Origin of the sequence: Caballeronia sp. AZ7_KS35 (assembly GCF_023631045.1) — a bacterium.
GTDB classification, from domain to species: Bacteria; Pseudomonadota; Gammaproteobacteria; order Burkholderiales; family Burkholderiaceae; genus Caballeronia; species Caballeronia zhejiangensis.
This window is the reverse complement of record NZ_JALQDV010000040.1, coordinates 1-56,700: the sequence shown is the minus strand read 5'-3', so window position 1 is coordinate 56,700 and position 56,700 is coordinate 1. Positions and strand designations below refer to the sequence as shown.

Annotated in this window: 52 protein-coding genes; 28 read left to right on the top strand and 24 right to left on the bottom strand. The window is 64.1% G+C overall.

All coding sequences use genetic code 11. The features are described 5' to 3' along the window. Positions 1-94: 94 nt before the first annotated feature. From NCT05_RS25395 to NCT05_RS25345, 11 genes are all read left to right on the top strand, one after another. The gene (locus NCT05_RS25395) at positions 95-1,348 is read left to right on the top strand and encodes an MFS transporter (protein ID WP_250503449.1); all 1,254 of its coding nucleotides are present in this window, start codon (positions 95-97) and stop codon (positions 1,346-1,348) included. Positions 1,349-1,644: 296 nt separating this feature from the next. Then, positions 1,645-2,085, top strand: coding sequence for an SET domain-containing protein (locus NCT05_RS25390; protein WP_008347218.1), 441 nt, complete (start codon positions 1,645-1,647; stop codon positions 2,083-2,085). 30 nt (positions 2,086-2,115) lie between these two features. Further along, positions 2,116-2,688 (top strand): sigma-70 family RNA polymerase sigma factor, encoded by a 573-nt coding sequence (locus NCT05_RS25385; RefSeq protein ID WP_250503448.1) that lies wholly within the window; start codon positions 2,116-2,118, stop codon positions 2,686-2,688. Then, on the top strand, positions 2,685-3,410 hold the full coding sequence (locus tag NCT05_RS25380; RefSeq protein ID WP_250503447.1) for an anti-sigma factor: 726 nt from the start codon (positions 2,685-2,687) through the stop codon (positions 3,408-3,410). Before NCT05_RS25385 ends, NCT05_RS25380 begins: the two co-directional genes overlap by 4 nt. Before the next feature lie 110 nt (positions 3,411-3,520). Continuing rightward, positions 3,521-4,300, top strand: a complete 780-nt coding sequence (locus NCT05_RS25375) for a DUF1295 domain-containing protein (RefSeq protein ID WP_250503446.1) — start codon at positions 3,521-3,523, stop codon at positions 4,298-4,300. Positions 4,301-4,319: 19 nt separating this feature from the next. After that, positions 4,320-5,441, top strand: a complete 1,122-nt coding sequence (locus NCT05_RS25370; protein ID WP_250441184.1) for an SAM-dependent methyltransferase — start codon at positions 4,320-4,322, stop codon at positions 5,439-5,441. Then, entirely contained in the window at positions 5,438-6,043 is a 606-nt protein-coding gene (locus tag NCT05_RS25365) for a lipocalin family protein (protein WP_250503445.1), read from the top strand. The genes NCT05_RS25370 and NCT05_RS25365 overlap by 4 nt, the downstream gene beginning before the upstream one ends. Before the next feature lie 120 nt (positions 6,044-6,163). Further along, a complete protein-coding gene (locus NCT05_RS25360) occupies positions 6,164-7,465 on the top strand; it encodes an NAD(P)/FAD-dependent oxidoreductase (protein WP_250503444.1) in 1,302 nt (433 codons plus the stop codon). Then, positions 7,450-8,220 (top strand): DUF1365 domain-containing protein, encoded by a 771-nt coding sequence (locus tag NCT05_RS25355; RefSeq protein ID WP_250503443.1) that lies wholly within the window; start codon positions 7,450-7,452, stop codon positions 8,218-8,220. The genes NCT05_RS25360 and NCT05_RS25355 overlap by 16 nt, the downstream gene beginning before the upstream one ends. Continuing rightward, positions 8,217-9,428, top strand: a complete 1,212-nt coding sequence (locus tag NCT05_RS25350; protein WP_250503442.1) for an SAM-dependent methyltransferase — start codon at positions 8,217-8,219, stop codon at positions 9,426-9,428. Before NCT05_RS25355 ends, NCT05_RS25350 begins: the two co-directional genes overlap by 4 nt. Positions 9,429-9,637: 209 nt before the next feature. Continuing rightward, positions 9,638-10,681, top strand: a complete 1,044-nt coding sequence (locus NCT05_RS25345) for a sensor domain-containing diguanylate cyclase (protein ID WP_008347198.1) — start codon at positions 9,638-9,640, stop codon at positions 10,679-10,681. A gap of 4 nt (positions 10,682-10,685) precedes the next feature. On the opposite strand, the gene NCT05_RS25340 is transcribed toward NCT05_RS25345, so the two are convergent. The 4 genes from NCT05_RS25340 to NCT05_RS25325 all read right to left on the bottom strand — a co-directional run bounded on the left by NCT05_RS25340 (position 10,686) and on the right by NCT05_RS25325 (position 13,719). Next, positions 10,686-11,387: an SDR family NAD(P)-dependent oxidoreductase gene (locus NCT05_RS25340; protein ID WP_008347197.1), complete on the bottom strand. Its 702-nt coding sequence runs from the start codon at positions 11,385-11,387 to the stop codon at positions 10,686-10,688. Between the two features lie 58 nt (positions 11,388-11,445). Continuing rightward, entirely contained in the window at positions 11,446-11,832 is a 387-nt protein-coding gene (locus tag NCT05_RS25335) for a potassium channel family protein (RefSeq protein WP_175982074.1), read from the bottom strand. A 162-nt stretch (positions 11,833-11,994) separates the two neighbouring features. Next, positions 11,995-13,188: a polysaccharide pyruvyl transferase family protein gene (locus NCT05_RS25330; RefSeq protein WP_250503441.1), complete on the bottom strand. Its 1,194-nt coding sequence runs from the start codon at positions 13,186-13,188 to the stop codon at positions 11,995-11,997. 54 nt (positions 13,189-13,242) lie between these two features. Continuing rightward, positions 13,243-13,719 (bottom strand): outer membrane lipoprotein, encoded by a 477-nt coding sequence (locus tag NCT05_RS25325; protein WP_250503440.1) that lies wholly within the window; start codon positions 13,717-13,719, stop codon positions 13,243-13,245. A gap of 181 nt (positions 13,720-13,900) precedes the next feature. Between NCT05_RS25325 and NCT05_RS25320 the strand changes: the two genes are divergently transcribed. The 3 genes from NCT05_RS25320 to NCT05_RS25310 all read left to right on the top strand — a co-directional run bounded on the left by NCT05_RS25320 (position 13,901) and on the right by NCT05_RS25310 (position 16,473). Further along, entirely contained in the window at positions 13,901-14,659 is a 759-nt protein-coding gene (locus tag NCT05_RS25320) for a hypothetical protein (RefSeq protein WP_250503439.1), read from the top strand. A 231-nt stretch (positions 14,660-14,890) separates the two neighbouring features. Beyond that, positions 14,891-16,159 carry a PQQ-dependent sugar dehydrogenase gene (locus tag NCT05_RS25315; RefSeq protein ID WP_250503438.1) on the top strand — a complete coding sequence of 423 codons (1,269 nt, stop codon included), beginning with the start codon at positions 14,891-14,893 and terminating at the stop codon, positions 16,157-16,159. Beyond that, positions 16,156-16,473, top strand: coding sequence for a c-type cytochrome (locus tag NCT05_RS25310; RefSeq protein ID WP_008347185.1), 318 nt, complete (start codon positions 16,156-16,158; stop codon positions 16,471-16,473). Before NCT05_RS25315 ends, NCT05_RS25310 begins: the two co-directional genes overlap by 4 nt. A gap of 183 nt (positions 16,474-16,656) precedes the next feature. Here NCT05_RS25310 and NCT05_RS25305 read toward each other — a convergent pair whose 3' ends face one another. The 4 genes from NCT05_RS25305 to NCT05_RS25290 all read right to left on the bottom strand — a co-directional run bounded on the left by NCT05_RS25305 (position 16,657) and on the right by NCT05_RS25290 (position 19,767). Further along, positions 16,657-17,700 carry a PDDEXK nuclease domain-containing protein gene (locus tag NCT05_RS25305; RefSeq protein WP_250503437.1) on the bottom strand — a complete coding sequence of 348 codons (1,044 nt, stop codon included), beginning with the start codon at positions 17,698-17,700 and terminating at the stop codon, positions 16,657-16,659. 267 nt (positions 17,701-17,967) lie between these two features. After that, positions 17,968-18,150, bottom strand: coding sequence for a hypothetical protein (locus NCT05_RS25300; protein ID WP_250503436.1), 183 nt, complete (start codon positions 18,148-18,150; stop codon positions 17,968-17,970). A gap of 123 nt (positions 18,151-18,273) precedes the next feature. Continuing rightward, positions 18,274-18,951 (bottom strand): glutathione S-transferase family protein, encoded by a 678-nt coding sequence (locus tag NCT05_RS25295; protein ID WP_008347180.1) that lies wholly within the window; start codon positions 18,949-18,951, stop codon positions 18,274-18,276. A gap of 18 nt (positions 18,952-18,969) precedes the next feature. Beyond that, positions 18,970-19,767, bottom strand: coding sequence for an enoyl-CoA hydratase/isomerase family protein (locus NCT05_RS25290; RefSeq protein ID WP_250503435.1), 798 nt, complete (start codon positions 19,765-19,767; stop codon positions 18,970-18,972). 304 nt (positions 19,768-20,071) lie between these two features. Between NCT05_RS25290 and modA the strand changes: the two genes are divergently transcribed. The 3 genes from modA to modC are packed head-to-tail and all read left to right on the top strand — an operon-like array spanning position 20,072 to position 22,663. Then, complete coding sequence (modA, locus tag NCT05_RS25285; protein ID WP_250503523.1) at positions 20,072-20,836, top strand: molybdate ABC transporter substrate-binding protein; 765 nt, start codon at positions 20,072-20,074, stop codon at positions 20,834-20,836. Between the two features lie 8 nt (positions 20,837-20,844). Then, entirely contained in the window at positions 20,845-21,525 is a 681-nt protein-coding gene (modB, locus tag NCT05_RS25280) for a molybdate ABC transporter permease subunit (protein ID WP_250503434.1), read from the top strand. A gap of 19 nt (positions 21,526-21,544) precedes the next feature. After that, positions 21,545-22,663: a molybdenum ABC transporter ATP-binding protein gene (gene modC, locus NCT05_RS25275; RefSeq protein WP_250503522.1), complete on the top strand. Its 1,119-nt coding sequence runs from the start codon at positions 21,545-21,547 to the stop codon at positions 22,661-22,663. Here modC and NCT05_RS25270 read toward each other — a convergent pair. After that, complete coding sequence (locus NCT05_RS25270; RefSeq protein ID WP_250503433.1) at positions 22,652-23,239, bottom strand: NUDIX domain-containing protein; 588 nt, start codon at positions 23,237-23,239, stop codon at positions 22,652-22,654. The genes modC and NCT05_RS25270 overlap by 12 nt on opposite strands. A gap of 78 nt (positions 23,240-23,317) precedes the next feature. Here NCT05_RS25270 and NCT05_RS25265 point away from each other — a divergent pair, with 78 nt between their 5' ends. The 3 genes from NCT05_RS25265 to NCT05_RS25255 all read left to right on the top strand — a co-directional run bounded on the left by NCT05_RS25265 (position 23,318) and on the right by NCT05_RS25255 (position 25,178). Then, the gene (locus NCT05_RS25265; protein ID WP_008347169.1) at positions 23,318-24,073 is read left to right on the top strand and encodes a DeoR/GlpR family DNA-binding transcription regulator; all 756 of its coding nucleotides are present in this window, start codon (positions 23,318-23,320) and stop codon (positions 24,071-24,073) included. 173 nt (positions 24,074-24,246) lie between these two features. Further along, a complete protein-coding gene (locus NCT05_RS25260; protein WP_033535906.1) occupies positions 24,247-24,597 on the top strand; it encodes a hypothetical protein in 351 nt (116 codons plus the stop codon). Between the two features lie 50 nt (positions 24,598-24,647). Beyond that, entirely contained in the window at positions 24,648-25,178 is a 531-nt protein-coding gene (locus NCT05_RS25255) for a YMGG-like glycine zipper-containing protein (RefSeq protein ID WP_033535907.1), read from the top strand. A gap of 9 nt (positions 25,179-25,187) precedes the next feature. On the opposite strand, the gene NCT05_RS25250 is transcribed toward NCT05_RS25255, so the two are convergent. The 7 genes from NCT05_RS25250 to NCT05_RS25220 form a co-directional block, all read right to left on the bottom strand. Beyond that, entirely contained in the window at positions 25,188-26,018 is an 831-nt protein-coding gene (locus NCT05_RS25250) for a hypothetical protein (protein WP_250503432.1), read from the bottom strand. An 18-nt stretch (positions 26,019-26,036) separates the two neighbouring features. Then, on the bottom strand, positions 26,037-26,789 hold the full coding sequence (locus NCT05_RS25245; protein ID WP_250458098.1) for a lipoyl protein ligase domain-containing protein: 753 nt from the start codon (positions 26,787-26,789) through the stop codon (positions 26,037-26,039). 109 nt (positions 26,790-26,898) lie between these two features. Next, on the bottom strand, positions 26,899-28,023 hold the full coding sequence (locus tag NCT05_RS25240) for an acetoin dehydrogenase dihydrolipoyllysine-residue acetyltransferase subunit (RefSeq protein WP_008347159.1): 1,125 nt from the start codon (positions 28,021-28,023) through the stop codon (positions 26,899-26,901). Beyond that, positions 28,023-29,039 carry an alpha-ketoacid dehydrogenase subunit beta gene (locus tag NCT05_RS25235; RefSeq protein ID WP_008347157.1) on the bottom strand — a complete coding sequence of 339 codons (1,017 nt, stop codon included), beginning with the start codon at positions 29,037-29,039 and terminating at the stop codon, positions 28,023-28,025. The genes NCT05_RS25240 and NCT05_RS25235 overlap by 1 nt, the downstream gene beginning before the upstream one ends. Positions 29,040-29,057: 18 nt before the next feature. Then, entirely contained in the window at positions 29,058-30,053 is a 996-nt protein-coding gene (locus tag NCT05_RS25230; protein WP_008347155.1) for a thiamine pyrophosphate-dependent dehydrogenase E1 component subunit alpha, read from the bottom strand. Between the two features lie 33 nt (positions 30,054-30,086). Next, positions 30,087-31,142 carry an ATP-NAD kinase family protein gene (locus NCT05_RS25225; protein WP_250503431.1) on the bottom strand — a complete coding sequence of 352 codons (1,056 nt, stop codon included), beginning with the start codon at positions 31,140-31,142 and terminating at the stop codon, positions 30,087-30,089. A 191-nt stretch (positions 31,143-31,333) separates the two neighbouring features. Next, positions 31,334-33,310 carry a sigma-54-dependent Fis family transcriptional regulator gene (locus NCT05_RS25220; protein WP_250503430.1) on the bottom strand — a complete coding sequence of 659 codons (1,977 nt, stop codon included), beginning with the start codon at positions 33,308-33,310 and terminating at the stop codon, positions 31,334-31,336. A gap of 179 nt (positions 33,311-33,489) precedes the next feature. Between NCT05_RS25220 and NCT05_RS25215 the strand changes: the two genes are divergently transcribed. Then, positions 33,490-33,720, top strand: a complete 231-nt coding sequence (locus NCT05_RS25215; protein WP_008347150.1) for a hypothetical protein — start codon at positions 33,490-33,492, stop codon at positions 33,718-33,720. Positions 33,721-33,728: 8 nt separating this feature from the next. On the opposite strand, the gene NCT05_RS25210 is transcribed toward NCT05_RS25215, so the two are convergent. Then, positions 33,729-34,496: an SDR family oxidoreductase gene (locus NCT05_RS25210; RefSeq protein ID WP_008347148.1), complete on the bottom strand. Its 768-nt coding sequence runs from the start codon at positions 34,494-34,496 to the stop codon at positions 33,729-33,731. 72 nt (positions 34,497-34,568) lie between these two features. Beyond that, complete coding sequence (locus NCT05_RS25205; protein ID WP_008347146.1) at positions 34,569-35,069, bottom strand: hypothetical protein; 501 nt, start codon at positions 35,067-35,069, stop codon at positions 34,569-34,571. A 376-nt stretch (positions 35,070-35,445) separates the two neighbouring features. On the opposite strand from NCT05_RS25205, the gene NCT05_RS25200 reads away from it, so the two are divergent. The 3 genes from NCT05_RS25200 (at position 35,446) to NCT05_RS25190 (ending at position 38,463) form a co-directional block, all read left to right on the top strand. Next, positions 35,446-36,150 (top strand): glutathione S-transferase N-terminal domain-containing protein, encoded by a 705-nt coding sequence (locus NCT05_RS25200; RefSeq protein ID WP_008347144.1) that lies wholly within the window; start codon positions 35,446-35,448, stop codon positions 36,148-36,150. A gap of 178 nt (positions 36,151-36,328) precedes the next feature. Next, positions 36,329-37,876 (top strand): methyl-accepting chemotaxis protein, encoded by a 1,548-nt coding sequence (locus tag NCT05_RS25195; RefSeq protein WP_250503429.1) that lies wholly within the window; start codon positions 36,329-36,331, stop codon positions 37,874-37,876. A gap of 311 nt (positions 37,877-38,187) precedes the next feature. After that, a complete protein-coding gene (locus NCT05_RS25190; protein ID WP_008347139.1) occupies positions 38,188-38,463 on the top strand; it encodes a hypothetical protein in 276 nt (91 codons plus the stop codon). 93 nt (positions 38,464-38,556) lie between these two features. Here NCT05_RS25190 and rpoD read toward each other — a convergent pair whose 3' ends face one another. From rpoD to NCT05_RS25165, 5 genes are all read right to left on the bottom strand, one after another. Then, positions 38,557-40,563, bottom strand: coding sequence for an RNA polymerase sigma factor RpoD (rpoD, locus tag NCT05_RS25185; RefSeq protein WP_250503428.1), 2,007 nt, complete (start codon positions 40,561-40,563; stop codon positions 38,557-38,559). Between the two features lie 280 nt (positions 40,564-40,843). Further along, positions 40,844-42,166 (bottom strand): replication protein O, encoded by a 1,323-nt coding sequence (locus NCT05_RS25180; protein ID WP_250503427.1) that lies wholly within the window; start codon positions 42,164-42,166, stop codon positions 40,844-40,846. 317 nt (positions 42,167-42,483) lie between these two features. Next, positions 42,484-43,455 carry a ParB/RepB/Spo0J family partition protein gene (locus NCT05_RS25175; protein WP_008347132.1) on the bottom strand — a complete coding sequence of 324 codons (972 nt, stop codon included), beginning with the start codon at positions 43,453-43,455 and terminating at the stop codon, positions 42,484-42,486. Beyond that, positions 43,456-44,634: a ParA family protein gene (locus tag NCT05_RS25170; RefSeq protein WP_250503426.1), complete on the bottom strand. Its 1,179-nt coding sequence runs from the start codon at positions 44,632-44,634 to the stop codon at positions 43,456-43,458. It abuts the gene before it with no gap. Positions 44,635-44,806: 172 nt separating this feature from the next. Next, positions 44,807-46,738, bottom strand: coding sequence for a site-specific integrase (locus NCT05_RS25165; RefSeq protein ID WP_250503425.1), 1,932 nt, complete (start codon positions 46,736-46,738; stop codon positions 44,807-44,809). A gap of 247 nt (positions 46,739-46,985) precedes the next feature. Here NCT05_RS25165 and NCT05_RS25160 point away from each other — a divergent pair, with 247 nt between their 5' ends. From NCT05_RS25160 to NCT05_RS25145, 4 genes are all read left to right on the top strand, one after another. After that, positions 46,986-48,329 (top strand): Nramp family divalent metal transporter, encoded by a 1,344-nt coding sequence (locus NCT05_RS25160; protein WP_250458105.1) that lies wholly within the window; start codon positions 46,986-46,988, stop codon positions 48,327-48,329. Between the two features lie 37 nt (positions 48,330-48,366). Then, entirely contained in the window at positions 48,367-49,530 is a 1,164-nt protein-coding gene (locus tag NCT05_RS25155) for an alpha/beta fold hydrolase (RefSeq protein ID WP_250503424.1), read from the top strand. Positions 49,531-49,687: 157 nt separating this feature from the next. Beyond that, complete coding sequence (locus NCT05_RS25150; RefSeq protein ID WP_250503423.1) at positions 49,688-53,371, top strand: autotransporter outer membrane beta-barrel domain-containing protein; 3,684 nt, start codon at positions 49,688-49,690, stop codon at positions 53,369-53,371. Between the two features lie 43 nt (positions 53,372-53,414). Then, positions 53,415-55,721: a cytochrome P450/oxidoreductase gene (locus NCT05_RS25145; protein ID WP_250503422.1), complete on the top strand. Its 2,307-nt coding sequence runs from the start codon at positions 53,415-53,417 to the stop codon at positions 55,719-55,721. Between the two features lie 735 nt (positions 55,722-56,456). Here the strand turns inward: NCT05_RS25145 and NCT05_RS25140 are convergent. Then, on the bottom strand, positions 56,457-56,700 hold a 244-nt coding region (locus NCT05_RS25140), incomplete at its 5' end, for a hypothetical protein (protein ID WP_250503421.1).

The following is a 56,700-nucleotide window of genomic DNA, read 5'->3' as shown; positions in this document are numbered from 1 at the left end:
GCTAAAAGATATTGCCGGGCATACTTTCATATATTGGACATATGAGCGCGCATTGGCAAGAATGAATCCGGTTACTTCTCAACCGGCGACGCCCATGTCCTCCCCTTCGATTTCACCGTCGGCGACCCACGAACGCACCGCCGCGACGCGCCCGCTTCCCAGCGGCATTTCTCCTGCTTCGGCCGCGTATCGGCGCATCGCGCTCGCGCTCTTTCTCGCGGGCTTCTCGACGTTTTCGCTGCTCTATTGCGTCCAGCCGCTGCTTCCGGCGTTCGCGCGCGAGTTTCATATCGGCGCGGCGGCGAGTTCGCTGTCGCTGTCGGTTTCGACCGGATTTCTCGCGGTGTCCATTCTGTGCGCGGGCGCGTTGTCCGAGCGCGTCGGGCGGCGCGGGCTGATGTTCGCATCGATGACATCGGCGGCCGTGTTCAATCTGCTGGCGGCGAGCGCATCGCACTGGGACGCGATGCTCGTATGGCGCGCGCTCGAAGGCTTCGCGCTTGGCGGCGTGCCCGCCGTCGCCATGGCGTATCTCGCCGAAGAAATCGCAGCCGAAGGGCTCGGCTTCGCGATGGGCCTTTACGTCGGCGGCACGGCTTTCGGCGGCATGATCGGGCGGATCGGCATGAGCGCGCTCGAGGAATATTTCTCGTGGCGCACGGCGATGTGGACGATCAGCGTCATCGATCTGATCGCGGCCATCGCATTCGTGATGCTGCTGCCGCCGTCACGGCGTTTCGTCAAACGCACCGATCTCACGCTTCGGCATCATTTTCAGCTGTGGAAAGCGCAATTGCTTCACGGACTTCTGCCGCTCGTGTTCGCCATCGGCTTTCTCGCGATGGGCGCGTTCGTGACCGTGTACAACTACGCGGGATTCCGTCTTGTCGCGCCGCCGTTCAACCTGAGCGCGACCGCATGCGGCCTGATCTTCGGCGCGTATCTGTTCGGGATGGTGTCGTCGTCGACGGCGGGCGCGCTTGCCGACAGGTTCGGACGAGCGCCGGTTCTCGTCAGCGGTGTCGTGCTGTTCGCTCTGGGTCTCGCGCTGACGCTTTCGGGCGCGCTCGTGACGATCATCGTCGGCATCGTGCTCGTGACGATCGGCTTCTTCGTCACGCATTCGGTCGCGAGCGGATGGGTCGGGCAACTCGCCGGCAGTGCCAAGGGTCACGCGGCATCGCTCTATCTGCTCGCTTACTACGTCGGGTCGAGCGTGCTCGGATCGATTGGCGGATCTTTCTGGCAGCACGGCGGATGGCTGGCCGTCGTGGGCTATATCGGCGTGTTGCTCGCGGTTTGTCTCGTGGTGGTGAGCCGCATCGTTCAGAAGCGCGACATCCGGTAGCGCTAGAACAACTCCGTTTCGAGCGGGAGCAGGTTGATCCATTTCACGGCGGTGCGCCGCTCCACGCCGTCGTCATGAATCGACCGTATCATCACGCGCTGGCCGCGCGCCTCCCCGAGAACTTCGACGATCCGGTTGCGATATCGCGCAAGCGAGCCGCGTAATGGCTTGCGCTTCCTGCTCTTGCGGGGAGAAACTGCGGGCATGGACGTGACAACGATTTATGACGGCCACATCATAACGATGCTCACGCCTGCACTCAAATATTCAACCTCCTCACTGCGGCCCGCCACACCATGCGTCGAATCACTGTCCGGACATCGCCCGTTCATGGCCGGGGCGTTTTCGCTCTCGCCGACCTTCCCACGGGCGCGCTGCTGCTCGAATACAAGGGTCTGCGCCTGTCGTGGAAGGAGGCGCAGCGCATGCACGCGAAATCGAACGCGGAAGAGGGTCATACCTTCCTCTTCGGTCTCGATGACGGCACGGTCATCGACGGCGCGCGCGGCGGCAATTCCGCGCGCTGGCTCAATCATAGTTGCGCGCCGAACTGCGAAGCGGAGCAGGACGGCGAGCGCGTGTTCATCCGCGCGATCCGGCCGATCGGCAAAGGCCAGGAGTTGTTCATCGACTATTGCCTGACCGTCGATGGCCGGCGCACCGCGGCGCTCAAGCGGCTCTATGCGTGCCGGTGTCTCGCGTCGGGTTGCCGTGGAACGATGCTTTCGCACAAGTAGGGATTGCACCGCGAGACACCTGACCTGCACATGACGGACACCTACTCCGGCGATATCGAACGCCTGCCCCGCGAGCGCATCGACGAGATGCTCACGAACGTCGCGAAGGGCGACGAACAGGCGTTCGCCGACTTGTATCGCGCGACATCGGCGCGAGTGTTCGGCGTGATCGTGCGCATGATCCGCGATCGCGGCGAAGCCGAAGACCTGCTGCAGGAAGTGTTCGCCACGGCCTGGCGTCGCGCGGATACCTTCGATCCGGCACGCGGCAGCGCGATGACATGGCTCGTCGCGCTCGGGCGCAATCGCACGATCGACCGCATGCGTCAGCATCGCGAAGAACTGCTTGGCGAAGGCGATGCGCCCGACATCGCCGACGAAGCGCCCACGCCCGCGGCCGCGGCGGAATCGAGCGAGGAACGGCGGCGGCTCGAATCGTGTCTCGACCGGCTGGAGCCGCAGCAGAAGAGCGCGATCCGCGAGGCGTTCTTCACCGGCGCGACGTACAACGAACTGGCGCAAAGGCTCGCCGTGCCGCTCGGCACGATGAAAAGCTGGATTCGCCGCAGCCTGATGCAGCTCAAGACCTGCCTCGAACAATGAACACGCCCGCTCGCGACGACGACGATCTGCGCTGCGCCGAATATGCGCTCGGCGTGCTCGACGCGCGCGAACGCGCAGCGCTCGAAGCGGACGTGTCGCGCGATCCCGCGTTGCGGCACACGCTCGATGACTGGCAGCGACGTCTTGCCCCGCTCGCCGACGATGTCCGCGCGATCGCGCCGTCGCCGCGCGTGTGGACGCGCATCCGCCGCGATCTGGGATTCATCGCGCCGCAGCCGAAACGCGAACGCTGGCGCGACAGCCTGAACGTGTGGCGCTGGCTGACGATCGGCGCGAGCGTCGCCGCGCTCGTCCTGCTCGGCGTGACCTTCACCTTGCTGCGGCAAGCCCCGCAAACGCCGACGACGGCAGCCGTCTCCGGCGAGTACATGGTCGCGTCGATCGCGCGCAAGGACGGCGTCGTGCACTGGACCGCGACCGTCGATGTGCGGCGCGCGCGCATGGTCGTCGTGCCCGCGTCGCACGTTACGATCCCCGCGAATCGCGCGACGGAACTGTGGCTGATTCCGCCGAACGCGAAGCCGATTGCCCTCGGCGTCTTCCCGCCCGATCGTCCCGCGACGATGACGCTGCCGCCCGAGATCGTCGCGCAACTCAGCGCGCAGGCCGTGCTCGCCGTATCCGACGAACCCCCCGGCGGCTCGCCGACGGGCGCCCCGACCGGACCCGTGCTCGCAACCGGCCAGATGCGTTCGACCTGACGATCGATCGCATCGCGACTCTCGCACAGCGAACGTCCATCTTTCGTTCGCTGCATCCAATCGCACTCGGCATCCGTATGACTCGGTGAACGCCTGTTCGCGGAGCCGCCATGCCTTTCATCGTCACCGTGCTCGTCGTCGTCAGCGGATTCGTGCTGGTCTTTTTTGCCGCGTGGCTCTGGCAGTTGCGCACGGAAAACGCGGGCATGGTCGATCCGCTCTGGGCCGCTTCGCTCGGCGCGGCCGCGCTCGTCATCACCGCGTGCGGGACAGGCGCGACGGTCAATCGCGTATGCGTCGCGGCGGGCGGCGGGCTCTGGAGCGCGCGGCTCGCGCGGCATCTGTGGCGGCGCAATCGCGGCAAGCCGGAAGACACGCGCTATCGCGCGTTTCGCGAACGCTGGGGCGAACACGCCGCGCGCAACATGCTCGGCTTCTTCCAGTTGCAGGCGTTCATTTCGATGCTGCTTGCCATCGCGTTCTTCGTGCCCGCCTATGCGCGCGAGGCGGCGAGTCCGCTGTGCATCGCGGGATTCGCCGCCGTGTGGATCGTCGCGGTCGCGGGCGAAGCGGCGGCCGATCGTCAACTCAAGCGCTTCGCCGCCGATCCCGCGCATCGCGGAAAAGTGTGCCGCAATGGCTGGTGGCGCTATTCGCGCCATCCGAATTACTTCTTCGAATGCGTGCATTGGCTCGCGTACGCGGTGCTCTCGATCGGCATGCCGTGGGGCTGGGCGACGCTCGCGCCGCCCGTGCTGATGGCGTGGCTGCTGTTGAAGGTATCGGGCATTCCGATTCTCGAAGCGCATCTCGCTGATACGCGCGACGGCTATCGCGACTACATGCGAACGACGAGCGCGCTGATTCCGTGGCCGCGTAAACGCGCATGAACAAAGCAAGGACACGCCGATGAACATCACCGCCCGCGATACCTCATCCGCGCCCGCCGCACCCGCCGACATGCCCGCGCTCGACGAAAGCCGCATCATTCGCGCGTGCGAGCGCGGCCTCGTGCCTGATGCGCTCGTGCGCGCCGGCATGCGCCTGCTGATCCGTCAGCGTCTCATCGACGAATATGCGAACGACAACGCACAACGCACGCAGGCGTTCGAGCGCTTTCTGAACGAACTGCGCGCGAGCCCGATCGCGATCGATACGCACGCCGCCAACGCGCAGCATTACGAGCTGCCCGATGCGTTCTTCGAAGCGCACCTCGGCCCGCGCCTGAAGTACTCGTGCGGTCTGTACCCGCGCGGCGACGAAACGCTCGCGCAAGCCGAACTCGCGATGCTCGAACGCTATGCCGAGCGCGCGCAACTCGCCGATGGTCAACGCATCCTCGATCTCGGCTGCGGCTGGGGCTCGCTCGCGCTGTGGATGGCGGAGCGTTATCCGCGCGCACAAATCGTCGCGCTGTCTAATTCGGGCGGGCAACGCGCGTTCATCGAAGCGCGGGCGCAGCAGCGCGGCCTTCGCAACTTGCGCGTCGTGACGGGCGATGTCGTCGATTTCGATTTCGCGCACGACGAGACGCCGTTCGATCGCATTCTGTCGATCGAAATGTTCGAGCACATGAAGCATTACGGCCTGTTGCTCGCGAAGATCGCGCGCTGGCTCGCCGATGACGGACGACTTTTTGTCCACCACTTCGCGCACGCGACGCTTGCGTATCACTTCACATCGCGCGACGGCGGCGACTGGATGTCGCGCTATTTCTTCACCGGCGGCACGATGCCATCCGCGTCCTTGCTGCTGCACTTTCAGGACGATTTGCGCGTCACGCGTCAGTGGTGGATGAACGGCACGCACTACGCGCGCACGGCGAATCAATGGCTCGCGAATCTCGATGCCGCTCGCGATCGCGTCATGCCGATGCTGCGCGACGTCTATGGCGATGCGGCCGCCATCTGGTTTCAGCGCTGGCGCATGTTCTACATGGCGGTGGCCGAGTTGTTCGGCTACGCGCGCGGCCGCGAATGGGGCGTCGCGCACTATCTGTTCGAGAAGCGTCCGATAAAGGTGATGCCATGACAAACACGAAGCGGGCGCTCATCGTGGCGCTGGTGGCGGCCGGCGTCGTCGTGGCGGTGGCGAGCTGTTCGAGTCCGCCGAATCCGAATCCGCGAGCGAACCGACCGCTCGAAACCGTTGCCGTGGACGTGCCGCGCTACATGGGGCGCTGGTATGTCATCGCGAATATTCCGTACTTCGCGGAACGCGATTTCGTCGGCACGCATGTCGAATGGTCGCTGCGCGCGGACGGAAAAATCGACGACGTCTTTTTCGGCCGCAAGAACGGCTTCGGGCAAGAGGAAACGACGCATCGTTTCGTCGATACCGTGAAGCCCGGCAGCAACGGCGGCGAATGGAGCGTGCAACTCTTCTGGCCGATACGCGTGACGCAACTCACGCTCTACGTCGATCCGGATTATCGCTACACGATCCTCGGCTATCCGAACAGAAAGCTCGGCTGGATCTTCTCGCGCGAGCCGGCGATGAGCGACGACATCTATCGCTCGATGCTCGCGCGCCTCGACGCGATGGGCTACGACACCGCGCGTTTTAGCCGCGTGCCGCAATCGCCGGAGCAGATCGGTCAGCCGGGATTTCAAAGTCCCGGTCAGCGCGACTGAAGCAGCGCGGCGCGCGTGCATCCGCGCGCGCGTCTTTCTCGTATTTGATCTCGCACTCGTCTGGAACAGCCACGTCCACGCGGCGCGAGGAGACCTTTTGGCGCGAGGAGACCGCCCGTCATGGAATCATCGACAAAAGAAAGACAGCAGCGCATCGCGGTGATCGGCGCGGGGATCGCCGGTCTCGCGAGCGCGTACCTGCTCTCGCGCGCGCATCGCGTGACGCTTTTCGAAGCCGCCGATTATCTCGGCGGCCATACGCATACCGTCGATGTCGCGCTCGACGGCGTGCAGCATCCCGTCGATACGGGCTTTCTCGTGTTCAACGACCGAACGTATCCCAATCTCATCGCGCTGTTCGATGAACTCGGCGTCGCGGCGCATCGCAGCGGCATGACGTTTTCCGTTTCGCTCGACGGCGGACGCTTCGAATGGGCGGGCACAAACCTCAACACCGTGTTCGCGCAGCGGCGCAATCTCTTCTCGCCGTCGTTCATCGGCATGCTGGGCGACATTCTGCGCTTCAATGCATCGGCTCATAGGCAGCTCGAACGCGTGAGCGCGACGCGCTGCTCGGTCGGCGAACTGCTCGTCGAGGGCGGATACGGCGCGCCGTTTCAGCGCCACTATCTTCTGCCGATGGCCGCGGCGATCTGGTCGAGCGCCGCGCACGACATCCTGCGCTTTCCCGCCGCCACGTTCCTGCGCTTCTGTCTCAATCACGCGCTATTGCAGGTGAACGGCCGGCCGCCGTGGAAGACCGTCGCGGGCGGCGCGCGCGAGTATGTGCGGCGCATCGCGGCCACGCTCGACGACGTACGCACGCGCGCGCCCGTGCGAGGCGTGCGCCGCGACGACAACGGCGTCACCGTGATGACCGACGATGCCGGTCCCGAGCGCTTCGATGCCGTCGTGCTCGCGACGCACGCACCGACGAGCCTGCGCCTCATCGACAACGCATCCGCCGATGAGCGCGCAGTGCTCGGCGCCGTGCGGTATCAGCGCAACATCGCGGTGCTGCATACGGATTGCGCGCTCTTGCCGCGCCGCCGCCGCGTGTGGTCGGCCTGGAACTACATCGGCGCGCGTGCGGCGCTTGCGCGCGACGCGGCCGCGCCCGTCTGCGTGAGCTATCTGCTCGATCAGCTTCAGCCGCTTCCTTTCAGGATGCCGGTCATCGTCACGCTCAATCCCGTCGATGAACCCGCGCCTCGCACGCAACTCGGCCGCTACGAATACGAACATCCGCTCTTCGATCTCGCCGCCATCGATGCTCAGGCGCGTCTGCCGCGCATTCAGGGCGTGCGCCGGACGTGGCACGCGGGCGCGTGGACCGGCTACGGCTTTCACGAAGACGGCCTGAAATCGGCGTTGCGCGTCGCGCGCGATTTCGGCGTCCAGCCGGCATGGGCGCGACCATGAAGACGGCGCAATGGCTGACGGGCCGCGTGATGCACGAGCGGCTGCGTCCGGCGCGGCATCGCTTCGAGTATCCGGTGCGCTACGTGCGTTGCGACGTCGCGCGTCTCGACGCGTTGCGCTGTGCGTGGTTCGGCATCGACCGCATTCGGCCGCTCGCGCTGTTTCGATGCGATTACGGCGCGCGCGAACACTGCGATCTCGATCTATGGATGCGCGCGTGCCTCGCGCAGTCGCGCATTCCCGCCGACGGCGAAATCCATCTTCTGACGATTCCGCGCGTCTTCGGCTACGCGTTCAATCCGGTGAGCTTCTGGTTCTGTCATGACCGCGCAGGCGCGTTGCGCGCGCTTTACGCCGATGTGCGCAACACCTTCGGCGAGCATCGCGGCTATTTGCTGAGCGCGCAGGATCATGCGCCGATCGTCGAAGACACCGTGCTCGTCTGCCGCAAGACGCTGCACGTTTCGCCCTTTTGCGATGTCGCCGGCGACTACGCGTTTCGCGTGCGGCAGCGTGGCGACCGCTTGAGCATCTCGATCGATTATCGCGACCGCGACGGGCTGCTGCTGCGCACCGCGATCGGTCTCGTCGCGCGGCCGCTCACCGGCGCGCTCGCGTGTCGCACGCTCTTGTGCGCGCCGCTCTTCGCCGCGGGCGTCATTGCGCGCATTCACTGGCAGGCGCTGCGGCTGTGGATAAAGCGCGTGCCTTTTTACGGCAAGCATCCACCGACGAGGGACGAGACGGGACCATGAACCTGCTGCGATCTTTCTCCGCGACATCGGCGATGCCGATGTCCGCGCGGATCTTTCTCGGCCTTCTGCGTCGCATCAGCGTCGGACATCTCGTGCTCGTCATGCCGGATGGCGGGCGCTCTGTGTTCGGCGATCCGCTGATGCAACCAGCCGCGCTTCTTTTCATCCGCGACTGGCGCGCGTGCCGGGCGATTCTGCGCGCGGGCGACATCGGCTTCGCGCGGGCGTATCGGGCGAAATGGCTCGATACGCCCGATCCGTGCGCCCTGCTGCGGCTCGCGATCCGCAACGAGACGGCGCTCGCGCGCACGGTCGCGGGCGGCTTTGTCGCGCGGTGCTGGCACAACGTGCGGCATCGTCTGCGCCTGAACACGCGCGCGGGGAGCCGCCGCAACATTCACGCGCATTACGACATCGGCAACGCGTTCTACGGGCTCTGGCTCGATCCGACGTGGACGTATTCGAGCGCATGGTTCGATGGCGACGCCGGTCTTCCGCTCGAAGCGGCGCAGGAACGGAAGTATCGGCGCATCGTCGATACGCTCGGACTCACGGCGGGGATGCGCGTGCTGGAGATCGGCTGCGGCTGGGGCGGCTTCGCGCGGCACGCGGCGCGTCTCGGCATACGCGTGCACGGCGTGACCGTTTCGACCGCGCAGCATGCGTTCGCCGTGGAACGCGTGGCGCGCGAAGGTTTGAGCGGGCTTGTCGATATCGAACTGCGCGACTATCGCGATGTGTATGGACAGTACGACGCGGTGGTGTCGATCGAAATGTTCGAAGCCGTGGGCGAACGGTTCTGGCCGGCGTATTTCCGCGTGCTGCGCCGCTGTCTCGCGCCGGGCGCGAAGGCGCTCGTGCAGTCGATCACCATCGACGATGCGCGCTTTGCCGCGTATCGCGCGTCCAGTGACTTCATCCGCGAGACGATCTTTCCGGGCGGCATGCTGCCGAGCCCGGAGCGCTTCGCACGCGCGGCGCGGCGCGCGGGACTCGATGCACGCGCGACGCTTTCGTTCGGCGCGGATTACGCAAGGACGCTGAGGTGTTGGCGAGACGCGTTCGAGATGCACGCCGATGCAGTCCGCGCGCAAGGATTCGATGAAGCCTTCGTGCGGACGTGGCGGCTGTATCTGGCTTATTGCGAAGCGGGCTTCGACGAGGCGCGCACCGATGTCATGCACTTTGTGGTGTGGAGGGAGGGGTGAGGACGTCGATCGGGCGAAAAAAAGCCCCGACCCTGTCGGGGCAAAGGTACGAGACCACCTTGTAGCGTTGCAGCTACCCGGCGAGCATAGGCGACTGCGCGCGCACTTCCCACCAGTAAAGTCCGAAACCTCACGCGCGACTTCAGAATCGGCGGACGTTGCCGATAACACACGCACACGTCCACCAGGCATCGCCGCCACCGCACACGATGAATCGCGCCCCATCCGACAGTTCGCTCCAGGCCGCTTTCCTGCGGCACGAAGACACACTCGCGCCGCCCGAGCGCGCGCTCGGCGAGGACGATCACGCCGTCTATCGCACGCTGCTCGAATCGACCAAGGCGATTCCGTGGAAGATCGACTGGGCGACGATGGAATTCGCCTACATCGGCCCGCAGATCGAGGCCTTGCTCGGCTGGGCGCCGTCGTCGTGGAAAACGGTCAACGACTGGGCCGAGCGCATGCATCCCGACGACCGCGAAGCAGTCGTCAACTTCTGCGTCTCTCAATCGAAGGCGGGCACGGATCACGAAGCGGATTACCGCGCGCTCACCCGCGACGGCGGCTACGTGTGGCTGCGCGATGTCGTGCACGTCGAGCGCAACGAGAAAGGCGAGGTCGAGGCGCTGATCGGCTTCATGTTCGATATCAGCGAACGCAAGCGCACCGAAGAAAAGCTCGCGCAAATGCAGCGCGAACTGGAACGCCTGTCGTTCAGCGACAGCCTGACCGGCGTCGGCAATCGCCGCCGCTTCGACGACGTGATGGCGCGCGAATGGCATGCCGCGAAGGATTCGGGCAAGCCGCTGTCGCTCGTGATGATCGATATCGACTTCTTCAAGTCGTACAACGATTACTACGGCCACGTTCAGGGCGACGAGTGTCTGAAGCGCATTGCGCGCGTGCTCGGCGAGGCGGCGGGTCCGCAGCACTTTCTCGGCCGGTTCGGCGGCGAGGAATTCGCGCTGATTCTCGCCGATACCGACGCCGAATCCGCGATACGCGTCGCGGAGCGTTGCCGCGCGCTGATCGCCGAGGAAGCGATTGCGCACGTGCGCTCGCCGCACGATCAGCGAGTGACGGCGAGCTTCGGCGTGGGCACCGTCGTTCCGGGCGAGCGCATGGACGTGACGGCGTTCATCAATCTGACCGACGCGCAGTTGTATCAGGCGAAGGACAACGGCCGCAACCGCATTGCGGCGGTGGATCGCGCGGGCATGCAGGGCGAAGGCTTCAAGGCGCAGTCGCGCTGAAACGTCAGACGCGTCCCGTCACCGGAATCGCCGCGCCCGTGATGCATTGCGCATCCGGCGAAAGCAGGAACGCGATCACCGCGCCGAGCGCTTCGGGCCGCACCCAGCGGGAGAAATCGGCGTCGGGCATGTCGCGGCGATTGGGCGCGGTATCGATGATCGACGGCAACACCGCGTTCACCGTCACGCCCGTGTCCTTCAACTCTTCGGCGAGCGCTTCGGTCAGGCGCAACAGCGCGGCCTTCGATGCCGCGTAAGCGCCCATCCCCATGCCCGCTTTCATCGCCGCGAGCGCGCCCACATTGACGATGCGCCCGCCTTCCTTCGCGCCCAGTTGCGCGAGCGCGGCCTTCGATGCGTTGAGCGCGGTCTTCACGTTGACATCGAACATCGCTTGCCAGGTGTCGGCGCTGCCGTCCGCGACCGTTTCCCAGGCGAATGCGCCGGCGACGTTCACGAGCGCATCGAGGCCGCCCGTCCGCTGAACGACCGTATCGATGGCTTGTTGCGCCGATTTCGCATCCGTCAGATCGATGCCGGTCACGATGCACGCGTCGCCGAGCGGCGCGGGCAACGCTTCCGACGCCGCGCCGTGGCCGATCAGCGCGACCCGCGCGCCGCGTTGCGCGAGCACGCGCGCCGTCGCGAGTCCGAGACTGCCGAAGCCGCCCGTGATGGCGACGATCTTTCCTTCGAGGCTGTTCATGACGTTGTCGCTCCCTTCGATGGCGCCTGATGAAGCATAGGACGGAACGCGGCGATCTTCAGGGCGCGTGTCGCGCATCGCGTTTCACCGCGCGCTGGACCGCGAACACGGCCACCGCCGTCGTCGTGCCGGTGACGAGCACGCCATACAAGCCCAGCAACATCGACAAGGCTCGCCCGATGCCCGTCGTCGCGACGACATCGCCGTATCCGATGGTCAGCGCCGTCACGCCGCAGTAATAGACGGTTGCGCCGAACGAAACGCGCGCGTGCGTCGCGGTTTCGACGGGCGCGCCGAGCCAGAACATCGCCGCGCAGAGCGCGAAGAACGCCATCAGCAGCGTGCCGAGCAGCGAGCGCAAATGCCACAGCGCGCGGATGAACTCGACCGTCACCTCGCGTGAATTGATCGTTTCGACCTTGAAGAGTTTCGTGATGCTATTCATTCGGAATGGACCTGCGGCGCGTGAACGAAAGCCGTCATCCTACCTTCGCCTGCATCGGCCCGAAGCATCCGGGCGCGTTATTCAGCCAGCGCCGATCTCGTCTTTCCGGAAGCCTTCGCGCCGCTTTCGGCGGCCGTCAGGTCGTATCCGGATTTCGCGTCTTCATGGCCCGAGCGCCGATCGCGCGACACGCTCGAATCCCGCCCGATGCGCCTTCGCGAGCGCCGATGCCGTCTCGCGAAGCGCCGCGCGATCCATCGCCCGCGCTTCGTGCATGGCGGGGTGCAATTCGGCGATGCTCACCACACCCGGCGCGCCCGCGATCTCCCACGTCGAGGCGTACGCGCGCTGCTTGGCCGCGTCCGCGTGCGCCACATTCACGCGCGGCAAGCCGTACGCCATCGCGACGATCCGGCCATGCAGGCTGCTGCCCGCGTAACCGTCGCTTTTCGCGATCAGCGCGCAGATGTCCCAGACGTCGAGCGAATCGAAGATCGTCACCGACGGATGGCGCATACGCGCCGCCATGCGCTCGTAGACCGCGATGTCGTCGTGCCACGGCGCCGCGCCCGCGCGAAACAGCGCGATGCCCAGTCCCGTCGATGCGCCGATCAGATCCAGTTGATGCGCGATCTGCGCGAGCGTCGCGTCGTCGCCGAAATCCGCGCTGAACTGGACGGCCAGATAACCGCGCGGGAACGCGCGGCATGCGCCGGCGCGCGTCCGGATGCGCGCGTCGAAAAGCTCGGCGACCATCGATGCCGGATCGGGGACGAGGCGCGCGTCGATTCCCGCGCGCTTCAGGAAGGCTTGCGTGTGCGTGTCTCGGACGCTGATGTCATCGGCTGAACGGAGCTTGGCCAGCACTTCGGCCTGAAACGCGGCATCGCGGGCGTCGAGCGTCGCGCCGCCGATCGCATCGAAGGAAATCGACGCCGCTCGCGGAAACATCTCGCGGCCGATGACGTACGGCGCGAGCGCGTCCATGCCGAGTTCGGCGCGCGCCCACGCGTTTCGATCCGCCGCGCGCGACTCGTATCGGGCGATGCAGGCTTGCGCTTCGTCGGGATGCTTCAGCATCACGGCGGCTTCCCACGCGTCGCACGTCAGCAACTCGCCGCCCGCGTGGATCAGCACGACGGGCTCATCGCGCCAGCGCGCGGCCAGTTGCGAAAGCGCGGCGACGCCGTGGCCGCCGTGCGCGCGCAGTTCGCGCCGCGCGCATCCGGCGAATATCGGTTCGACGTTCGGACGGCGTTCAGCGAGCAAGGCCGCGACGACATGCGCGAACAACATGTCGCCGAAGTTATGCCGGTCGAACGCGCCGAACACGATGATCCGCCGATTGCTTCCCATCCGAACGCACCTCACGATCCGCTCATTCTGCACGTTCACACTTCCTTCACACGATCACGCCGTCACGCGCGTGATGCCGCCGCTCGACAGCAAACGCACGCGCTGGCCGGCGTAGAACATCTGGCCATCGGCGGCCTGGGTGATCGCGCGCAAATCGCCGTTGTCGAGACGCACGGTGATTTCGAGTCCCTTCTGCCGTTCGAGATGGTCCTGAATTTGATCGCCCGCGACCGCGCCCGCAACGCCGCCGATCACGCCGGCGAGCAGCGAGCCGTGTCCTTCTCCGACCGCGCTGCCCGCCACCGCGCCGAGCAGGCCGCCACCGATCGCGCCGAACGGAGCCGGATGGCCGTCGTTGTTCTCGATCGTCACGCCGCGCACGCTTTCGACGGTCGCCATACGCACCGTTTCCTCGTGTTGCGTCTGCATGCTGTCGTAGATGTCGGCGGAACTTCCCATCGATGCGCAACCGCTCATGCCCACCGTGCAGGCGACGGCCAAAGCGCAGACCGCGATAGTCGACTTGTTCATGTTCTTGCTCCTCAGATCGGACGATGTCTTGTTGGTTTCGGCTCGCGTTTCGCGTATCGCGTTGCCATGCAAAGCATCGTAAAGAGGCTGAATGAGCGCTGAATGAGCCGGCGCGACGCGCTTGACCTGCATGATTGAAGCGCTTATACAGGACTCTCATCGCTCGCGACCGGAGTGCAGAATGACAAGAAACGCAATTCCCTTCGTGGTTTGCGCCATCTCTCTCGCTGCATGTTCCACCGGCGGTTCCAACTCCGCGCCGCCGCCCGGCGCCGTTACGACGACGCTACCTTCGGGCGGCGTCTACAAAGGCTCGCTCACGGGCAGCACGGCGCAAGCCACGCTTCTCATGCTTTTCGACGGCACCGCCTATCTCTTCTACGCAAGCGCGGGCGGCGCGGGACTCGCGGGCGTCGCGGTCGCGAAGAGCGGCAAGCAATCGGGCGATGGCCGCTTCATCAGCGACGCCGCATTCGACTATCGCGTGGGCAAGGCGCCTGCGTCGGCGGCCGTTTTCAGCGTGAACTTCGCGCGCGCGCCCGCCGTCGACGGAACTGTCGCGAACAAGGACGGCGGCGCGGGGCTCGCGTTTTCCGCCAACGCCGCGCCGATGCTCGACATCGCGCCGAGCCGCGCCAACGCGGGCGGCCTGTACAGCGGACGCGGCATGTCGCTCGGCGGAACGACGCAGACGCGCATCACGGTCGCGGGCGACGGCTATCTCGCCGGCACGACGACATCCGGCTGCATCTTCAAAGGCACGACGGCGCCGCACCAAGGCGCGAACGCCTACGACGTCTCCGTGACCTTCGGCCCCGCGCCCTGCCCGCTTCCCGATACGACCGTGACCGGTCACGCGGTGCTCGACGGCGCGCGTCTACTCGTCGCGTTGCCGAGCCCGGACCGCACCGACGTCTTTCTCTTCGACGGCCGGAAATAGATGCCGCATGCAACCGCGCGCCGCAGCGAAACTTAGTCATCCGCTGCTTACTTAAGCGATTTCTATCCTAAGATTGTTTTCATTGCCGAAGCGTCGTGCGATGCGCGCGTCGGCGGAAGTGGCCGTGTTTTGTTCAGTGCAATTCCGAGAGCACCTTTTGCTTTGCATGGAACCGGACGGCGCCACCGAAACGTCCGCTCCGGTTATTAACAACAACAGGAGACAAACCGGATGAACGCAACGTTCAAGCTTTTGCCGTTGGCCGTCGGCGCGATGATCGCCTGCGTGCCGCACGCGAACGCCGCGCAGGACAACATCAACGCGCTTTCGAATTTCCGGCAGACGGGCAATGCCGCACCGCCGGAAACCATTCCGCAAGCTGGCCAGACGGCCGATGCGCTGCGCAAGAATCTCGAGCAGATCAAATTGCCGCCCGGCTTCAAAATCGAGCTATACGCCGTCGTGCCCGAGGCCCGCGCGATGACGATCGAGCCTTCGACGGGCGTCGTGTTCGTCGGCAGCCGCAAAAATCGCGTGTGGCAGGTGACTGACCGGACCAAGCAACGCGTAGCGAGCGATGTCGTGCAGTTCGCGTCGTCGGTGACGTTCAAGGTGCCCAATGGCGTCTGCTTCTCGCCGGACGGCGTGCTCTACGTGGTCGAGCAGAACCGCGTGCTCGGCTTCCCGGCGGCGCAGTTCTTCGGCGAAGGCGGACCGGATGTCGCCGCGGCGGTCGTCGTCCCGCAGGGCAAGCTGATCCCGACGCAGTTCGAAAGCTTCAATCACGGCGCGCGCTACTGCCGCGTCGGGCCGGACAAGAAGCTGTACATCGCGCTCGGCCAGCCGTGGAACGTGCCGCCGAAAGACAAGCTCGCCGAACTCGACAGGAATGGGCTCGCGGGCATCATCCGTCTGGATCAGGACGGCAAGAACCGCGAAGTCTACGCGCACGGCGTGCGCAATTCGGTCGGTCTCGATTTCAATCCGAAGGACAGGACGCTCTGGTTCACCGATAACCAGGTCGACGGCATGGGCGACGACACCCCGCCGGGCGAGCTGAATCGCGCGACCAAGGGCGGCGAGAACTTCGGCTTTCCGTGGTACGGCGGCGGCAAGGTGCGAACGGTGGAATACAAGGACCAGAATCCGCCGGCGGGTCTCGTGTTTCCGCAGGTCGAGTTCGCCGCGCATGCCGCCGATCTCGGCATGTCGTTCTACAACGGGAAGATGTTCCCGCAGAAGTATCAGGGCGGCATCTTCGTTGCGGAGCACGGCTCGTGGAACCGCACGAAGCCGATCGGCGCGCGCATCATGTTCACGCCGATCAAGGACGACGGCACCGCAGGCGAGGCGGAAGTCTTCGCGGAAGGCTGGCTGACGAGTAGCGGTGAGTACATGGGCCGTCCCGCCGACGTGCAGATGCTGCAAGACGGCTCGATGCTCGTCTCCGATGACTACGCGGGCGCGATCTATCGCATTTCGTATTCGGGGGCCAAATGAGGGTCGCGCTGACGGCGGCGGTGCTCGCGGGCGTTCTGGCGGCGGGCGCTTCCGCGTCGTTCGCCGCCGGCGACATCAAAGCCGGGCGCGCGAAGGCGACGGCGTGCGCGGCCTGTCACGGCATCGACGGAATGTCGAAACTGCCGGAAGCGCCCAATCTCGCCGGGCAGACGGAGGAATATCTCGTGAAGGCGCTCAACGATTTCCGCACGGGCGAGCGCAAGAACGAAATGATGTCGATGATGGCGAAAACCTTGTCCGACGCGGACGTCGCCAATCTGGCCGCCTACTATCACAGCCTCGGCAAGCAGTGACCGCCGCCGATGTGTTGCAAATTTGCTGCGGTCGATTACCGATTGCGATTTTTTTTGTTTTAGGTGTTGACGTGGAGGCTTAAGGGTTTATACTAACACCTGTCTCCTCCATGTCTCAACCGATGTGGATTCAAGCCCGCTCAACTGAAGCGGGCTTTTTTTTGGCCTAATTTTCTGGCCGCTTCACCGCTCGTCTGGCATGTCGCCGCGCAATTCGGCCTCGATCTGGTCGATCGAAGGCAGGGTCGTCTCCAGCGATGCCGGAACTTCACGCAGCAGCTGATATTCGGCGACGCCCATCGGCTTCGCGACGCCGCGCAGCGCATATTCGGCGACCAGCCGGTTCTTCTCCTTGCACAGCAAAAGCCCGATCGTCGGCTGATCGTCGGGCGCCTTCAGTTGCGCATCGACAGCGGAGAGGTAGAAATTGAGCTGGCCGGCGTATTCGGGCTTGAACGGCGTCGTCTTTAGTTCGACCACCACGTAGCAGCGCAGCTTCAGGTGATAGAACAGCAGATCGATGAAGAACTCGTCGCCGCCCACATCCAGCCGATACTGCCGTCCGACGAACGCGAAGCCTGCGCCCAGCTCCAGCAGAAAGCGTGTGATGTGCTGGGTGAGCGCCTGTTCGATATCGCGTTCCTGCGCGTTTTCGGCGAGTCCGAGGAAATCGAAGATGTATGGATCCTTGAGCGCGTCGCGCGCCAGATCGGATTGCGGCGGCGGCAGGCGCTCGTCGAAATTGGTGATCGCGCTGCCGCTGCGCGTGTGCGCGGCGGTTTCGATCTGCATCACGAGAATCTGGCGCGACCAGCCGTGCTCCAGCGCCTTCGCCGCGTACCAGCTTCGATCGTTCTGATTCTTGAGCTTGTCGAGCAGCGTGCAGAGATGGAACCACGGCAATTGTGCAGCAGGCTGCTGCACGAATGCCTCGTCCGGCCACGCCTGCGCGAGCGCGCGCATGTATTTGAGATTGCGCGGTGAAAAGCCGCGCATGTCGGGAAACGCCGATTTCAGATCGCGCGCGAGCTGATCGATGACGCCCGCGCCCCAGCCCTGTCGCCGCTGACGATCGAGAATATCGCGGCCGATCTGCCAATACAGCGTGACGAGCTCCCGGTTCGCGCTGGCCGCCGCCCGCTGGCGCGCGCGCTCGACACGCAGTTTCAGTTCGGCGAGCCAGCGCCGGTAATCGTCGTCCCAGACGTTGGGAAGATTGGCGGTCATGCGGTTCCTGGTTCGACGCCGGTTGTCGTGGAACCGTCATTATCGGCGGATTCTGCTGCTGCGTCGGTTGGTCTCCTGACGCGCCCGTGGCGCCTGGCTTGGGGTTATCTTCCCAGGCTCTTCGGCCTCGATGCTTTATGTTGTCCACAGAAACTGGGCACAAGCCTGTGGATATCGTTTCAGATTTTGCTGCAACGCATTGATTCGACAACACTTACTTCCGCCGCCCAACGACGCGCCCCGCGCGCGCCGCCGTCGTCGTCGTCGTCAGTCGGCATTCGGCATGCACGACGCGAGCACCGCGTCGAAGCGATTCATCTCGATGCTGAAAATCGATTGCGGCGCGGTGGCGTTCAGTTCGTCCGCGGGGGATGTCGGCAGCGCCATCGCAATGGTGGCCGTCGCGAGCAGCGCAACGACAACCGACAGGAACCAGGAAAGAACGATCATCGCCAACCTCGTCAAGTAAGACTCTCTGAATCGGCGCGCGTGAACGTCAGCGCGTGATGTGAAGAGTACGGCTGCGCGGCGCTTCGCACAGCCCTACGGACGGGGGGACGTGAAGGAGGGTAACTAGGGACGCAGCAGTGGCGACGCCGTCGTCGATACGCCTTGCGCGAGCGCCGCGGCTTCCTGCGCCTCGAGCGCGCGGACGAAGCCTTCGCGTTCGCGCAGACGCCGCCAGTATTCCGCGATCGATGGCGCGAAGTGCGCGCTCTGCCCCAGCAATTCCGCGAGCATCAGCGCGTAGCCGACGGAAATGTCCGCCGCCGTGAAACGCCCCGCGCACAGATACGGCTGCGCGTCGAGCAGCGGCGCGAGCGTGCGCAGACGCGCGTGGAACCAGCGCGCGTAATCCTCGACGATCTGCGGCTGCAGACGCTCCGGCGGCTCCAGATGCGCGTAGCGAAGCACGAGCGTCTGCGGAAACGTGAGCGTCGCTTCGCCGAAATGCACGAAGTTGAGATAACGGCCGAAATCGGCCTCGTGCGGCGCGACATCGAGCGCGCCCGGCGAATAGCGCGCCGCCAGATACTGGCAGATCGCCGACGATTCGGTCATGAAAAGCGCGTCGTCCGCATCGTCGGTGAGCGCCGGAATCGTGCCGAGCGGATTCACGTCCTTGAAACCGCGCGCGAACACGCGCGGCGGAAACGGCAGCATCTTCAGTTCATACGGCACGCCGATTTCTTCCAGCGCCCACAGCGGCCGGAACGAGCGCGCGCTCACGCAGTGATGCAGCGTAATCACGTCGATTCCTCCGGTGCTTCAAACGAGCCAGGACGGCTTGCGCTTCTCGAGGAAGCTGCGCACGCCTTCGCGCCCTTCGTCCGATGCGCGGATGCGCGCGATGCGCTCCGCCGTCTCGCCGATCGACGATTCGTCGATCTCCTTGCCCGCGAAATCCGCGACGAGCTTCTTGCATTCGCGCACGGCGTTCGGACTGTTCGCGGCGATGCTCGCGGCGATCGCTTCGACGCGCGCATCGAGCTGATCGGCGGCGACGGCTTCGTGCACGAAACCGAGACGCAGCGCTTCGGCGGCATCGAAGCGCTCGGCCGTCACGAAATAGCGATGCGCCGCGCGCGCGCCCATCGCGCGGACCACGTACGGCGCGATCGTCGCGGGCATCAGGCCGAGCTTCGCTTCGGAGAGACAGAAGTGCGCCGTGTCCGCCGCGACCGCGATATCGCACACGGCGACGAGTCCCATGCCGCCCGCGTAGGCGTCGCCCTGCACGCGCGCGATGACCGGCTTCGAGCAGGCGTAAATCGTGTTGAGCATGGTGGCGAGACCGAGCGCATCGGCGCGATTTTCCGCTTCCGAATAGCCCGCCATGCGCTTCATCCAGTTGAGATCGGCGCCCGCGCAGAATGCCGGACCGTTCGCGGCAAGCACGATGACGCGCACGTTGGCGTCGTCGTCGAGCGCGCGGAAGGCGGCGGTCAGCTCGACGACGGTCGCGTCGTCGAAGGCGTTGCGCACGTCGGGGCGATCGAGCGTCACGCGCGCGACGTGGCCTTCGATGCCGAGCTTCAGGCGTTGCAGATTCGCTGCGTCGGTCATGCTTCGTCTCCTGCGCGCTCGAATTGAGCGCGGCTCAGTTTATCGTGGCTGGCAATTTACCTTTCGGCGATCAGTTTCATCGGAAAACATGAAAACGGTCAACTCATATCTTTGAGTGTCACTCACAATGAGTCCATCAAACAATCATCCGACGAGTCGCGCCGAAACCCATGCACCGACGCAATATACTCGTATATATTACGGTGCTCGCCGGACCCTGCGGCCACACGCTCGCGGCCTCCAACGCGCCGCCTGAAGTCGTTCCATAAGCAGAATTTCAACTCGATTCAAGGAGCTTTACGTGATGACTCGTATTCTGCGCGCTTTGCTTTGCGCGTTCGTTCCGCTCGCGGCGGGCATTGCTTCGGCATCCGCGCTGGCCGGCGAAGTGCAGGTCGCGGTCGCGGCCAACTTCACGGCGCCCGTGCAGGCGATCGCCGCCGACTTCGAGAAAGACACCGGCAACAAGGTCGTCGCATCGTTCGGCGCGACGGGTCAGTTCTACGCGCAGATCGAGAACGGCGCGCCGTTCGAAGTGTTCCTCGCCGCCGACGACGCCACGCCCGCCAAGCTCGACAGCGAAGGCGCGACCGTTCCCGGCAGCCGCTTCACCTACGCGACGGGCGCGCTCGCGCTGTGGTCCGCGAAAGACGGCTACGTCGACGATAAAGGCGACGTGCTGAAGAAGAACGCGTTCAAGCACATCGCGATCGCGAACCCGAAGGCCGCGCCGTACGGTCTCGCCGGCTATCAGACGCTCGACAAGCTCGGCCTCGCAGCAGAAATCAAGCCCAAGGTCGTCGAAGGCCAGAACATTTCACAGACGCAGCAGTTCGTCGCGACCGGCAACGCGGAGCTCGGCTTCGTCGCGCTGTCGCAGATCTACAAGAACGGCAAGGTCACGAGCGGCTCGGCGTGGATCGTGCCGGCGAACCTGCACGAGCCAATCAAACAGGACGCGGTTATCCTGAACAAGGGCAAGGACAATCCGGTCGCGAAGCAGTTCATCGAGTACCTGAAGGGTCCGAAGGCCGCCGAAGTCATCAAGTCCTACGGTTATCAACTCTAATTTCGCCGATGCCGCTCGATAGCGCCGATCTCCAGGCTATTACGCTGACGCTCGAACTCGCGTCGCTGACAACGGTGCTCCTGCTCGTCGTCGGCACGCCGATCGCGTGGTGGCTCACGCATACGCGTTCGAAACTGAAGGGCGTCGTCGGCGCGGTGGTGGCGCTGCCGCTCGTGCTGCCGCCGACGGTCATCGGCTTCTATCTGCTCCTGCTGATGGGGCCGAACGGTTATGTCGGCAAGATCACGCAGGCGCTCGGTATCGGCTTGCTGCCGTTCACGTTCACGGGGCTCGTCGTCGGCTCGGTGATCTATTCGATGCCGTTCGTCGTGCAGCCGCTGCAGAATGCGTTCGAAGCGATCGGGCGCCGTCCGCTCGAAGCCGCCGCGACATTGCGCGCCGGTCCGTGGGACACGTTTCTCACGGTGGCGCTGCCGCTCGCGCGGCCGGGCATCGTCACGGCGACGATTCTCGGCTTCGCACATACCGTCGGCGAATTCGGCGTCGTGCTGATGATCGGCGGCAATATCCCGGGGCGCACGCGCGTCGTGTCCGTGCAGATCTTCGATCACGTCGAGGCGCTCGAATACGCGCAGGCGCACTGGCTCGCGGGCGGCATGGTGATATTCTCGTTCGTGGTTCTTCTGCTGCTCTACTCTGGCCGACGTTCCGTCACGGCTCATGTCTGAACTCACTTATCAACGCGTGATGCTCGACCGCGCGCATACCCGTTCCGACGAAGCCATCGAAGCGCGCTTTCTCGTCCAGCACGAGGGTTTCGCCTTCGATATCGATCTCGCGCTGCCCGGTCGCGGCGTCACCGCGATCTTTGGCCATTCCGGCTCCGGAAAAACCACGCTGCTGCGCTGTCTCGCGGGACTCGCGCGGCCGCGCGCCGGGCGGCTCGTCGTCAACGGCGAAGTCTGGCTCGACACCGAGCGCCGCATTTTTCTGCCGACGCACAAGCGCCCGCTCGGCTACGTCTTTCAGGAAGCGAGCCTCTTTCCGCACTTGAGCGTGAAGAAGAATCTGCGCTTCGGGCTGGAGCGCGTGAAACCGGCAGAGCGGCGCGTGGATCTGTCGCAGGCGGCGGACTTGCTCGGCATCGCGCATCTGCTGGAGCGCATGCCGGCCGGATTGTCAGGCGGCGAACGGCAACGCGTGGGCATCGCGCGGGCGCTCTTGACGAGTCCGCGTCTGCTTTTGCTCGATGAACCGCTCGCGTCGCTCGATCAAAAACGCAAGCAGGAAATCCTGCCGTATCTCGAACGCCTGCACGATGAACTCGACATTCCCGTGATCTACGTGAGCCACGCGCCCGAAGAAGTCGCGCGCCTCGCGGATCATCTCGTGCTGCTCGAAGGCGGCCGTGCGCTTGCGAGCGGGCCGATCGCCGATACGCTCGCGCGGCTCGATCTGCCGCTCGCAATGGCCGACGACGCATCGGTCGTGTTTGAGGGAATCGTCGACGGATACGACAGCAAGTACGGCCTGCTCACGCTCGCGCTGCCGGGCTCGCGCGCGAAGCTCGCCGTCGTGCATACGCCTTTGTCCTGCGGCAAGACGATGCGCGTCGCCATCAAGGCGCGCGACGTGAGTCTCGTCACCGGCACGCACGAGCACGAGCGCAGCAGCGTGCTGAACGTGCTGCCCGCGACGGTGATCGGCATCGCGAAGGACGCCCATCCGTCGCAAGCCGTGGTGCGGCTCGACGTCGACGGCTCGCCGCTGCTCGCGCGCGTCACGCGTTATTCGCTGGACCGGCTAGGCATCGTCGAAGGCATGCGCCTGTGGGCGCAGGTGAAGACGGTGTCGCTACTCGCCTGAACGCGCCGCGAGCGCGGCGTATTGCAGCAGCATGATCGTCTTGCCGTCCATGATTTCGCCGCGCTCGATCATCTGCATGGCGGTTTGCAGCGGGACTTCGATCGTCTCGATTTCCTCGCCCTCTTCCTCTACGCCGCCGCCGTCCGAAACGCGCATCGAGCTGTCGTAATCGCCGACGTAGAAATAGAGCTTCTCCGTGACCGATCCCGGGCTCATGAACGCCTCGAAGATCTTCTCGACGCGATGCACGCGATAACCCGTTTCCTCCTCGACTTCCGCGCGAATGCGCTCTTCGGGCGTGGCGTCGTCGAGCAGGCCGCCGGGCGACTCGATCAGCATGCCGTCGTGTCCGTTGACGAACGCGGGCATGCGGAACTGGCGCGTCAGCAGCACGTTGCCGGTCTTGCGATCGCGCAGCAGAATCGTCGCGCCGTTGCCGCGATCGTAGGTTTCGCGGCTCTGACGCTGCCAGACGCCATCGCGGCGCTGAAAATCGAAAGTCACTTTTCTGAGGACGTACCAGTCGTCCGACAGCACTTCGGTTTTGAGGATGCGGACGCGCTCGCTCGTTTGCATCGGTTCACCCGTTCGACAAGTTGTTGAACTCATGGTAGCGTGCAGTTTCGTGCAATATCAAGAAATTTCGTGCAAACAATGTTGACCAGTCAGCGCAAGAAAGCGATTCTCGATGCCCTCAAACGCGACGGCCAGGTGCTCGCCGCCGAACTGAGCGCGCGCTTCGGCATTTCCGAGGACACGGTGCGGCGCGATCTGCGCGAACTCGCGGCCGAAGGGCTGCTGCAACGCGTGCACGGCGGCGCGCTGCCTGCTTCGCCCGCGATCGCGCCGTTCGCGCGGCGCGAGGACATGGAATCGGAGGCGAAGCGGCGCATCGCGAAGAAAGCGGCGGACATGATCGCGCCGGGGCAGATCGCGATCATCGACGGCGGCACGACGTCCGCGCTGCTCGTGCGTCAGTTGCCGGCGAATCTGTCCGCGACGATCGTCACGCATAGTCCGAGCGTCGCCGTGGCGCTGGCGGAGCACGCTTCGGTCGACGTCGTGCTGATCGGCGGCAAGCTCTACAAGCATTCGATCGTCACGGTCGGGGCCGCTGCCGTCGAAGCCATGTCGCACATTCACGCCGATCTCTATTTCATGGGCGTCACGGGCGTACATCCGACGGCCGGCCTCACCACCGGCGATTTCGAGGAAGCGCACGTCAAGCGCGCGCTCGCGGCGCGCGCGGCGGAAACCGTCGTGCTGGCGTCGGCGGCGAAGCTCAACGCGGCTTCGGCCTACAGGATCGGCGGGATCGATCTGGCTCAGACGGTCATCGTCGAGGAAACCGCCGACGCGAAGCTCGTCGAACCGATCGAACGCGCCGGAATTACCGTGCTGCGCGCATGAATTCACGACACTTTGTTACCGGGTAACGCGCCGAAAAATACGCGCCGTTCCGCGTAATTGAAAATCTCCGGCAAAGGGAATAGCGTTCGAGGATGCGCTATGTCAGGTCAACTGCGGAGGTCGGATTTCCGTTGGTGCCATCGACATCGCAAACATTTTTTCTGGAGAAGGACGTGAATCGCCTGAAGGCTTTTATCGCGCTATCGCTGATCGCGAGCGCGGGCGTGACCGCCAACGCGTACGCCTGGGCGCGCGTCGGCGTGTGGGTCGGCGGACCCGTGTATTACCCGTATCCCGTCGCGCCGGCGCCGTATTACTACTATCCGCCGCCGCCCGTCGTCGTTCAGCCTGCCGCGCCGGTTCAATACGTCGAGCAGGGTCAGCCCGCCGCCGATCCGGGCGCGCCCGCGCAGCAGCCAGGCATGTGGTACTACTGCGACTCCGCGAAGGCCTATTACCCGTACGTGAAGCAATGCGCCAACGCATGGCGTCCGGTTCCGGCGACGCCGCCGCCATCGAACTGATGCTGTTCGGCACTTTGAAAACCGATAACGAAGCGAATTCGCAAGAATCCATGAACTACTCGAGGCTTGGCCTTTTACTGGCGGCAATCGGCGTGACGGGCCTTTCGGCCTGCACCGTGATGCCTACCGGCCCCAGCGTGATGGCGCTACCCGGCAGCACCAAAACGTTCGACCAGTTCCGCGCCGATGACAACTCCTGCCGCCAGTTTGCCCTTCAGCAGGTCGGCGGCGTGGACGCCAATCAGGCGGCGACCAACAGCGCGGTCGGCAGCGCGGTCGTCGGCACCGCGCTCGGCGCGGCGGCGGGCGCGGCCTTCGGCGGCGGATCGGGAGCGGCCATCGGCGCGGGCGCGGGCCTTCTGACCGGCAGCGCGTTCGGCGTCGGGGCATCGCAGGCATCGGGCTACAACGTGCAGCAGCGCTACGACTACGCGTATCTGCAATGCATGTACGCCGCCGGCGACAAAGTGCCGGTACGCGGCTCGACCCGCATGGTTCAGCCGTCCGGCGGCGCGTATTCCACCACGCCTCCGCCGCCTCCGCCGCCGCCGGGCTGGCAGCCGCCGCCCGGAACTTACTGACAGACTGAGTCAATGCCGCACGCGCCGGTCATCGCCGCCGGCGGCGAGCGGCGCATCGGGCACGAACGACGGCGCCACGAGCAAGCCCGTCACCCAGCCGATATAAAACCGCAAGTCGCTCCAGAACTCCGATCGCTCATACACGCGAAACGCCTGTACGTGCGCGAGCCATAGCGCGAGTTGCAGCGCGCCCGTCAGCACGAGCCAGGCGAGCGCGATCACGCCGGTCGCGCGGGCGCAGCGCCTGAACGTGAACGCATCCCACTGTTCCCGCACGATGAGACATCCCGCGATCAGCACGGCTATCGTGGGAATCGCGCTCGTCACGAGCACATGCGCGCTCCAGCCGAATATCACGCCGACCAGCAAACCGACGATGATCGACAGCGCCGCAATCGGCCACGCGATCCACGACGGCGCGCGCGCGGCCATCCACGCAATCGTGATGAAAAACGGCGTGATCGCCCATTGCAGCGCCTGCGCCACGGCTTTCACGAGGTTCTCGCTTGCCTGCTCGTTGGAGTGACTCGCTGCGACATACACGGTGATCGCCTCGTGCACGCAGACGGCGACGATCGCAAAGCTCAACGCCTCGCACGCGGCGAAAGCGGGAGATTTCTCGGCGGGCTCGTGCGCGTCGGACAGACCGCGCAAGCGCTCCAGCACCGGCTCGACGAAGAACGCGAGAATCGCGCCGATCAGGAGCGCGGCGGCGGCATCGGTCAGCGAAAAATGGCCGAAGAGCGAAAACAGCCCTTGCCACAGAAATTCGGGCGCGGCCGCGCACACGGCCACCCAAAGCGCGAAGAAGAACCCGTTTGAAGCACTTCTGAGCGGCATGGCCACCTCGATGCGTTTTTATTGTTCCGGCGGCGACGCATCCTTCACGCGGTCGATCAATGTCGCGCGCACGCGCTCGCGCAGGTCGGCGGGCATCGAAAAGCATTCGTAGGCGAGCGCCTGCGCAACGGTCACGATCCGCAGTTCTTCGTAGCGGCGTCCGCTTTCGATCATCGCTTCGAAGGCGTTGGCGCGCTCGTTGATTTCGATCGGATCGGCATCGACGAGCAGGACGGCGTGCGCAAGCACCGCATAGAGCGGCTGGTCCTTGTCGCCGTGCGGCACGCGCCGCCAGTACTGCGCGGTGCCCGCGATCTTGCGGGCGTCGTCGCCGGGGCCCCAGGCGAGATTGAAGCGGCCGTCGCAGAAAGAACCTTCGACCGCCTGCCAGTGCGTCAGCACGCCGAGCGAGCTGAGCGCATCGGCGAGAATCCGGCACAGATGCACGTAGACGGTTTCGGACAGCGCGCCCATCGGCGCGCGCACCGGATACGCGAGGCTCAGATTGAGCACGCCCGGACCCTGCGGAACGAGACCGCCGCCGGACAGACGCAGCCACACGGGACAGCCGCGCGCAGCAAAAGCCTCGCGCGCGTCGGCGAGCGCCGCGTAACGCTGATAGCTGCGCGGCACGACGAGCGATGCAGGCGCGTCCCAGACATGCGCGACGGCATCGCCCGCCGCCGCGCGCGCGAGGAGCGCTTCTTCGGCTTGCAGCGGATCGTGCGGATCGCCGGAAAGCGCGGCGGGATCGATCAGTTGGAAGGGCATGGCATCGAAGGAATGACGCGCCGACGCAGACGCGATCCCGACATGGTAGTCAAGAACGCGCGGACGCGCCGCGACGGTGTCCTGCTCCGCCGCGGCGCGCGCCGGGCGATCAGCCGCCCTTGCCTACGTGCTCCTTCAACAACGCGTTGACTTCGTTGGCCTTCTCCATTTGACTCATGTGCCCGGCGTCGTCGAACACGCGAACGGTCGCGCCTTCCGGTGCATGCTTCGCGTGCGCGGCGGGAATGATCTGGTCCTTTTCGCCCCAGATCACGAGCACCGGCTTGCCCGACGCAGCCAGCTTGCCGCCCGGCAGCGCGCTCTGCTTTCCGCCCGCGAACAAGCCGCCGTTGAGCGATGTCAGCGCGTCGCTGACGCCGTCGAGCCGCTTGTACTTCAGGAGATCGTCGAGCATCTGGCGGCTGACGAGTTCGGGATTCGCGAACAGCAGCTCGACCACCGGTTTCAGCTCGCGACGCGATTCGGCCGTGACGAAGCCTTCGGTGTACGCATTGTTCACTTCATCGCCGAAGCCGGCAGGCGAAATGAGCGACACGGACTGCACGCGCGACGGCTGGTCGACGGCCATCTGCGCCGCGATGCCGCCGCCCATCGAATGGCCGACGAGATGCGCCGCTTCCAGACCCACGGCGTCCATGAACTTGCCGACGAACGCGGCCAGCGCTGCCAGAGACGTTCCAGGCACTTTAGGCGTCGATTGTCCGTGGCCCGGCAGATCCAGCGCGAATACGCGGTTCCTTTCGGCGAGCGCATCGAGGTTGAACAGCCAGTTGTCGAGATCGCCGCCGAAGCCGTGGATGAACAACACCGCGGGCCGGCTCGCATCGTCGCCGCCGCGCGAGGCGTAGCGCACGCGGATGCCATCGACATCGACGAAGTGATACGCCGCCGCTTCCTCGCCCGCTTCCTCATCTTCGGCGGGCGTGACGTAGGACGAAACGTACGCGTCGATATCGGCGTCGCTCACGTCGGACGGCGCGAGCACGCCGAGCAGCGCCTTGACCGGCAGCGTATCGCCCGCCGACGCGACCCGCCGACGCAGCAAACCCGCGTCGGGCGCTTCGACGGCGTTGGCGATCTTGTCGGTTTCGACATCGAGGATCGGCATGCCGACGGTAATCTCCGTGCCCTCCTCCACGAGCCATTCGTTGACCGTGCCTTCCTTCATCGACAAGCCCCATTTGGGCATCACGATCGGTGTGATTGCGGCCATCAGTGCTTTCCTCCCTTCATGGTTTTTCGTGCGGCGTCGGCGATCTGCGCGGCGCTCGGTATGTAAAGATCTTCGAGCGTCGGCGAGAACGGCACCGGCGTATGCGGTGCGCAGACCATCTGGATGCCCGCTTTCAGCGCGCCGAACGCCTGCTGCGCGACCTGCGCGGAAATATCCGTGGCGATATTGCAGCGTGGGTTCGCCTCATCGACGACGACGAGCCTGCCCGTGTTCTCGACCGTCTCCAGCACCGTATCGAGATCGAGCGGCGACAGCGTGCGCAGATCGACGACTTCCGCTTCGATGCCTTCCTTCGCGAGCGTCGCGGCGGCCTCCAGCGCGCGATGCACCATCAAGCCGTACGTGACGATCGACACGTCCTTGCCGTCGCGCACGACGTTCGCTTCGCCGAACGGAATCGCATACGAGTTCTCGGGCACTTCGCCTTCGAAGCCGTAGAGATTCTTGTGCTCGCAGAAAATGACCGGATCGTTGTCGCGGATCGCCTGAATCAGCAATCCCTTCGTGTCGTAGGGCGTCGACGGGCACACGACCTTCAGCCCCGGAATGTGCGTGAACAGCGAGGTCAGCATCTGGCTATGCTGCGCGGCCGCGCGAAAGCCCGCGCCGACCATCGCGCGGATCACGACGGGCGTTTCCGCCTTGCCGCCGAACATGTAGCGGAACTTAGCCGCCTGATTGAAGATCTGGTCGAAACACACGCCCATGAAGTCGATGAACATCAGCTCCGCGACCGGACGCATGCCGCACGCCGCCGCGCCGATCGCCGCGCCCACGTATGCCGATTCCGAGAGCGGCGTATCCAGAAGGCGATCGCCGTGCTTCGCGTACAGACCTTTGGTGACGCCGAGCACGCCGCCCCACGCGTCTTTCTCGCCGTCCGCGCCTGCGCCGCCGACGATGTCCTCACCCAGCACGATCACACTCGGATCGCGCGTCATTTCCTGATCGATGGCTTCGTTGATCGCCATCTTCATGCTCAGTTTGCGGGCCATGGTGTTTGTCTCCTCGAATCAATATTTGACGTAGACATCGGTGAGCAGATCGGCGGCGGTCGGCAAAGGCGCGTCCTTCGCTTCCTGCACCGCGCGGTCGATCAGCGCGGCGACCTCCTTGTCGATCGCGTCGAGTTCTCCCGGGGAGATCACGTCGGCTTGCGTGACGGCGGCCGCGAACTTCTTCAGGCAATCCTTGTTCGAGCGGATATCGTCGATTTCGCCGGGCGCGCGGTACGTCTGCGCGTCGCCTTCGAAGTGACCGTAGAAGCGGATCATCTTGCATTCGAGCAGCGCCGGCCCGCCGCCTTCGCGCGCGCGTTTGATGACCTCGCCCGCCGCTTCGTACACCGCGAAGAAATCGGTGCCGTCGACGGTCACGCCCGGAATGCCGAAGCCCGCCGCGCGATCGACGTAGCTATCGACGGCCGTGCCGTAGTCACGCGCGGTCGATTCGGCATAGCCGTTGTTCTCGATCACGAAGATCACCGGCAGGTTCCACACGGCCGCGAGATTCAGGCTTTCGAGAAACGTGCCCTGGTTCGACGCGCCATCGCCCGCGAACGTGATGCCGACTTCGCCCTTGCCGCGAAACTTCGCCGCGAGCGCCGCGCCGCAGATCAGCGGCGCGCCCGCGCCGAGAATGCCGTTCGCGCCCATCATCCCTTTCGACAGATCGGCGATATGCATCGAGCCGCCCTTGCCGTTGCACGAGCCGCCTTTCTTGCCGTAGATCTCCTTCATCATCGCGACCGGATCGACGCCTTTCGCGATGCAGTGTCCATGTCCACGATGCGTGCTCGCGATGCGGTCGCCATCGTTCAAATGCGTCATGATGCCGACGCCCGCCGCCTCCTCGCCCGCGTACAGGTGCACGAAGCCGGGAATGTCCCCGCGTCCGAAATCGACGTGCAGGCGCTCTTCGAAATCGCGGATCGTGCGCATCTTGCGATACGCACTCAGCAGTTCGTCCTTGGAGAGCGGCAAGCCGCCCGCATGTTGCGTCGCTGTCATCTCTGTCTCCTTTGATGTCTTCCGTGGGTTGGCCTAGCGGGTGTGGCTGCTGGACTGACGCATCAGCCCGGACGCCGCCGCGTAACGCATGCACGCGGCGACATCGATGCTGCGAAAAGCGCTTTCCCTGAGCGTGATGCTCACTTCGTCGCCGGGTCCGAAGGCGAGCTCGCGTTCGCCGTCGAGCGCGACGATGCCGCTCTTCTGCTTCACGCGATGCGGCACGCCGTCGGCGAGGCGCGTCCAGTTCGCGATCGGCACGGGTTCGACGAGGCCGGGCGCGATCGGCGCGCGCAGTTCGAATTCGCAGTCGCCTGGTCTGCCGAGCTCGATCGCGAGTCCGCCCTTGTCGTGCCGCCCGAGCGGTTCGAGCAGACCGGCGATCGCCGACATGCCGATCGCCTGCGGATCGGCGTAAGAGACGTAGACGGCGGCGAGCGTGTCGATCTTCCACAGCGCCCGCGCGCCGATGAAATGCTCGTGCGAAATCACGGCATCGACGAGCGCGATGTCGCGGCGCACGCTGCCCTTCGCATCGCGAATTTCGATGTCGAGCAGCTTGTTCGACGCGAGCGCTTGGCGCGCGGGGACGCGGCCCGTTGCGTAGAGCCCCGTCGCAAGTCCGGAGATGGTCGGCTCCCGCATTTCCGGATAGGCGTTGTTCGTGCCCGTCGACAAGCCTGCGATCGGCACCTGGCCGCACTCGCGCACGACCGCGCGATGCGTGCCGTCGCCGCCGAGCACGATGAGCGCATCGGCGCCGGCGTCGTGCATCATGCGCGCGGCGCGAAACGTGTCGTCGACGCGCGCGGTCACGGGCATGTCGAGGAATTCGACGTGAGCGAGCGCGGCGTCCGGACCTTGCTTGCGCGAAAGATGCCGTTGGAGCATGACCTTGAGACCTTCGCGGTCCGGCATCATCAGCACGCGCGAAGCGCCGCACGACGCGAGCGACGACAGCAGCCGCAACACAATATTCACGCGATCCGCGAGCTGCAGGCTGTTCGCATTCGCGATGACGCGCCGGATGTCCCGCGCCGAAACAGGATTGGCGATGATGCCGACGAGCGGCGCCGCGCTGTCACGCATGCCAGTGTCTCCGTTGTGTGTTTTGTGCGGCGGATAAAGGCAAGCGCCATGCCAATCTGAAGACGGCTTTCGCGCGCGAAAAAGCGAGGGATTACCCGCGGAAATCGGGCGCTTTGGAGGGTGTACGGGGCGCCGCCGTGACAGGTGTCACAGCGGCAGGTGTATCGGCGGGAGTACAGGCGTATCGCGCGTTAGTGACCCGCGTCGCGCTGATTCGGCGACTTGATGCCGTAGCGCGCCATGCGCCGGTAAAGCGTCATGCGGCTCACGCCGATCTGCCGCGCGACCGCGCTCAGATTCCAGCTCGCCGCGCGCAGATACTGCATCAGCAGCATGCCTTCGGGCGGCAGCCGATGCGGATCGAAATCCCCGACGACGGCGCGCGCCGGCTCGGCTTCGACTGGCGTCGGCGCGCCGTCGAATCCTTCCGGCAGATCATCGACATCGATCGAACCGTTCGCGCACACCGCGCGCGCATAGCGCAGCACGTTGCAAAGCTCGCGCAGATTGCCCGGCCACTCATGCCGATGCAGCCGTTCACGCGCCGCCGGCGTCAGCGTGACCGCGCCTTCGAGCAGCTTGTCGACGAGCCAGTCGAGATCGCTTCGTTCGCGCAGCGGCGGCAGCGTGAAGCGCGCGCCGTTCAGGCGATAGTAGAGATCCTCGCGGAAGCGTCCGTCGTGCATGAGCGCGTCGAGCGAATGATGGGTGGCGGAAATCACGCGCACATCGACCGATACGGGCCGCGACGCGCCGATCGCGAGCACTTCGCCTTCGGCCAGTACGCGCAGCAGCCGCGATTGCAAGTCGCGCGGCATGTCGCCGATTTCATCGAGAAAGAGCGTGCCGCCGTCCGCTTCCTGAATGAGCCCGCGCTTGCCCTTCGCGCCCGCGCCCGAAAAGCTGTTCGGCAGATGCCCGAACAATTCGCTTTCGATGAGCGTCTCCGGAATCGCCGCGCAATTCACCGCGACGAACGGCCCCGCGCGCCGCGCGCTCGCGCGATGCAGCGCCTTCGCGAAAAACTCCTTGCCGCTGCCGGTTTCGCCATTGACGAGCAGGTTGATCGGCGAATCGACGAGCTTCGCGGCGCGTTCCAGTTGACGCCTGAGCGCGGCATCGCCACCGCACAGCGCGGCGAGCGGCGCGGGCACTTCCACGCTGCGCGCCGCAGTCGCGTTGGTCGACGGCGTGACGCACGGCGCGGGCGGCATCACGCTCAGATAAAGCAGCGCGCCGGATTTTGCGAGCGGCACCGCGCGCAATTCGCTCGGGCGCGAATAGACGAAGCGGCCCAGCTCTTCGATGCGCGCGTCGAAAAGCGTATCGAACGGCACGCCGATCAGCGACGTCGCCCTTTCTCCCGGCGCGACCGGACGGCCGATTTCGGCGGCGAGCATCGTATGCGCGCGGCGATTGTGTCCGACGATGCGTCCGCTCGCATCGAGCGCGATCAGATATTCGGGGTTCACATCGACGAATTCCGGCGCGGTGTTCAGCTTCAGAATCCAGTCCTGCCGATGCGTGCGCAGAAAATTCGCGTTCTCGATGTGCCCCGCGTAAATCCGCACGAGTTGCAGCGCGAGATTCTGGCTGTCGCGCGCTTGCGGCGACACGAGCGCGGAAATGTCCAGGATCGCGGAAAGCGCGCCGCGCGAATCGTAGAGCGGCGCGGCGGTGCACGTGAGCGGAATGTGCGTGGCGTCGAAATGATCGATCTGATGGACGGTGAGCGCCTGCCCCGTCGTGAGCGCGGTGCCGACCGCGCAGGTGCCCGCGCCCGCTTCGCTCCACTCCGCGCCGAGATAGAGACCCGCGCGGCGCAGCGAGGAATCGGTGTTCGCATCGCCGATGTAATCGACGGTCACGCCGAGCGCATCGGTGAGCAGCACGACATAACCCATGCCCGCGACCTGCTCGTACAAGGCTTCGAGACCGTGACGCGCGATGCGCGCGAAGTCGTCGATGCGCTGCTGATGCTCGCGCAGGCGCGTCTGCGGCAGGATGCGCGCTTCCTGCATGCGCGACGGATCGAGTCCGTACTGATGCACGCAACGCCGCCATGAAGACTGAATGATGCCGTCGTGCGCTCGCGCCGTACCGAGCGCGTCCGCCCGCGTGGTCGCCGCGACGACTGCCTCGATGTGCTCGCGTTGCCGCATGTCCATCGTGCTCTCCTTGGCGTTCTCGTGCCGCCCGCACGCGGAATTCACCGATTCGCACGAGCGTGTCTCAGGCCATATGATGCTCGAATCGGCAGAACGCGTCATGCGGCGATAGCGCTGCGCCGCAACATATACGACCGCTGATACATCGGCGCATCAGAACGAAAATCAGGAGACAGCGGATGGCGAAGATCGCTTACGAAGACTTCGAGCGACAGATCGTGCAGCATCACCTCATCAAGGGCAACGTGTACGAGAACGGCGCGGCGCTCGTCGAGCGCGCGAACAGGTGGATTGCCGAGAACGACGTCGACGTGCTGAACGTCGAGAGCCTCTCGACGTTCGGCGCCGGCGACGATACCAGCGTGAGCCATTGGTACTCGGGCATTCGCGTCTGGTATCGGATCGCGTAGAAGAAGAATCAGCCGCGGCCGACGAACGGCATCTTGGTGGCCATCACGGTGTGGAACAGCACGTTGGCTTCGAGCGGCAGGTTCGCCATGTAGAGCACCGACTGGCCGACGATCTTCACGTCCATCATCGGTTCGATGGCGATCTCGCCGTTCGCTTGCGGCACGCCCTTCGACATGCGCTCCGACAGCTCGGTGAAAGCATTGCCGACATCGATCTGACCGACCGCGATGTCGTACTTGCGGCCATCGAGCGATGCGGTCTTCGTGAGACCTTGCACCGCGTGCTTCGTCGCCGTGTAGGCCGCCGAATTGGGGCGCGGCGCGCTCGCGGAAATCGAACCGTTATTGATGATGCGGCCGCCCGTGGGCGTTTGCGCCTTCATCGTGCGGAATGCTTGCTGCAGGCAATAGAACATGCCGTTCAGATTGATATCGACGACGTTCTTCCATTGCTCGGGCGTCCAGTCCTCGAACGGTCCCGGCGGATTCGTCACGCCAGCGTTGTTGAACAGCAGATCGACGCGGCCGAAGCGCTCGACCGCCGCCTTGAAGAGCTTCTCGACCGATTGCGGATCGGAGACGTCGGTCGGCACGGCGAGCGCGCGCTCCGCTGCATTCGATTCGCCGATCACCGCGTCGAGCGGCGCGGGACGTCTTCCGGCAAGCACGACCGACCAGCCGTCGCCGAGCAAGGCCAGCGCCGCCGCACGGCCGATCCCGCTTCCCGCTCCGGTGACGATGGCGATTCGTTGAGACTGCTTGGCTGCGTCAGACATGTCGGCGTTCTCCTGTTGTCGGGCGCGCGACACTTTGCGCGCGCTTTTGGGGAGAACATTATCGGCGATGATTCAGCGATTCCGCGACGCTTCCGTCGTAACGGCGCCGGCCGTCGTCTTGCTCGCGCCGCTGCCGTCGCAGAAGACGGCGGTCATCATCATCGGCACGACCTGTTTGACGACCGCCGTGCTGCCCGATTCGCGCACCTTCGCCTCGACCGTTTCCGACGCGGCGAGCACCACGACGCCATACGCGGAATCGTTGATCGGCTGGCCGCTGCCGCGCTTGAACATGTCGTCGCCGTGCTCGTAGCCCAGCACGGCATAGACGCGAAAGCCGTAAGCGGTGAGCTCGCTTCCCTGGGTCGGCTTGAACGCGTTGACCGAATTCGCCTCGACGCGCATGGGGCGGGCGTCGATGGATTTATCGGCGACGAGCGGTGCGATGAAGTTGTGCGCGCTGGACTTGCAGTCGAGCTGGCTTTCGAGAGACGTGGCGGTGCACAGGCTGGGCAGCAGTCCCCCGACCACGGCAGCGATTGCGGTAAGCGTTGCGAGAGGAGCGGTTTTCATGGCAGCGTAACCAACGGTTCGTAAGGCCGGCACGGATTCCCGGGCACCCGTGCCGATGCAATAACCGAGCCAGTGGACCGGCCCGCACGTCGCGTTCGCGCTGCACATTCCCGCAAGGGCTTGGTTTCTTCGTTGTTCGTTGACTTCTTGACCTTCGCGCTGCGCGCAATCCTCGTATCGATGCTGCGATTCCTACAATCGCTTTTGTAGTCGAGGCAAGAACAGATTCCGCGTTTCGACATACGTCGTCTGTACGAGATCCCTCAATCTTTTCCTGTCGATGCGGCGAGCGGATGACAGCGCGCGCGATGGTGTCTTCGACGCAGGAAAGCCGCGAAATCGTTATATTCGGCGCTTCGACCTTCGAGGACTCTAAATGACCGCGCTTGCCGATTTCCCCATCACCCGCAAATGGCCCGCTCAGCATCCCGAGCGCATTCAGCTCTATTCGCTGCCGACGCCCAATGGCGTGAAAGTCTCGATCATGCTCGAGGAAACCGGCCTGCCTTACGAGCCGCATCTCGTGCGCTTCGACAAGAACGATCAGATGTCGGACGAGTTCCTGTCGCTCAATCCGAACAACAAAATTCCCGCGATCATCGATCCGGACGGACCGAACGGCGAGCCGATGCCGCTCTTCGAATCCGGTGCGATTCTTGTCTATCTCGCGGCGAAGAGCGGCCAGTTGATGCCCGACGATGTGGCGAAGCGCTACGAAACGCTGCAATGGCTGATGTTCCAGATGGGCGGCGTCGGCCCGATGTTCGGGCAGGTCGGCTTCTTTCACAAGTTCGCGGGCAAGGATTACGAGGATAAGCGTCCGCGTGCGCGCTACGTCGCCGAATCGAAGCGGCTTCTTGGTGTCCTCGACAAGCGGCTCGAAGGTCGCGACTGGATCATGGGCGACGAGTACAGCATCGCGGATATCTCCACGTTTCCGTGGGTGCGCAATCTGATCGGCTTTTACGAAGCGCGCGAGCTGGTGGATTTTCACGAGTTCAAGAACGTCGAGCGCGTGCTCGACGCGTTTCTCGCGCGGCCTGCGGTGAAGCGCGGACTGGAGATTCCGAAGCGCGATTGATTGCGGGGCATCGGTCGCTTTCGTTGGGAACGCGCACGCAAAGGTTTGCGGCGCGTGACCGCGGCGCTTGTCACACAAACGTCGTCGACGATCGGTAGATTGCGCTCTCCATAAAAGTCCGATGATTGGTCGCTGCGCGCCTCCGGACTTCTCCGCGCACGTTTCTCTTCTACCGAACATGTCAAAGTTCACCGTCAAGGCGCGCCTCGCGATCGTCATGGGCGCGGTCGCCGCCGTGCTCGTTGCGGTCGGCAGCGTCGGATTATTCGGCGTCCAGCGAAGCAATGCCGCGCTACGCCACGTCTTCGAAGGGCGCGTGCAAGCGCTGCAGACCATTTCCACGATCGACGAACTCATCACGCAAAGCCAGTTCGCGATCAGCGATGCCGTGCTCGATCCATCGGCGCAAAAGACGCAAGCCGTGGTCGCATCGACGCAGCAGCGCGTCGCAAATATCGATGCCCTGCTGGGCCGCTATCTGCGCTATCCGCTCGATTCGACCGAAGCGCCGCTCGCAAAGCGCCTCGCCGCCGACTGGGCGACACTGCGCGACAAAGGCTTTCGTCCGTCGACGGATCTGCTCGCCGCCAACAATTTGGCCGAAGCACAGTGGATCGTCACGCAGCAGATCGAGCCGCAAGCGAAGCGCGTCAAGAAGGAAAGCACCGATCTGCGCGCGTTTCAGCTCACCGCCGCACAGCAGGAATACGACGACGCGCAACGCGTGAGCCGCATCGTGCAATGGAGCGTGGGCGCGTGCATCGGGGCGGGCGTGGCGCTCGTCGGCTGGCTCTGCTTTTCGTTGGCGCGCTCGCTCATGCGCCAGCTTGGCGGCGAACCGGGACTCGCGGCAAGCGTCGCGCGGCGCGTCTCGCAAGGCGATCTGCTGACCGATGTGCCCGTCGCGCGCGGCGACACGGAAAGCGTGATGTACGCGATGAGCCTGATGCGCAGCCAGCTCGCGTCGATGGTCGGCGACATCAAGCGCTCGACGCAGACCATCGGCGTCGCGGCGGCGGACATCACCGAGGGCAACCACGCGCTGTCCGCGCGCACCGAGGAACATGCGGCGAGCTTGCAGCAGACGTCGGCGAGCATGGAGCAGATCGCATCCACCGTTCGCGCCAACGCCGATCACGCGAATCGCGCGCGCGAGTTGGCGAGGGAAGCGTCCGAGCGCGCGAAAGATGGCGAACGCGCCGTCGCCGATGCAATCGCGCGCATGATGGATTTGTCGTCGCGTTCGGCGCAGATCGGGCAGATTACGAACGTGATCGAATCCATCGCGTTTCAGACGAATCTGCTCGCGCTGAACGCGGCGGTCGAAGCGGCGCGAGCCGGGTCGCTCGGACGTGGCTTTGCTGTCGTCGCCGAGGAAGTTCGCGCGCTCGCGCGACGCTCGTCGGCCGCGGCGAAGGAAATCTCGCAATTGACCCGCGAAGTGAACGCGCACGTCGAATCGAGCGGCTCGACGGTCATGCGCGCGGGCACGACGCTCGCCGATCTGCTCGCTTCCGTCGACGCCGTGTCGATGCTCGTCGAAGCGATCGCGACGGCTTCGCGCGAGCAAAGCAGCGGCATCGACGAAGTGAACGACGCGGTATCGCAGATGGATCGTTTGATGCAGAAGAATGCCGCCCTCGTGAACGAAGCGGCGACGGCCGCGCACGCGCTCGACGCGCAGGCGCGCGAACTCGGGCAAACCGTCCAGGCATTCCGCATTTAGGCTTTTTTGACGCGGCCGGCGCGAATTTTTTTACCGGTTCAGAATGGGAGACGAAGCAACGCGCGAATTTCGTACGCCGGGTCAAATGCGTTACGCATCAACACGTTGGCCCGGCGATGCTCAGGATATCCACAATCTTGCCCACCGATTCTGTGGACAAGCATTCGTCCGTTCCAGCCGTCACGAGTTCGCCGAACGCATGATTTGTCAATGCGAATCTGACGATGGTGACGCCAATGGATGCCTTCCTCTACCCTTCTCGACGCCGCGCCCGGCGCCTTTCGCTAGCTGCGGCTGCCGGCATGATTTGCATGGCGGCTCACGCGCAAACGCAATGCCCCGGCTACGTCGAAACCGACGCCGGCAGCGCGTTCGATATCGCATCGATGATTCGCGACGCCGGCTCGCCGCAATCCGCGCTCGACAAGCTGCGCAACGCGGTGGCGAAAGTGAACGCCGGCGGCGGATGCTCGATCTTTCGCGACCGCCTCGCCTGCGAGGAAACGCTCACGCTCGCAAACAAGGCGATCGTCGCGTTGCAGGCGTGCGCGTCGTCAAGGATGCCTAAAGGCACGACGCACGGCTGATGTCATCGCGCAAATAAAAAAAGCGCGTGCCGCCATTTCTGGCGGCACCCGCTTCAGAGTTCGCCCGAACGTCAGTCCAGGCGGCCCGTAGGATCAGCGATCCAGGAACGGACGCAGCTTGTCGGCGCGGCTCGGATGCATGAGCTTGCGCATCGCCTTGCTCTCGATCTGGCGAATGCGCTCGCGCGTCACATCGAACTGCTTACCCAGTTCTTCGAGGGTATAGTCCGAAGCCGTGTCGATGCCAAAGCGCATGCGCAGCACCTTCGCCTCGCGCGGCGACAGCGCGTTGAGCGCATCGTCGATCGCGGCGCGCATGTTCGCGTGCACGGCGGCCTCTGCCGGAGAAGCAGCGCCCTGATCTTCGATCATGTCGCCAAGCGTTGCATCGGCATCTTCGCCGACCGGCGTTTCCAGCGACACCGGTTGCTTCGCGATCTTGAGAATGCCGCGGATCTTCTCTTCCGGCATTTCCATGCGCTCGGCCAGCACCGACGGATGCGCTTCCAGGCCCGTCTGCTGCAAGATCTCGCGCGAGATGCGGTTCAGTTTGTTGATCGTTTCGATCATGTGCACCGGCACGCGGATCGTGCGCGCCTGATCGGCGAGCGAACGCGTCACGGCCTGACGAACCCACCACGTCGCATACGTCGAGAACTTCCAGCCACGGCGATATTCGAACTTGTCCACCGCCTTCATCAGACCGATGTTGCCTTCCTGAATCAGATCCAGGAACTGCATGCCGCGATTGACGTACTTCTTCGCAATCGAGATGACGAGACGCAGGTTCGCTTCGATCATCTCGCGCTTGGCCTGACGCATCTTCAATTCGGCAGCCGTCATCTGACGGTTGATCTTCTTCAGTTGCTGCAGCCGCATCTCGACGACGCCTTCGATGTCGATGAGCTTCTGCTGCTCTGCCTGAATCGCCGGCAGGCTGCGCTCGAGCGACGCGCCGTATTGCTTCGAAGCCGCCGACGCACGTGCCGTCCATTCGAGATCGGTCTCGTGACCGACGAACGATTCGACGAACTTGTCGCGCGGCATGCCGCAACGATCCACCGCGATCTGCAACACGCGACGTTCGATGTCACGCACCTGCGCGACCTGCTGCTGAACGTTCGCGCACAGGCGGTCGATGGTCTTCGCCGTGAAGCGGATCGAACCGAGCTCGCGCTGGATTTCGGCTCGAGCCTTTTCGACAGCCTTCGCCGCAGCGGCACCCGAACCCTTAGGACTGCTCGCCTGTTCCGCCAGCTCGCGCACGCGTGCGAAGATCTCCAGACAGTCGGCCTTCAGTTGCTTCAGACGCGCTTCGTTCGATGCAGCGGAATCGCCAGCGCCATCGAGATCGTCGTCGTCGTCTTCGTCGCTGTCGGATTCGTCGGTATCCGTATCGATTTCGGCGGAGTCGGTCGTATCGGAAGCCGACATGTCTTCATCTGCCGTGTCCTCTTCCTTCAGGCCATCGACCAGTTCGTCGATCTTCAGCTCGCCCGATTCGACTTGCGCCGCGTCCGCGAGAATCGTCGCGACCGTCGACGGGCACGCCGCGATCGCCTGAATCATCTCGTGCAGCCCGTCTTCGATGCGCTTCGCAATCGCGATTTCGCCGGCGCGCGTGAGCAGCTCGGTCGCGCCCATTTCACGCATGTACATGCGAACCGGGTCGGTCGTGCGGCCGAATTCGGAATCGACGGTCGACAGCGCGTTTTCCGCTTCTTCGTCCGATTGCTCGTCCGTCACGACGCTTGGGGCGTTGTCGCTCAGCAGCAGCGTTTCGGCGTCCGGCGCCTGCTCGTAGACCGCGACACCCATATCGTGGAACGTACTGACGACGGTTTCCATCGCCGCCGTTTCAGCGAAGTTATCCGGAAGGTGGTCGTTGATCTCGGCGTGCGTGAGATAGCCGCGCTCCTTGCCCAACTGGATGAGCGCGCGCATCTGACGCTGACGCTCTTCATTCTGTTCGGCGGTCATCGCGACATCGGGCTGTATCGTGCCGGCCTGGCCCTTCCCTTTGTTCGCCCGCCGGCCCGGTGCCTTGCGCGCCGGCGCGACGATATCCAGCTCCGAATCTTCCCGATCAAAACTTGCCATACTTTCTCCTCGACAGGTTTGCTCGGCGACGACAGATCCCCGGGAGCGAGCGTAACGGCTCGCGATGATTTCGATGACAGCTTCGACCACGGACGGCTTGCTGAAAATCGCATCGAGCAAAGCACGCAAACCGCATCCAGACGCGGTGTTTGCGTTTTCCAATCGCCCATTCAGGCGCAACCTTAGAGTATATCAGCTTTTGCTGCGACGCAGCAGCCTAATTCAAAAAAGTTTCCGGGCGCGGTCTCACCTCGATTCATCTGATGTTTTGGCCGCCCGTTCAGCACGAACTCGTACCCGCTGAATCGCGAAAATTGGTTGATGGCGCCGCACGGCGCACCGCCTGCAAAAGCGAACTCAAAGGGGCGATAGCGGACTTGTCCTTCAGCATTGGTCGCGCCACGTCCCTTGGTTTCGCAGATGGGGTCCCGCCCACGCTCTTCAAGCGGAGAAGCGCTTTGATGTCGCTCAGGCGCGCTTCGGATTTGCGCTGGAGGTCGGTCGGGACTGCGGCTAGAGGCGTCGGGAAATCGACGTGAGAGCCGAAGCGATCTTTGTCGTCGAGCAGGATGTGACCTGCCTCAAAGGCCGCAACGAAATCTTTCTGCCATGTGCCCGCATGGACGCGCGGATGCGGCTCGTCGCGATGACAGATCACGATGGAACGGGCGTCGTCGGAGACGCGGTAGCGGCGCAAGCCGTCACGGCTGACGAATGACCGGCCGGCCAAACCGCCTACAACTTCATCTGTGCGCGCAGAAGTCGTTCGCTCGATTTGCTGCTGCACGTGGGCTTCGCGCTGGCTTCGCGCCCGATAGGCGAAGTCGACCGGGACTCGCAGAAGGGTGCGAAGGTAGCTGATCGGATGCGTTGCGCGTTGCAAGGGTGCCCAACTTGCTTCGACGACATCGGAGAGAAGCTTGCCGTGGGCTTTCGCTTCTCGCATCAGTTTGAAGATCAGGAATTCACGAAATCCCAGAGGCACGAGGCGTTGGAGATCGGCGGGAAGTCGTCCTGGTTGTCTCTTTTGAGTATTTGGGAGTAGATCCTTATATATAGCACCGTCTGCCACGGTGACAGACGGATGGCCGTCAGAAAAGCCGGCTTGTGCGTCTGACGCGCTCTCCCGATGTTGAGCGGGCTGCGTAGTGGTCGCATCGGCTACGTCAACGAGTCCGAGCAAAGCGGCTGCCTTCTGCGTCAGGTGGATATATGCGCGACCAAACAGGCCGGCAGCGCCATAGCGGGTCTGAGGCGGCCGGATGATAAACCCGGCGCCCTCGAGGTCGTCCATGCTGCGATAGAAGGTCCGCATGGATTGCTGGGCCCGGCCCGTGAGCAGTTCGCGCCGCGCGAAGATGGGTGCGAACGGACGAGATGCGTCGACTGTGCGGGCCAAGGCGGCGAGCAGGGCACGCGCGCGTGCAGGTAGCGCCGTCGTGTGCGTGGCTCGATGAGCGGCCCGGAAAATGACCCAAGGCAGATTCGAACGATCACAAGCGTACTCATCGAGAGCTTCTTGATCGGCTACCGCTGAAGACGGTTCAGAGTTTTTTGGGCGAGAAAGAGCCTCGCCTGCAACGGAAAGTTGCGCGATACGCATGTCAAGTACGTCCATTTCGAAAAATGGAAGACAAATGCTTGACTGCTAATCGCGTTCCGCTAAACTTCGAGTTGCGTACTCGTGACCCGATTGGCGTCGGGAAGCGGACCGGGCGATAAGCAGTTAAGCCCGATATTCAAAAGCCTTCGGTTGGCGCCGAAGGCTTTTGTCTTTGTGGAACTTGTTCGTTACATAGCACCCTCAGGTTTGCCACTACGCTAAGTCTCTGATTTGCAAAGAGGTTCTACTAGGTTCAGTGTCAACGACTTTCCGGTTCTCGTTAAGTCATTGATTTAAAAGAAAACTCTAGTAGAGCCTCAGTCTTGCTCCGATTCACTTAGTGTCTTGTTGATGAAGTCAGCAATGCGCTGTCCCCATTGCTCTGCGTCGCCCGCGTCCTTCTCGAAGAAACGAACTCCCACCACACCATTTCGCGTGGACACTTCGCAGACCTTCCTGCGGCCCGCTCGGACCACCGTTGCGCTTGGAGTCACTGCGCGCGGCTTTTCCGCGACGAGGGCGACCGCCTTGTCCTGCGTAAAATTCTCGTCTTCGACCAACCGTCGGACGGCTTCGACGACCTTTTCCGCCTTGCCGGCTTCTGTTAGCGCCGCGAGCTTTTGCGCGGCATTGCTGCCGAGTCGCTCTGGCTTTTCGGCGAGTGCGGCTTTGGCTGCCTCTGGAAGGGCGTCGAATGAGAAGATTCGCGTGACGTGACTCTTGCTCAATCCGGCGCTTTCAGAAATTTCCGTGCGCGAGAGTCCGCTCAATTCCTGCAATCGTTTGAAGTTCCAATACTTCTCGAAATCCGTAAGCGATGGCGATAGCAGGTTCGAGAAGAACGCCGCGAACTCGATTTCCCCTTCTTCGATCGACGCAACGTTGGCGCGTATCGTCGATCGTCCGAGTTCCCGGTATGCAGCGACGCGGTTATGTCCCGCAACGATCTCGTAACGAGCATCCGGCAAAGCGCGCACCAGAATAGGCGTGGCGAGCGCGTGTTGCGCGAGATTGCTCTTCAACTCCTGGAACTGCTCGGCCGTGAGTTTGCGACGCCGTCCGCTGACTTCCACGAGCGCATCGAGCGGCACTTCGAGCGCCGCTCGTTCCTCGAGTTGCGACTCAAGTTCTTTGATGCGCGCCTGCGCCGTATTGATGCGATGCTGCGCATCCATCAACCGACCGGGAGACGTACGCGGTTCCGTGCTGACTGGACGCGCTTGCGTTCCTTCTGTGGGCTTACTGCCGATGTTCGCTGTCTTGGCGAGGAGTCTGTCCCCGATGCCCATTTAATCCTCCGTCTGATTCCACGCGCGGGCGAACTGCGCGTCGAGATGCTCGGCGAGCCGGTCGAGCGGCTCTTTGAATCGGTTGTAAGCGGCCGTGCTGCCGTCCGGCTTCGACAAGTCATATACCGTCGACAATTGCGCCGACGCACCTTTTGGTACGGTCGACTCCGGAATCTCGAAAGGCAGGACGCGATCGCCGTATGCTTTCTGAAGCCAACCGCGCACAACACGCGACACGTCATCCGACTTGGCTTTAGTCAGAATCACATTCACGAAGTCGAAGCGCTTTTGCTCGAGCACGCCCGGCAGCTTCTTGGCGATATCCGCAAAGAGATGCCAGAACTGTGTCGAGCTTGCGAAATCCAGCGCCTCGGGCGGGCAGGGCAGCAGAATCGCATCCGACGCGAGCAGCGCGTTGATGGTGAGATAGCTGAGCGCCGGAGGCGTGTCGATGACGACCGCGTCGTACTCTTCCGTCAGCGGCATGAGGCCTTTGCGGACGATTTCCCAGAATTCGAACGTGCTGTCGTTCAGCACCTTGGCGGGAATCTCGAACTCCGCATCGAAGAGCGATGACGAAGCCGGGATGAGATCCAAGTTATGCCAGTACGTTTCCTGCACTGCATAGTGCAACGTCTGCTGATCGCCGTAGATCAGCGGAAGAAGGGTCTGATCGTCCGAGATTTCGGCGTCGGGCGCCCAGCCGCATAGCTGTGTCGTCGTGCCCTGCGGATCGCAGTCGATGACCAGCACTCTGCGGCCGAGCAGCGTCAGGGCCTGTGCGGCCGAGACGGCGGTTGTGGTCTTGGCGACGCCACCTTTGAAGTTCGCGACGGTCACGATCCGCCCGCGCTTGCCTTCAGGCCGGCGGGGGCGTTCTTTCGTCGCGCGGACCCATGTGAGCGCTTCTTCGAGCGTGAATTCCTTGCTGCGGCCCGCGCCCTTGGACGTGCCCGCTGGCAGCTCGCCCTTGGTCGTCAGGTACTGGAACCGCTGCTTGTCGATGCCGCAGAGCGACGCGACCTGCGCGCTCGTGAATGTTGGCGCGCTCTTGCGCGGATACGGCTCCAACATTGCATCGCGGATCTGATTGAGAATGTCAGTGGCTTGGGCGGCCACCCCCAAGAGCGTTTCGATCGAAACGGATTGATCGACTTCGGGAAGCCGAGCGCTTAGCATGGAATTCGCAGTCACTGGCGGGCCTGGGTAAGCAAATAATTCTTCGGTTTGTGGAAAACAAGCTGCAAACCGAAGAATAAACGGCGAACCGGTAAACCTCAAGTAAACTCTGAAGTACTTGATCGCCCGCAGCGGACATTTTTACAACGCTCGACGCTCGTGTAAACGCGAATTAGGACCGATCCGAAGGTTTTCGCGTTAACGAGATGCCGCGAATCAACTTCTCGATGCCAAGGAAACGCCCCGCGTCTTCGTTTTCCAGATACAGAGCGGTGGTCGAAACATCGGAATGGCCGAGTCCGGCGCTGACCTCGCGCAGATCCGCGCCGTGTCCGAGCGCGTGCGTCGAATGTGTGTGGCGCAGCCAATGCGTGCTCGCGCGAGTCAGGTGCCTGCCAGCGCCGGGCGCATGAGATTCCATCAATGCGGCCGCGTTCGAGAAAATCGTCTTGAAAATTTTCCCGATGCCGTCGGGCGTCAATGACTGTCCGCCGCGCGCCTGCGCGAGTATTGGCGTGCCTTCGGCGCAATCCAACGGGCGCGGCAGTCCGCGCATCGCCAGGTTTTCGATGAGCGTTTCGACGACGATCGGCGGCAAAAGCACCGACCGCGTCGCGCCGCGGCCGCCATCGACGGCAAGCCGCCAGACCACGCCGTCCACGCCGGAAAGACGCCCGGCGCTGAGCGCGTCGGTGGTTGCGAATGCGAGTTCGGCCCGTCGCAGGCCCGTGGCGTACGCGAGAAGCAGCGCCAATTTGTCGCGATGCTCGGCGAACGAGTATTCGGTCCGTTCGACCGATTGCAACACGCATTTCCACTGCGTCAGATCGAGCGACCGCGTCGCCGAATCGAATACCGGCGGCGTCGCGACACGCGCAAATCCGGCAAACGGATTGGCCGCCAGATAACCTTCGCCGACGAGCCACTCGCACATGGCGCCCAATATCGACCGGGCCGTTTCGCGGCTGCGATCGGAAAGCGGGCCGGCAAAAGGGCGCCAGTCGGCAAAACAACGCTCAGGGCGACCCTTCGCGATCCAGCGCGCCGCCGGCTGCGGATCCGCGAGAAAAACACCGACGTACTCGGCGCAATCGGCTGCATCGAGAGACGAAATCGGCTTGCCTTTCTCGATCAACGCCCACAGCAGCAGGCGTTCCGCCTCCCGCCGATAGGCACGCCGCGTGTGCGTACTGTTTGACCGGGCCTCTAGCCAAGCGGTGATCGCGCGGATGTCCGTATCGAATCGCGGGTGCGCGTGCGCCCGATTCGACCCTTTCGATCCGTCGAGCGCCAGCGGAACCCGCAACGTTTCAAGGGGAGAAATGGCGATCGAGTCGCTTGCGTCGACGTCCGCGCTTTGCGTCGACACGACGTCTCCGGGCTGCCACTGGCGCCGAGGCACGAGCGCGGCCGGCGAAAGCGTGTGCCGGAGTGCCTCGGCGTGGAGTTGCAGCCAGTCGACCACGCGTTGCGCGCCTTTTCGACCGAGCCGTGGCACGGCCGTATACCACCGATGCCGTCGCCGCTCGATGAGTTCGATGACATCCGCGAGCGTCGAAAGTCCGGCGGCAGTCAATCGCGCGGCGACGGCCGGCTCGAACCAGCCATCGACCGGATGATCCGGACGTGGATCCTGTGCGAGCGACGCCTCCATGCGCGCGAGCGCGTCCGCCTGCCGGCGACGCAATCGGGCGTTACGCGCCGCGCGCCGATCGAGAGCAGGCGAGCTCTCGGGCGGATAAGCCTCCTCGTAAAGCGCGAGCAGTTCCGATTCGCCGTACACGCCGTCCGGATCGATTTTTTCGCGGAACGCGTCGAGCGGCGGGGCGACGGCGGCGGGCGGCGGCTCGAACAGCGGGATGCTGCCGGGACGAAGCCGCAGCAGGTGAGCCGCGTCCGTGTCCCGTGCGCGGCGTGCGAGAACGGAAAGCGTGTCGCGCAGCGCCTCGATCAGCCGTCGAGTCGAGCGTACATCGGCGCTGGAATCGCCATACGATGCATGCAACTGTGCTTCGGAAACGCCGTCGAGATAACCGCGATAAAGCGCGAAGTGTTGACGCGTGAGACGGCTCGGCGCATTCGCCTGCCCCGAGTTATCTGCCAAGCGCTCTCTGGAGCGTCCTGTGTCGGCTGGCATTTATCCTTACGTTTCAGTGATTTGGGCCGAGGTTAGCAACCGACTTCGAATTTGACAAGAGAAATCGCTACATCTGATAAGTCCGATTATCAGACGCGAAGCGCAGGGCTACGGCATCTGTAACCAACGCCCGTCCGATGCGCTTGAATGTTCACTCGCCGCGGCGCATATTTTCACAACATCCACAGCAGGTTTCCGCAGGAGAAACGAGCCGATGCTTGATCCTGTACGCCCCGCTTCGAAACCGCCCGAGCAGGACGACGCGTTCCGCCCGAGCCTCCCCGAGGTGTACGCGTCGGTTCATGTGCCCGAAACCGGCCGATGGATTCGGCGCTTCCTCGCGTTCGCGGGTCCCGGCTACATGATTTCGGTCGGCTATATGGACCCGGGCAACTGGGCAACCGACATCGCTGGCGGCTCGCGCTTCGGCTACACCTTGCTCGCCGTCATCCTGTTGTCGAACCTGATGGCGATTCTGCTTCAGGCGCTCGCCGTCCGACTGGGCGTCGCGACCGGGCGCGATCTGGCGCAAGCCTGTCGCGATCATTATCCGAAGCCGGTGAACTTCGCCCTGTGGCTCGCGTGCGAAGCGGCGATCGTCGCGTGCGATCTGGCCGAAGTGATCGGCACCGCGATCGCGCTGCAACTGCTCTTCGGCATCCCGCTGATCGCGGGCGCGCTCCTCACCGCGCTCGATGCCTTCCTTCTGCTGCTTCTCATCAACAAAGGCTTCCGTCTGCTGGAAGCCTTCGTCATCGCGCTTCTGGTCGTGATCGCGAGCTGCTTCGCGTTGCAGATCGCCGCTGCCGCGCCGCCGTTCGCCGAAGTCCTGCGCGGCTTCATCCCGTCGCCGCGCATCGTCGCCGATCGCGAAATGCTGTATGTCGCCATCGGCATCCTCGGCGCGACGGTCATGCCGCACAACCTTTACCTGCATTCGTCGATCGTGCAGACGCGCGCGTATGGCAAGTCCGTCACGGCCCGGCGCGCTGCGATTCGCTGGGCGACGATTGACAGCACCATCGCGCTGACGCTCGCGCTTTTCATCAACGCGGCGATCCTGATCGTCGCCGCCGCGGTGTTTCACGCGAACGGTCATGACGAGGTCGCGGAAATCGGCGATGCGTTCCGCCTGCTTTCGCCGCTCCTCGGCTTGAGCATCGCATCGACGCTCTTCGCGGTGGCATTGCTCGCGTCGGGCCTGAACTCGACCGTGACCGCGACGCTCGCCGGCCAGATCGTGATGGAAGGTTTTCTGCGCCTGCGCATACCGAACTGGGCGCGGCGTCTCATCACGCGCGCGATCGCCATCGTTCCCGTGATCGTCGTGACGGCGATCTACGGCGAAAAGGGCACCGGCCAGTTGCTCGTGCTGAGCCAGGTCATTTTGTCGATGCAACTGCCATTCGCCGTCATTCCGCTGGTGCGCTTCGTATCGGACCGGCGAAAAATGGGCGTCTTCGCGATTTCGCGCTGGACGAGCGCGCTGGCGTGGCTCGTCGCGGCCGTGATCGTCGCGCTCAACGTGAAGCTGCTCGCGGACACGCTGACGTCGTAAGCGCAAGAACAACTTCTATATATAAGGAGACGCAGATATGAGCGGCAGCTTCATCGACATCACGCTTCGCGACGGCACGATCATTCCGGCTTACGTCACGCAGCCCGCGAAAGGTTCGGGACCGGGCATCGTGTTGCTGCACGACGCGGCCGGCCTCGACGAATTCGTCATGCGCTCCGCCGATCTGTACGCCGAAGAAGGGTACGTCGTGATCGCGCCGCAACTTCCCGGGCACGATCCGCGACCCGGCGGTATCGCCGCGGACAATTTCGCGGCGCTCGTCGATGCCCTGCGCGCGTTGCCGCAGCACGCCGGCAAAGTGGGCGTGATCGGGTACGGGCGCGGCGGCCGCTTCGCGACGCGCATCGCCGCGCAGGCCGACGTCGATTGCGCCGCCTGCTACTACGCGGACGATTTCAGCGCCTGTCTCGCCGATATCCCGACGATCCGCTGCCCGATGGTCTTCCACTTCGCCGAACGCGCGGCGCACGATGCGCGCGAAGTCGAGCCGGCGCTCACGGGCAGACCGCACATCGAACGCTATGTTTATCCGGGCGCGTCGGCGGGCTTCATCGTTTCGGATTCCGCGCACTACGACAAACCCGCCGCGCTGATGGCGTACTCACGCACGCTTTCGATGTTGCGCAAGGTGCTCGGTCCGCACTTCGATCTGAATCACTTGTGGGAGCAGCACTGCTATTTCGAATTCGCCACGCGCGACGTCGACGCCGTCATGCCGACGATGGTCGCCGAGCCATACGTGAACCACGTCCCGACGATGACAGGCGGCGTTGGGCACGATCAGTTGAAGCGTTTCTATCGATATCACTTCGTCCACTCGAATCCCGCCGATACGAAGCTGATTCCGGTATCGCGCACGATCGGCGCGGATCGCGTCGTCGACGAATTCGTGTTCTGTGCGACGCATAGTTGCGAAATCGACTGGCTGCTGCCCGGCCTCGCGCCGACGGGAAAATACTTCGAGGTTCCGATGCTAGCCGTTATCCGCTTTCGCGGCGACAAGCTCTACAACGAGCATATCTACTGGGATCAGGCTTCGGTGCTGGTGCAGATCGGTGTGCTGAACCCCGAAGGGCTGCCGGTCGCGGGCCGGCGAACGGCCGAAAAGCTGATCGACGAAACATTGCCGAGCAACGCGTTGATGCCCAATTGGGCATCGAGCGAGGGCAAGCCCATCTGAAGCGGCAAGCGATCAAGCGGACATTGCTGACGCGCAATGCGTGGACTACTCTGAGCAAAAACGTTGACGAGAAGCAGCAATCAGCGGGCCGATCATCGTCGCAACGATGCGAAGCACTGCTGATAAAAATGAAATCGTCAGCGGAGCCGGAGAACCCATGCGCCGCTTTTCGCTTCCGATGCGATCGACGCCGCTCGCTCATGCGTTATCGCTTGCGTTCGGCGTGTCCTGTCTCGTTCGCGTGGCGCCCGCTGTCGCCGGGTGCGACAGGACTGCGCCGCAGTCCAATCAGACCGCGACTTGCGATACACGCTCGCCCAATCCTTCGAACGTATCGGTCATCGCGGTGCCGGGCAGCGTCAACGTGACGATCAATGTGTTGACGGGCGTCGAACTGGACATTGCCGGCAACGGGCTATTCGTGCGCAACACCAGCACGGCGACCAACGAGGGCACGTTGCAAATCACAGGTGACGGTTCCGACGCCATGACGTCGCAAAGCGCGACGACCGGGCGCAACACGCTCGTCAATCGCGGCGCGATCTTCACGGTCGGCACGAATTCGGAAGCGATGTTCAACAACGCCGCCGCCGTCACGATGCGCAACGAGGCAGGCGGCACGCTCACGACGAGCGGTGCAAGCGCTTCGGCTATGAACGACTTCGCCAGTCCGGGCGGCGGCACGTTGGTCAACGATGGCGCGATCGCGACGAGCGGGGCGGGTTCTCATGGCATGGCGGCGCGAACCAGCGGCGACACGCTTGTGAACAATGGCGCCATCACGACGACCGGCGCGAGCGCAAACGGCATGTTCGTGGCCGGTACACCGGGCCAGAACGTCGTGACCAACAACGGCACCATCGACGTGTCGGGCAACAACGCGTCCGGCATCGTTTCGCAGGATGCGACGCCCGGCGCGATCACCAACACAGGATCGATCGTCGCGCGTGGCGCGGGCGGGGCGGGCGTGTCGCTCGCGAATGCGGCGTCCGTCACGAATGCGGCGGGCGCGAGCATCGTCAGCCAGCAGGCGGGCGGCATCGTCGCGAATCGGGGCGGCGCGATCGACAACGCCGGCACGATTCAGGGCGCGACCGGCGTGACGATTGCCAATGGCGCAGAAACGATCGGCAACAGCGGCGCGATTCGCGGCACGAGCGCGGAGGCGATTGCCGCGACCGGCAAGATCAACGTGTCGATCATCAATAGCGGGACGATTGCGGGGGGCGCGGGCGTCGCCGTACGCACCGATACCGGTAACGATACTTTCGACATGAACGGCGGCGTCGTCACCGGACAGATTCGCCAGGGCGACGGCGCCGACACCGCCACGATGACAGGCGGACAGATCGATTCCATCGATCAGGGCGACGGGCGCGACACGTTCTCGATATCGGGCGGGCGCGTGCTTGGCACGCTCGCGAACGGCGACGTCGTGAAGATCACTGGCGGGCGCCTCGCAACGGTGGATTTGAATGTCGGAAACAACGTGTTCGACATGTCGGGTGGACAGGTCGACGGCAACGTGACCGCCGCGCAGAACGACGACACGTTCACGCTGTCGGGCGGGACGATCGGCGGACGCGTCGATCTCGGCAGCGGCACGAACTCGCTGGCGATCGCGGGCGGCTCGATCGGGCAAGGAGTGACGACGACTTTCGGCGTCGATACGCTGACCTGGAGCGGCGGCACGATCGCCGGGCCGGTGTCGCTCGGCGCGGGCAACGATTCGGCGGTGATCCGCAATCTGAACGACGCGACGCTCGCCGCGACCACGAGCTTCGATGGCGGTGCGGGCAGCGATTCGCTCACGTTCGACAACGTGCAGGCAAGCGGCCTCGCGCGCTTTTCGAATTGGGAGACGGTGAACGCGTCGAACAATACGCAACTCACATTCGACGCGAAAGGTCTGACGCTCGGCGATGCCGCGACCGGAACCGGCGCGCTCAATCTCGACGCGACGAGCACGATTTTCGCGGGCGGCATCGGACGCACGTCGATACAGCCGGCGATCGCGGGGCGACTTGTCGCGCTGAACAACGCGGGCACGATCGATCTGACGAACGGCGGTTCGAGCACGAGCGATGCGTTCGTGGTGAACGGCAACTACACCGGCAACGACGGACGGCTTCTCGTGCAGAGCGTGCTCGGCGCGGACGGCGCGCCGCGCGACCGGCTCGTGATCGCACAAGGCGCGGGTGCGGGAACGACGTCGATCGGCGTGACGAATGTCGGCGGCATCGGCGGGCTGACGGTGAACGACGGCATTCTGGTCGTGCAGGCGACGAACGGGGCGACGACGTCGGCGGGGGCGTTTTCGCTCGCACATCCGCTGGAGGTGGGCGCTTACAGGTATTTCCTGTTCAAGGGCGGTGTGAGTGACGGAACGGCGGACAACTGGTATCTGCGTTCGAGCGTGCCGCCCGCGCCTGCTGTGCCTGTGCCTGTGCCTGTGCCTGTGCCGACGCCGACGCCGGTGCCAACGCCAACGCCAACGCCAACGTCAACACCGACGCCAACACCAACACCAACACCAACACCAACACCAACGCCAACGCCAACGCCAACGCCAACGCCAACGCCGACGCCAACGCCAACGCCAACGCCAACGCCAACGCCAACGCCAACGCCAACGCCAACGCCAACGCCAACGCCAACGCCAACGCCAACGCCAACGCCAACGCCGACGCCGACACCAACGCCAACGCCAACGCCAACGCCAACGCCGCCGTCCCCACCAACACTGACGCCGGCTCCGACGCCCACGCCCACGCCAAGTCCAACACCGACGCCAACGCCAGCCCCAACGCCCGAACCCATACCAACCGCCGCCGCGGGTACACCACCGCTGCCGCCGCCACCGCCGCCCGGCGCGGCGCCGATCCCGCTCTATCGGATGGAAGTGCCCGTCTACGCAGAGCTGTCGCCGATCGTCCGCGAACTCGCGATCCAGCAGATCGGCACATTCCACGAACGTCAGGGCGACCAGTCGCTGCTGACGGAAACCGGCGCGCTGCCCGCCGCGTGGTCGCGCGTTTGGGGCGGCCACGCGACCCAGCACAACAGCGGCGCGGCCGATCCCGAATTCAGCGGCGGCATCGGCGGCCTGCAGGTCGGCCACGATATCCATGCCGATGCGACGCCGGCCGGTCATCGAAATCACTACGGCTTCTTCGTCGGCTTCGCGCGCGCGAGCGGCGACGTCGACGGTTTTGCACTCGGCTTTCCGAACTCGAGCGTCGGCCACCTGTCGATCAACGCGTACAGCGCGGGGCTGTACTGGACGCACATCGGCCCGGGCGGCTGGTACACCGACGCCGTGCTGCTCGGCAGTTCGCTCACCGCCGATCCGCAATCGAACCGCGGCGTCGGCGCGACGACGCACGGCAGCGCGTTCGCCGCATCGGTCGAAGCGGGTCTGCTGATTCCGCTATCGGCCCGCCTCGCGATCGAACCGCAAGCGCAACTCATCTGGCAACACGCGAATCTCCACGACATCGACGACGGCATTTCGTCCGTGTCCTTCGACCAAGCGAGCGGCTTCGTCGGCCGGCTCGGCGTGCGCCTCTACGGTCATTTCGATGCGGCCCGCACGACCTTCGAGCCGTATGTGACCGCGAACCTGTGGCGCTACTTCGGCGCGACGGACACCACGACGTTCGCGGGCACGACCGTCATTCCGACGAACGTCTCCGCGACGACCGCGCAATTCGGCGCGGGCATCGTCGCGAAAGTGAGCGCGCGCGGCAGTCTCTTCGCGAACCTCGTCTATTCGACGAACATCGGCGGTTCGCATCGCGATTCCATCGGCGGAGGATTGGGCGTGCGCTGGAAGTGGTGACGCGTTGCATACTGTGGTCACGCGAAAAAAACTGGAGACGAGCATGACCGCTGCGCCGCATTGCCCATTCCACGTCAAAGCACCGAACGGCTGCCCGATCAGCGCGGGCGCGGCCGAGTTCGATCCGTTCGGCGACGGCTATCAGCAAGACCCGCCCGAATACGTGCGATGGGCGCGCGAACAGGAACCGGTGTTCTACAGCCCGAAGCTCGGCTATTGGGTCGTCACGCGCTACGACGACATCAAGGCGATTTTCCGCGACAACATCACGTTCAGTCCGTCGATCGCGCTCGAGAAAATCACGCCGACCGGCCCGGAAGCGAACGCGGTGCTCGCGTCCTACGGATTCGCGCTGAACCGCACGCTCGTCAACGAGGACGAGCCCGCGCACATGCCGCGCCGCCGCGCGCTGATGGATCCGTTCACGCCAGAAGCGCTCGCGCATCACGAGCCGATGGTGCGTGCGCTCGCGCGCGAGTACGTCGATCGCTTCATCGACGATGGCCGCGCCGATCTCGTCGATCAGATGTTGTGGGAAGTGCCGCTCACCGTCGCGCTGCATTTTCTTGGCGTGCCCGAAGAAGACATGGACACGCTGCGCCGCTATTCGATTGCGCACACGGTCAACACATGGGGACGGCCGAAGCCCGAGGAACAGGTCGAAGTCGCGCACGCGGTCGGCAAGTTCTGGCAATACGCGGGCAAGGTGCTCGACAAGATGCGCGAAGATCCGTCCGGTCCCGGCTGGATGCAATACGGCATCCGCAAGCAGAAGGAGCTGCCCGAAGTCGTCACCGACTCTTATCTGCATTCGATGATGATGGCGGGCATCGTCGCCGCGCACGAGACGACGGCCAACGCGACCGCGAACGCGATGAAACTGCTGCTGCAACACCCCGACGCCTGGCGCGACATCTGCGACGACCCGAGCCTGATTCCCAACGCAGTCGAAGAGTGCTTGCGGCATAACGGCTCGGTCGCTGCATGGCGACGGCTCGCGACGAAGGACGTGACGATCGGCGGCATCGAGATCGCGGCGGGATCGAAGCTGTTGATCGTGACGTCGTCGGCGAATCACGATCAACATCAGTTCGCCGATGCCGATCTTTTCGACATCCGCCGCGAAAACGCCAGCGATCAGCTGACGTTCGGCTATGGCGCGCATCAGTGCATGGGCAAGAATCTCGCGCGCATGGAGATGCAGGTTTTTCTCGACGAGCTCACGCGCCGTCTGCCGCACATGCGCCTCGCCGAACAACGCTTCACGTATGTGCCGAACACGTCGTTTCGCGGGCCGGAGCATCTATATGTGGAATGGGATCCGGCGATGAATCCCGAGCGCGCCGATTCATCGGTGCGCGAGCCGCGCGCGGTCGTGCGGATCGGCGAGCCGTCGTCGCATGCGGTGAGCCGCGCGGTGATCGTCGATTCGGTCGAGACATGCGCGGATCGCATCGTGCGCGTGCGGCTCGTGTCGGCGAACGGACGCGATCTGCCGCGCTGGACGGCGGGCTCGCATATCGATGTCGTGTGCGGCGAGACCGGCATCTCGCGCCAGTATTCGCTGTGCGGCGATCCCGCCGACGCCCGCGCGTTCGAAATCGCCGTGCTGCGCGAGAGCGAGAGCCGTGGCGGTTCGGCGTGGGTGCACGAGAACGTGAAGCCGGGCGCGCACTGGCGCATACGCGGCCCGCGCAATCACTTTCGTCTCGACGAGACCGCCAAGAAGCTCGTGCTGATCGCGGGCGGGATCGGCATTACGCCGATCAGCTCCATGGCGCGTCGCGCGCGTTCGCTCGGCATCGACTACGAAGTGCACTACAGCGGACGCTCGCGCGCGTCCATGGCCCTTCTCGATGAAATGCGCGCGCTGCACGGCGAGCGTCTGCGCGCGTACGTCTCGGAAGAGGGTGTGCGCAACCACTTCGCCGCGCTCGCCGTGGAGGAGGGCACGCGCGTCTATGCGTGCGGCCCGGCGCGTATGCTCGACGCGCTCGCCGACACGAGCGCGTCGTGGCCCGAAGACGCGCTTCGAATCGAGCATTTCGAATCGAAGATCGGCACGCTCGATCCGGAAAAGGAACGCGCGTTCGAAGTCGAACTGAAGGATTCCGGCCTCGTCCTGACCGTCCCGGCCGATCAGACACTGCTCACGACGCTCAGACGCGCGAACGTCGATGTTCAGAGCGACTGCGAAGAAGGGCTGTGCGGATCGTGCGAGGTGCGCGTGCTGGAAGGCGAGATCGATCACCGCGACGTGGTGCTGACCCGGGGCGAACGCCAGTCGAACAATCGCATGATGACGTGCTGTTCGCGCGCGAAGGGCAAAAGGCTCGTTCTGGCGCTGTGAAGGTTTGGCCGAACGTCGGGCGGCTTTTGCTGCCGCCCGGCACAATTACTTTTTGTTGACGGATGTCAAAATGCCGCAGCAATTGGCAATCGATTAATGGCTCGCACTTTCATCATGGCGTCATATGTGTCCGAATAACCACGTCGATTAAAGATCGAATGGTTATACCCAGTAGTTAATTCGAATATAACGTTAAAGACGGCGCAAACCTTTTCAATGTAGCGCATGCTTCAAATCCGGGCTTAGGTATTACCTAATTACCTGAATTCGCGCAAAGTGATCATACAACCGCGCAATTTTCACCGTAATATAGGATGATTATTGAACGTGCGTTCGAGTAATTCGCGAATTTCTTACATGAAAGATAAGCGGTTTTTCCGCGATCTAGGGTTTTTACCTACTAATATGAAATTTTTTACGCATGTTTTGCGTTTAGAATTGTTACTAATTTGGTGCGTCGCACAAGCACGCACGACCGAATAACTTCCGATAAACCTTGCTGCACGACTGCGCGAAATTCGCGCGGTGGAATTGCGTCTGCGCGATTTGCGCGGCAAGGCGAAAGAGAAGGGCGGTGCTGAACCTGAGAGATTTTATTAAAGGCCCATATAAATGGACCACGCAATTGGCTGCACGTTTGCCGCATCCCGTTCGGGATTTTCTATGCGGAAGAGACCGCGTCCTTCAGGCGAGGTCATCCCGCAGTCGGCGCGACGCCCTTTGAAAGTCGCTCGCTCAAGCATCGGACGGTCGGACATCGCTCCGCAATCGACGCTGCGCATCAATCGCCCGGGTTCGAATCGAACTCACCGAATCCATTCGTAATGGATGCGTTTCCGAATCGCGTGCATCGCTTCGCAAACGGAAGTCCGTTGACGCTTTCGCAGTTTCACGAGGATAGAAAATGACTGACGTAGTGATCGTATCGGCCGCGCGTACGGCGGTAGGCAAATTCGGCGGCTCGCTCGCGAAAATCGCG

What these genes read in the sequence shown, in the direction of transcription:
- NCT05_RS25255 (WP_033535907.1), top strand. Translation starts at nt 24,648, where the DNA reads ATGAACTACTCGAGGCTTGGCCTTTTACTGGCGGCAATCGGCGTGACG.
- NCT05_RS25160 (WP_250458105.1), top strand. Translation starts at nt 46,986, where the DNA reads ATGCTTGATCCTGTACGCCCCGCTTCGAAACCGCCCGAGCAGGACGAC.
- modB (WP_250503434.1), top strand. Translation starts at nt 20,845, where the DNA reads ATGCCGCTCGATAGCGCCGATCTCCAGGCTATTACGCTGACGCTCGAA.
- NCT05_RS25250 (WP_250503432.1), bottom strand. Translation starts at nt 26,018, where the DNA reads ATGCCGCTCAGAAGTGCTTCAAACGGGTTCTTCTTCGCGCTTTGGGTG.
- NCT05_RS25190 (WP_008347139.1), top strand. Translation starts at nt 38,188, where the DNA reads ATGGCGGCTCACGCGCAAACGCAATGCCCCGGCTACGTCGAAACCGAC.
- NCT05_RS25265 (WP_008347169.1), top strand. Translation starts at nt 23,318, where the DNA reads ATGTTGACCAGTCAGCGCAAGAAAGCGATTCTCGATGCCCTCAAACGC.
- NCT05_RS25395 (WP_250503449.1), top strand. Translation starts at nt 95, where the DNA reads ATGTCCTCCCCTTCGATTTCACCGTCGGCGACCCACGAACGCACCGCC.
- modA (WP_250503523.1), top strand. Translation starts at nt 20,072, where the DNA reads ATGACTCGTATTCTGCGCGCTTTGCTTTGCGCGTTCGTTCCGCTCGCG.
- modC (WP_250503522.1), top strand. Translation starts at nt 21,545, where the DNA reads ATGCTCGACCGCGCGCATACCCGTTCCGACGAAGCCATCGAAGCGCGC.
- NCT05_RS25230 (WP_008347155.1), bottom strand. Translation starts at nt 30,053, where the DNA reads ATGACAGCGACGCAACATGCGGGCGGCTTGCCGCTCTCCAAGGACGAA.
- NCT05_RS25220 (WP_250503430.1), bottom strand. Translation starts at nt 33,310, where the DNA reads ATGGACATGCGGCAACGCGAGCACATCGAGGCAGTCGTCGCGGCGACC.
- NCT05_RS25290 (WP_250503435.1), bottom strand. Translation starts at nt 19,767, where the DNA reads ATGACCGACGCAGCGAATCTGCAACGCCTGAAGCTCGGCATCGAAGGC.
- NCT05_RS25325 (WP_250503440.1), bottom strand. Translation starts at nt 13,719, where the DNA reads ATGAACAAGTCGACTATCGCGGTCTGCGCTTTGGCCGTCGCCTGCACG.
- NCT05_RS25305 (WP_250503437.1), bottom strand. Translation starts at nt 17,700, where the DNA reads ATGACCGCCAATCTTCCCAACGTCTGGGACGACGATTACCGGCGCTGG.
- NCT05_RS25210 (WP_008347148.1), bottom strand. Translation starts at nt 34,496, where the DNA reads ATGTCTGACGCAGCCAAGCAGTCTCAACGAATCGCCATCGTCACCGGA.
- NCT05_RS25340 (WP_008347197.1), bottom strand. Translation starts at nt 11,387, where the DNA reads ATGAACAGCCTCGAAGGAAAGATCGTCGCCATCACGGGCGGCTTCGGC.
- NCT05_RS25375 (WP_250503446.1), top strand. Translation starts at nt 3,521, where the DNA reads ATGCCTTTCATCGTCACCGTGCTCGTCGTCGTCAGCGGATTCGTGCTG.
- NCT05_RS25195 (WP_250503429.1), top strand. Translation starts at nt 36,329, where the DNA reads ATGTCAAAGTTCACCGTCAAGGCGCGCCTCGCGATCGTCATGGGCGCG.
- NCT05_RS25270 (WP_250503433.1), bottom strand. Translation starts at nt 23,239, where the DNA reads ATGCAAACGAGCGAGCGCGTCCGCATCCTCAAAACCGAAGTGCTGTCG.
- NCT05_RS25200 (WP_008347144.1), top strand. Translation starts at nt 35,446, where the DNA reads ATGACCGCGCTTGCCGATTTCCCCATCACCCGCAAATGGCCCGCTCAG.
- rpoD (WP_250503428.1), bottom strand. Translation starts at nt 40,563, where the DNA reads ATGGCAAGTTTTGATCGGGAAGATTCGGAGCTGGATATCGTCGCGCCG.
- NCT05_RS25345 (WP_008347198.1), top strand. Translation starts at nt 9,638, where the DNA reads ATGAATCGCGCCCCATCCGACAGTTCGCTCCAGGCCGCTTTCCTGCGG.
- NCT05_RS25240 (WP_008347159.1), bottom strand. Translation starts at nt 28,023, where the DNA reads ATGGCCGCAATCACACCGATCGTGATGCCCAAATGGGGCTTGTCGATG.
- NCT05_RS25170 (WP_250503426.1), bottom strand. Translation starts at nt 44,634, where the DNA reads ATGCTAAGCGCTCGGCTTCCCGAAGTCGATCAATCCGTTTCGATCGAA.
- NCT05_RS25335 (WP_175982074.1), bottom strand. Translation starts at nt 11,832, where the DNA reads ATGAATAGCATCACGAAACTCTTCAAGGTCGAAACGATCAATTCACGC.
- NCT05_RS25320 (WP_250503439.1), top strand. Translation starts at nt 13,901, where the DNA reads ATGACAAGAAACGCAATTCCCTTCGTGGTTTGCGCCATCTCTCTCGCT.
- NCT05_RS25370 (WP_250441184.1), top strand. Translation starts at nt 4,320, where the DNA reads ATGAACATCACCGCCCGCGATACCTCATCCGCGCCCGCCGCACCCGCC.
- NCT05_RS25330 (WP_250503441.1), bottom strand. Translation starts at nt 13,188, where the DNA reads ATGGGAAGCAATCGGCGGATCATCGTGTTCGGCGCGTTCGACCGGCAT.
- NCT05_RS25155 (WP_250503424.1), top strand. Translation starts at nt 48,367, where the DNA reads ATGAGCGGCAGCTTCATCGACATCACGCTTCGCGACGGCACGATCATT.
- NCT05_RS25360 (WP_250503444.1), top strand. Translation starts at nt 6,164, where the DNA reads ATGGAATCATCGACAAAAGAAAGACAGCAGCGCATCGCGGTGATCGGC.
- NCT05_RS25205 (WP_008347146.1), bottom strand. Translation starts at nt 35,069, where the DNA reads ATGAAAACCGCTCCTCTCGCAACGCTTACCGCAATCGCTGCCGTGGTC.
- NCT05_RS25215 (WP_008347150.1), top strand. Translation starts at nt 33,490, where the DNA reads ATGGCGAAGATCGCTTACGAAGACTTCGAGCGACAGATCGTGCAGCAT.
- NCT05_RS25385 (WP_250503448.1), top strand. Translation starts at nt 2,116, where the DNA reads ATGACGGACACCTACTCCGGCGATATCGAACGCCTGCCCCGCGAGCGC.
- NCT05_RS25390 (WP_008347218.1), top strand. Translation starts at nt 1,645, where the DNA reads ATGCGTCGAATCACTGTCCGGACATCGCCCGTTCATGGCCGGGGCGTT.
- NCT05_RS25235 (WP_008347157.1), bottom strand. Translation starts at nt 29,039, where the DNA reads ATGGCCCGCAAACTGAGCATGAAGATGGCGATCAACGAAGCCATCGAT.
- NCT05_RS25310 (WP_008347185.1), top strand. Translation starts at nt 16,156, where the DNA reads ATGAGGGTCGCGCTGACGGCGGCGGTGCTCGCGGGCGTTCTGGCGGCG.
- NCT05_RS25355 (WP_250503443.1), top strand. Translation starts at nt 7,450, where the DNA reads ATGGGCGCGACCATGAAGACGGCGCAATGGCTGACGGGCCGCGTGATG.
- NCT05_RS25300 (WP_250503436.1), bottom strand. Translation starts at nt 18,150, where the DNA reads ATGATCGTTCTTTCCTGGTTCCTGTCGGTTGTCGTTGCGCTGCTCGCG.
- NCT05_RS25245 (WP_250458098.1), bottom strand. Translation starts at nt 26,789, where the DNA reads ATGCCCTTCCAACTGATCGATCCCGCCGCGCTTTCCGGCGATCCGCAC.
- NCT05_RS25350 (WP_250503442.1), top strand. Translation starts at nt 8,217, where the DNA reads ATGAACCTGCTGCGATCTTTCTCCGCGACATCGGCGATGCCGATGTCC.
- NCT05_RS25175 (WP_008347132.1), bottom strand. Translation starts at nt 43,455, where the DNA reads ATGGGCATCGGGGACAGACTCCTCGCCAAGACAGCGAACATCGGCAGT.
- NCT05_RS25365 (WP_250503445.1), top strand. Translation starts at nt 5,438, where the DNA reads ATGACAAACACGAAGCGGGCGCTCATCGTGGCGCTGGTGGCGGCCGGC.
- NCT05_RS25180 (WP_250503427.1), bottom strand. Translation starts at nt 42,166, where the DNA reads ATGCGTATCGCGCAACTTTCCGTTGCAGGCGAGGCTCTTTCTCGCCCA.
- NCT05_RS25225 (WP_250503431.1), bottom strand. Translation starts at nt 31,142, where the DNA reads ATGCGTGACAGCGCGGCGCCGCTCGTCGGCATCATCGCCAATCCTGTT.
- NCT05_RS25150 (WP_250503423.1), top strand. Translation starts at nt 49,688, where the DNA reads ATGCGCCGCTTTTCGCTTCCGATGCGATCGACGCCGCTCGCTCATGCG.
- NCT05_RS25380 (WP_250503447.1), top strand. Translation starts at nt 2,685, where the DNA reads ATGAACACGCCCGCTCGCGACGACGACGATCTGCGCTGCGCCGAATAT.
- NCT05_RS25145 (WP_250503422.1), top strand. Translation starts at nt 53,415, where the DNA reads ATGACCGCTGCGCCGCATTGCCCATTCCACGTCAAAGCACCGAACGGC.
- NCT05_RS25315 (WP_250503438.1), top strand. Translation starts at nt 14,891, where the DNA reads ATGAACGCAACGTTCAAGCTTTTGCCGTTGGCCGTCGGCGCGATGATC.